The organism is Pseudomonas sp. NPDC088414 (assembly GCF_044753325.1).
Taxonomy (GTDB): domain Bacteria; phylum Pseudomonadota; class Gammaproteobacteria; order Pseudomonadales; family Pseudomonadaceae; genus Aquipseudomonas.
Genome location: NZ_JBIVMY010000007.1, coordinates 136,413 through 181,087, shown reverse-complemented (window position 1 = coordinate 181,087; position 44,675 = coordinate 136,413). Strand labels below are relative to the sequence as shown.

The window sequence follows — 44,675 nt, the reverse complement described above, 5'->3', positions numbered from 1 at the left end:
ACCCGGCGGGCGCTCGCAAAAACACCAAGGACAACACCCCGGCAGTCATCCACTACTCCATCGTCCCGGGCAACACCGTGGAAGTGGACGTGGCGGCCAAGGGCGGCGGTTCCGAGAACAAGTCGAAAATGGCCATGCTCAATCCGTCCGACTCGATCGTTGACTGGGTGCTCAAGACCGTTCCGACCATGGGCGCCGGCTGGTGCCCACCGGGCATGCTCGGCATCGGCATCGGCGGCACCGCCGAGAAAGCCGCGGTGATGGCTAAAGAAGTGTTGATGGAATCCATCGACATTCACGAACTGAAAGCCCGTGGCCCGCAGAACCGCATCGAAGAGATCCGCCTTGAGCTGTTCGAGAAGGTCAACCAGCTGGGCATCGGCGCCCAGGGCCTCGGTGGCCTGACCACCGTGCTCGACGTGAAGATCATGGACTACCCGACCCACGCCGCTTCCCTGCCGGTGTGCATGATCCCGAACTGCGCCGCCACCCGTCACGCGCACTTCGTGCTCGACGGCACTGGCCCGGCCTCGCTGGAAGCGCCATCGCTGGACGCCTACCCGGAAATCGTCTGGGAAGCCGGCCCGTCGGCCCGTCGCGTCAACCTCGACACCCTGACCCCGGAAGAAGTGCAGAGCTGGAAGCCGGGCGAAACCGTCCTGCTCAACGGCAAGATGCTCACCGGCCGCGACGCTGCGCACAAGCGCATGGTCGAGATGCTGAACAAGGGCGAAACCCTGCCGGTGGATCTCAAAGGTCGCTTCATCTACTACGTCGGCCCGGTTGATCCGGTGGGTGACGAAGTGGTGGGCCCGGCTGGCCCGACCACCGCGACGCGGATGGACAAGTTCACTCGTCAGATCCTTGAGCAGACCGGTCTGCTGGGCATGATCGGCAAATCCGAGCGTGGCCCGACCGCCATCGAAGCAATCAAGGACAACAAGGCCGTGTACCTGATGGCCGTCGGCGGCGCCGCTTACCTGGTGGCCCAGGCCATCAAGAAGTCCAAGGTGCTGGCCTTTGCCGAGCTGGGCATGGAAGCGATCTACGAGTTCGAGGTCAAGGACATGCCGGTCACCGTCGCGGTAGACAGCAACGGTGAGTCGGTACACATCACCGGCCCGGCGATCTGGCAGCAGAAGATCGCCGAAAGCCTGGCGGTAGAAGTGCAGTAAGCGTTTCGCAGCTGTAAAAAAGGCCGGCCCGTCGTATGACGGGCCGGCCTTTTTTGTGCCCGCCTGTCCCGTGCGGGACACCCTGCACATTAATGGCTCTTTGGCACCTGTCACATCTGACAGGTTACGAAATAGCTAGTTGTTGCTAGCGTCTGTCCACGCACGTACTTCGCGTACGCAATGGATCCGACCATGGCTGATCAAGAGCTGAGCATCATCACCCCCTCCATCGCCAGCAGCGCGTCGATCAGCACGATCGGCAAAAGCTGGGGGGCAGTTGGCGCCACTGGCGCGGCTTCCTTTGAACTGCCACTGCCCCTGTCCGCCGGACGCGGCTGGGATCCGCAACTGGCGCTGACTTACAGCAGTCATGCCGGCAACGGGCCGTTCGGCATCGGCTGGAGCCTGGGTATTGGACAGATCAGCCGTCGTACGCAAAAAGGCGTGCCGCGGTATAGCGATCTCGATGAAATCATCGGTGATGACGGTGAAGTGTGGCAGCCCGAACTCGACGACGACGGCAAGCCGAAGTCGCGCCTTGAAAAAACCTTTAACGGAATCGACGTCGGCTATCACAACGTGGTGCGTTACTGGCCTCGGGTAGAAGGTGACTTTGCGCTCCGCGAGCGCTGGCAACGGGCAACCAAAACGGCAGCCGAGCCACCTTTCTGGCTGATCCACGGCGCAGACGGCTCCTTGCAGGTGTACGGCAAGACCAGCGCGTCGCGCCGCGCCGATCCGGACAATCCACTGCGCGTCGGCAGCTGGCTGCTGTGCGAAAGCATGAACCCGCATGGCGAGCACATCTGCTTCGACTACCTGGCCGATGATCAGGACCCCGACCCTGTTCACGACTACCGCGCCCAGCGCTACGTGCGCGCGGTGTTCTATGGCAACGTCACAGCCAGCCAGCATTTGTATAGCTGGACCATCGACGATCCGGCCGAACTGGATTGGCATTTTCATTTGCTGTTCGACTACGGCGAGCGCACCCGTTCACTGACAGAGGCCCCGGTGTACGGTGGCGACAGTCTGGCTGTCTGGGATAAACGCCGGGATCCGTTTTCCACCTTCGGTCAGGGTTTCGAGCTGGGCACGCGGCGGCTGTGCCGGCAGATCCTGATGTTCCATAAATTCTCGCGGCCTGCCGGTGAGGATCCGCTGCTGGTGCGACGGTTGCTGCTGGAATACCCGTCGCTCTCTGACCCGTGGATTTACAACCGGATCACCGCCGCTCACTATCAAGCCTTCGATGCCAGCGGCGCGCTGGAGACGACACCGCCGGTGGAGTTTGATTACTCACCCTTCGAGATCAATCAAACCCCGACCCGGATGTTCGCCGAAGACACCATGCCGGGTATTGAGGATGGGCAGTTTTATCAGTGCGTGGATCTGTACGGCGAAGGTGTACCGGGATTTCTCTGCCGCTACGATCAGTGCTGGTACTACCGCGAACCGCTGCGAGCAACGTCGGGGTCAGACGCCATCACCTACGCGTCCTGGACCGAGCTTGAGCAGATCCCGGTGGCCAGGCACGACGCCGCCCAGCAGTTCTTGCTCGACCTGACCGGCAACGGGCGGCTGGACTGGATCGCTGCCCTGCCGGGCAGCAGCGGGTATCGCACGTTGAATGCTGACCGCTGCTGGGCGCCGTTCATCGCGTTTACCGGCATGCCGCTGGAGTTTTTCAACACGCTTTCGCAGCTCGGCGACCTGGTCGGCGATGGCCTCAACTCGCTGGCACTGATCGGCCCGCGCGCGGTGCGTTTGTATGCCAACCAACGGGAACAGGGTTTTTCCAGCGCCGAAGACGTGCTTCGCGAAAACGATGAGGACAGTTTGCCGCTGTTCGGCAACGCCCCCACAGAACTGGTGCTTCTGGGCAATATGCTAGGCAGTGACATGAGCGAGCTGTGCCGGATCCGGCACGACGAAATCAAATGCTGGCCCAATCTGGGGCATGGCAAATTCGGCGAAGGCCGGGTGATCAGTGCCCTGCCCTTCCGGTATGACGAATTCAACGTCGAGCAAGTGCGGATCGCCGATATCGACGGCTCTGGTGCGCCGGCCTTGTTTTATCTGAAAACTGCCGGGTTCGAGATCTATCTCAATCGCGGCGGCAATGGGCTGGAACAAACGCCTGTCTTCGTACCGTGGCCGGAAGGTGTGAGCTACGACCGTCTGTGTCAGGTCACTTTCGCCGACCTGCAAGGCCTGGGTTGTGCCAGCCTGATCCTGACGGTGCCGCACATGACTGCGCAGCACTGGCGTTACGACTTTGTCGCGGCCAAGCCTTACTTGCTGACCGCTAGCAATAACAACATGGGTTGCGCCACGCAGGTGGTCTATCGCAGCTCTGCCCAGGAATGGCTGGACGAAAAGCAGCAATTGCTTACCGATCATCCCGACGAAATACCGGTGTGCCATTTACCGTTCGCGATTCAAGTGGTCAGCCGGCAACGCCAGCTGGATGAAATCACCGGTAACTGCCTGACGCAATCGTGCCTCTTTCGCGAAGGTGTCTACGACAGCGTCGAGCGTGAATTCCGCGGTTTCGGTCACCTGCAGCAGACCGACAGTGAAAGTGCCACGGGCGATGACGAGGTCGGTTTCACGGCCCCGGTGCGCGTCTGTACCTGGTACCTGACCGGGCAGGCGATGGATCGGCCAAGACGCGGCTATTACGACGGTGACAGTGATGCCGTTGACTTGCGACCAACAGTCTTCAGCCGCTATCACCCCGGTGACGAATGCGATGAACCGGTAACGCCAGACGGCGAGGAGGTACGCTATAAAATCGCTCGTGCACTGGTTGGCGCCGTCGCCCGCATCGAAACCTGGACCGGCACTGACGAGCCAGCCACTGCACGGCTTTACGCGGCAGAGGAGTTTCGCTATCTGGTGCGAGATGTCCGGCCCGCCGCTCTGCCTGCGTCGGCAGGCGTGCTGCTGGTACAGACCCTGGAAAAGCTCAGCTATCAATACGATGGTTTCATTGACGATCCGCTGTGCCGTCATGAAGTTTTGCTCAACAGCAGCCAGTACGGCCACGCCATTCACAGCCTGACCATCAGTTACGCGCGACGGCGCCTGCCCGGCGATCCGCCGCCGTTCAGCGACCCCGACGAACAACAGTGGTGGCGGGACGCACATGACCCGGCACAGCAATTTTTTTATCTCAACGAAACGCGCGCGCGTGCGATTGATCTGGAAGAGAAGCTCTATGAATGGCGACTGGGCCTGCCTTGGCAGCAGCGCAGCAACGCGCTGGTAATGCCCAAAGGTGATCTGCCATCGGGCCTCAGTCCGCAACAAGTGACATGGGATTTACTCAAGGAGCATGTTCACTCGCCCGAGTGGAACGCCCTCCGGGTGCTGACCGGGCAAACCGTACAGCGCTATTACAAAACGATAGATGGCAGCTTGTTGCCCGACGGCTCAGCCGACTTCGAAGCGCTGACCGCGCCGATGGAATTGGCGCAGTTTGACCAGACGGCCCTTGCCGCCTACGACGTTTTACCGCCCCCGTTCGATATCCTGCAGGAGCTGGCGCAAATCGGTTACACACCGATGCCGCTGCTGTTCGAAGACACAGCGGTAAACGCGGACGCAGAAAGCCTCTGGTCGGCGCACTACAACTACGCGAATTACGCCGCTGCCAAGGATTTCTTCCAGGTACTTGAATACCGCGAAACCTTGAGCCACGGCTGGACCAAGGCGCAGTACGACGAGTATCGCCTGCTGGTCATCAGCGTCGAGCTGCCGGATGGCTGCATCACCCGCTGCGAATACGATTACCACGCCCTGCAGCCGGTGCGCATCATCGATGCCAACGAGAACATTCAGGAAGCGCTTTACGAACCCTCGGGCCAACCGTTGGCGACCAGTTTCCATGGCACCGAAAATGGTATTGCCGCCGGTTTCCGCCCGCTCAGCGAATACCTTCGCCCTGAGAATCCACACCCGGATCAGGCCATTGCCGACCCACAAGCGGCCGTGCAAAAAGCGGCCAGCACCTTGCGCAAGGATTTGTTCAGCTGGATGGGACAACTACCGCCGCAGGTCCACACCACGCTGCTTGAGCAATGGCTGGCCAGCGGCTACATGTTGCCGAGCCTGCACATTCGCACCAGCGCGCGACGGCGGCTGGCGCAATTGACGTCGCCGACACCCGCCGAACAGGCCCTGCGCGAACTCATCAGCACAATTGCACGCACACCGGTGCACAGTGTGACGCTTAGCGCCGACCGCTACCCCGACGACTCCGTGGCGGCCCAAGTGCAGATCATCATCAGCTACGTGGATGGTTTTGGCCGCGCGTTGCAAACCCTGCAACGGGTCGAGCCCGGAAACGCCTATGCGGTGGCCGCCGATGGCGCGCTGATCGTCGATCGCGGGCAGTTGCGCGAGGAGCACGCCGAGTCGCGCTGGCGGGTCAGTGCCCGGGTCGAATACAACAACAAGGGTCTGGCGATTCGGCAGTTCCGGCCGTTTTTTGCCGACAACCATGGCTACGTCAATGATCAATCCCTGCGACGGTACGGCTATTTCGATCAACTGTTCCATGACCCGCTCGGGCGTCCGGTCAAGCTGATCAACGCCAAGGGCTATTTTTCTCTCGAGGGCTACCATCCGTGGTATCAGACCAAACATGATTTCAACGACACCGACGACTCCGCTGAGCCGGAATCGGCGTTGCCGCGGACATTGCACTGATGAGCGCCAACCTCCATCGGCGCACGCCGTCGCTCGTCGTGATCGACGGTCGCGGCTTGCCGTTGCGTCAGGTTGCCTATCTGCGCGCACTGGCCGATGCGACTGCCGAGGCTTTGGTAACGCGCCAACAGCACGACAGTGCCGGGCGTCTGGTGGCACAGTTCGATCCGCGCCTGAGCGCTCCCAGCGTTATCAGCATTCATGACCTCAACGGCCAGCCACTCAAGGTCAGCAGCGTGGATGCCGGCTGGCGCCTGAGCCTGCCCGGGCTGGCCGGACAAGCCTTGCAGCGCTGGGACGCGCGCGGTGTGCACTGGAGCAGCCGCTACGATGAGTTGCTGCGCCTGGTGGCGATCAGCAACAGTGCCGACCCGCTCGGCGACACCTTCACCTATGCCGATGCCAGTGCCGCGGCCGATCACAATCAGCGCGGACAATTGCTGGAACAGGTCGATCCGTCCGGCAGCCTGCACCTGGACAGCTACAGCCTGGCCGGACAGCCACTGCGCGAAAGCCGCACCTTTGCCGACGCCCGGGTATTTGTCAGCCAGCGCCATTTCAGCCCGCTGGGCGCGATGCTGGAGCAGACCGACGCCGGCGGCCACCGCCAGCAATCGCGCTATGACGTCGCCGGCCAGCTCAAGCAGTTGCAACTGCTGCTGGCCGGCGACCACGACTGGCAGGACGTGTTGCTCGACGCGCACTTCAACGCCGTTGGACAAATCATCGAACAACAGACCGGCAATGGCATTGCCAGCTACTGGGACTACGAGCCAGCCACTGGGCGTCTGCAGCGGCACTGGGCGCAAAAAGGTGCGCAGCCGCCCCTGCAGGACATCAGCTATGAATACGATCCGGTCGGCAACCCGACACGCATCCTCGATAACGCGTTCACGCCCAGCCATTTCGCCAACCAGCGGGTCGACGGCGAACGTGCGTTCCATTACGACTCGCTGTATCGCCTGATCAGCGCCAGCGGTTACGACGATGCGGCCCCCGGCGATCTCCCCGGCCGGCCGCAGCCAAGCGACCCCAACGACCGGCGCAATTACCTGCAGACCTACCGCTACGATCACGGCGGCAACCTGACGCAACTGTGCCATGTGCGCGACGGCGCCTGTCAGACCCGTCAGATGTGTATCGACCCTGCAAGCAATCGCGGTGTGCGCTGGAAAGAAGGTGATCCGGCACCGGATTTCGATCAACTATTCGACCGCCACGGCAACCTGATGGCCCTGCAACCGGGACAGGCGCTGCGCTGGGACGCCCGCGATCAACTGGCCTCGGTGACCCTGGTCCAACGCGAAAACGGCCTGGATGACGCCGAGTTCTATCACTACAGCCAGGGCGCGCGCGTCTACAAACGCCATGACACCTACAGCGGTTCCAACCGGCATTTCCACGAGGTGCGCTACCTGCCCGGACTGGAGATCCGCAGCAAGGACAACGGTGAGGAGCTGCACGTCATCAGCCTCGCCGCCGGCTCAGGCCATGTAAGTTGCCTGCATTGGCTCAGCGGCAAACCGCCGGGTATTGCCGACAACCAGTTGCGCTACACCCTCGATGATCACCTGGGTTCATGCGTGATGGAACTGGATCAGCAGGCACGCCTGATCAGTCACGAAGGCTATTACCCGTTCGGCGCGACCGCGTGGATGAGCGCCGACTCGGCTGTCGAGGTTGACTACAAGACACTGCGCTATTCAGGCAAGGAAATGGATGTCAGCGGTTTGTATTACTACGGTGCGCGGTATTACGCGACGTGGTTGCAACGCTGGGTCAGTGCGGATCCGGCATGGGATGTGGACGGGCTGAATCTGTTTGAATTCGTTGGCAATAATCCGCTGCGCTATTTCGATGCGCAGGGGCACCAGCGAACCTCATCCGAGCTATTAACAGTCGTGGCGGACTATGAAAATTTGCTCGCCACCGTCACAACCAAACTGGATAAATCGATCTATCAATTCAACCACTTGAACTCCGTCAAGGATATCTACCTCTCCAGTGGCAAGAAGGCTGCCCTGACCCTGCTCAACGTTCTGGCCTCCTCCATCACCGCCGCTACAGCGTTTACCGCCGGTACGGCCGCCGGAACATTTCTGACGTTAAACCCGGTCACAGGCATCGCCATTGGTATAGGCACCGCAGCACTGGCCGCTGACATTACAGGCGCACAGATCGACAAACTCGGCGAGGATAACGCCTTCGGCTATGCGCTTTTGCCCGATAGTGCAGATTACGAAGTGGGTCGTCTGAACGAGGAAGCCAAACCCAAAAGCTGGATGTCGAGAATCAAATCCGTGTTCTCAAAATATGCCCCGGACAGCATCGACGGAAACAAGGAAATATTGATTGCAGGCGCCATCGGAGCCGCTGATGTGTTAACGGGCGGCACTCATCTGGAAAAACTCCTGGCCTTTTTCCGTCTCAGTGTCGAAGTGACCGAAGCACTCAATGACTCGCTGGGGCAACGCGACCTGGATCTGGTTGAACAAGGTATCGAACTGGTCGCCGACTACCTCAATTCCCGCAAGGAACTGTCGGACCAGGCACTGGAAGAGCTGGAAGGTCTCGGTCGAGAAAACATAGCCACGGCACAGGGCACCCGCCACCGTCTCGCGCAGAGTGAAACCGCCGTGCTGGGCAAGATGAATCGTGTCCTTGAGTTACTGCCTAGAGTGTCTTCCCACATGCAACAGAAAAGAGCGGCCTGAAATGAATCACTGCACGCAGGTTCAGGCATGAATCCTTCAGTGCATTGGCGTACTCCTGCTTTGTCGGCTCACGATCCCAGAGGGCTGGCGGTCAGAGACGTTGCTTACCTGCGAGCGGTGGCGGGCACCGAAATCGAATCCCAGATCACCCGCCAACGCTACGACTCCAACGGCCGCCTGATCGAACAATGGGACCCGCGCCTCCCTCTACCCTGCCTGACCACCGCCTACCGTCTGGACGGCGCCCCTCTGAAAATCGTCAGCGTCGACGCCGGCTGGCGCCTGAGCCTGCCAGGATCTGACAGTCAAACCCTGCAGCGCTGGGACGCCCGTGGCAGCCACTGGCGTATGAGCTATGACCCGCAATTGCGCTTGATGACCGTCGAGGAAAACGCGGCCGAAGTCGAGGCACTGACCTACGCCGACGCTACGGCGGATGCCGGGCACAACCTGCGCGGCCAGTTGCTCGAACACAAGGACCACGCCGTCACGCTGCGTACCGACAGCTATGCCCTGTCCGGCCAGTCACAGACTGAAACCCGCACTTTTCACGACGGCGAGACCTTCACCGACCAACGTGTATTCGGTCCGCTGGGGGCAGTACTGGAGCAGACGAATGCCGGTCAGCATCGACAGCAGTCACAGTACGGTCTGGCCGGACAACTCCAGCAGGTTCGCCTGCAACTCAAGGGTCACACCGAGTGGCAATCGGTATTGATCCAGGCGCAATACAACGCGGCCAGTCAGATCATCGAACAGCTACTCGGCAACCACGTGCGCAGCCTCTGGACGTATGACCCGGCCAACGGTCGGTTACGCACCCATATCTGCCGCAAGGACGCCGGTGCGATGCTGCAAAGCTTCGAATATTTCCACGACCGGGTCGGCAATATCGTACGCATCGACGACCATTGTTTTCAGCCGGTTTACTTCGCCAACCAGTTGATCGACGGCCACCGCACCTTCGGCTATGACTCGTTATACCGCTTGATCCGCGCGACCGGTCATGACGAAGCGCCCCTCTCCGACACTCCGGGATTGCCACACCCGAGCGACCCGAACAACCGCCTCAACTACACCCAGACCTACGCGTACAACGCTGGCGGCAGCCTGATCAGACTGCAACATGTGCGGGCGGGTGCCAGCCAGACCCGCCAGATGCTGATCGATCTGCAGAGCAACCGTGGAGTGCGCTGGACGCCTGGCGATCCCGATCCGATATTCGACCGCTTGTTCGACCGCCACGGCAACCTGCAAGCATTGCAACCGGGGCAAACCTTGCACTGGAATACTCGTGACGAGTTGGCCAGCGTTATCCTGATTCACCGCGAGGACGGCCGGCACGATGCCGAGCACTACCGGTACAGCCAGGGCGAGAGAGTGTTCAAGCGCCACGAGACCTTCACCTCTCGTGGCGAGCATTTCCAGCAGACCCGCTACTTGCCCGGGCTGGAAATCCGCTCGAAGGACAACGGTGAAGTGTTGCACGTCATTCAACTGGACATTGGTATCGGGCATGTCCGGTGCCTGCATTGGGCACAGCAGAAACCCGATGAAATCCGCTACAGCCTCGACGATCATCTGGGTTCCTGTACGCTGGAACTTGATCAACAGGCGCAAGTGATCAGCCAAGAAGGTTACTACCCGTTTGGCGCCACGGCATGGATGGCCACGCGCTCGGAAATTGAAGTGAGTTACCGGTTCATTCGATATTCAGGCAAGGAAATGGATGTCAGCGGCCTGTACTACTACGGTGCCCGATACTACGCCGCATGGCTGCAGCGCTGGATCAGCGCCGATCCCGCAGGGGATGTCGACGGGCTGAACCTGTACGCGATGGTCAGCAACAACCCGTTGCGCTATGCCGATAACGGCGGCACCGAGCAGACGCCCAGCGAAGCACAGCAGAAAATCAGTGAGTACTCGAACGTGCTGACTCACATGACCAGTGAATTACAGAAGGTCAACTATCAGCTCTACAACCTCACGCGAACTCGCGACATTTACAAGACCGCCACAAAAAAACTCTTGTTCAGCGTGGCAACGTTTGCCGTGGCGATCAAGGCCGGAGCACTGGGTAGCACCGTTGGCGCCGGCTTCGGTAGCCTGAGCGGTCCCGCCGCGCCAGTTGTGGTGCCCGTGACGTCAGCGGTTGCGGCCATTTTTGCCGCAGAGGCGTCCGTCAAGATCATGGACAAGATCGGTGAAGAAACCACGCTCGGCTATTCGATCATGCCGGATCAGGCCGCGCTCTCGCTGAAAAGCCTGCAAGGAAAAGCCAAGGCTTCACCGAACTCGCTCAGGGGCACCCTCGAAAGTTTCAATCCGCAGACTTCCGGGGGCCTGGTGAAGATCGGTCTGGAAACCACCGCTCGGGTCTTGGGCAAACACCTCAAGATTCCCTACCTGAAACAGTCCCTGAACATCGCCCGCCAGATGGCCCAACTCACAGAAGCGCTCAACGGCGCATGGGGGCAGGGAGATCTGGATCTTCTCAACGCGCGGCTGGATGAGTTGACCGGTTACCTCGACAGCCAGCAGGCCAGCCTCCAGGAACACGTCGACACGTTGGCCAATGCGGCGCCCGCGCCGGTAAAACTGATCGGCATCGCCCAGATGCCGGAGCGTACCGACAACGATCTGGCCCACCTGCAGCAGCAAGTCACCGTTGCTCGAGCCACCATCAAGCACGCCAGAAATCTGCTGGGTCGGGTATCGGCCTATCTGGTGCAGAAACAGCAAGCGGCATAGTGCCGGACTTCACAGAGCAACCGAGAGTGAACCATGGCAGCGTCGCTGTTTCACCACACCCCACACCTGCGCAGCCATGATCCTCGGCTCTTGCTGGTGCGCCAGGTGGAATACTTGCGCCAGACCGCAGGTGAAGCGGCACAGGCCCTCGTCAGCCGACAGCAGCATGATCCTGCTGGCCGGTTGATGACACAGCGCGACCCGCGTCTGTTCGACAATGCGTCGCTGCCCAACCTGCAAACGATCTACACGCTGGATGCTCGACCGCTACGTGTCGCAAGCGTGGACGCCGGCTGGCGACTGGTTCTGCCCGGTTTCGCAGGTGAGCAACAGCAACGCTGGGACCAACGCGGCAACCACTGGCAGTATGAACACGACCTGCTGCTGCGAATGATCGCCGTCACTGAAAACGCACAAGTCGATGTCGAGCGCTACACCTATGGCGACCACAATGCCGACCCCGGGCATAACCTGCGCGGTGAACTGAGCGAAAGCGCCGACCCGGGCGCTACGGTGGTGATCGACAGCTACAGCCTGCAGGGCAAGGCAGCGAGTGAAACCCGTACGCTGTCGGGCGAGCCGGCGGCTTTCATCACTCGTATGGATTTCGACGCGCACGGCAACGTAGTGCAAGTCACCGACGCCGGTGGTCACCGGCAACGCTCGAGCTATGATGTCGCCGGCCAGTTATGTCAGGTTTCGCTGTGGATAGCCGGGGCTGACGCGGCACAACCGGTGGTCGACGCTGCCACGTACACCGCCTCTGGCCAACTGCTCGAACAACGGGCCGGCAATGGTGTGCGCAGCCGCCGCGTGTACGATCCCGCTGACGGTCGCCTGCTGAATCAGCTGGCCTGCAAGGATCAGGAAAAACCGCTGCAGGACTTGCACTACACCTATGACCCGGTCGGCAATGTCCTGCGTATCGAGGATCGCACCCTGGCCACGGTGTATTTTGCCAATCAACGCGTCGATGGTGATCGTCATTTTGTCTACGACTCGTTGTATCGGCTGAGCGAAAGTCGCGGCTTCGAAGGCCAGATCCCGCAACAGTCGCCAGGTTTGCCGCAACCGATCGAACCCATCGACCCGGGGCGGCGTTTCAACTACAGCGAGCGATATCACTATGACGCGGGAAATAACCTCGTTGAGCTGGTGCATGTGCGCAAAGGCCACAACTTCACGCAACAGATGAAAATAGCTCCCGACAGCAATCGGGGGCTGCGCTGCCAACCCGCTGACCCCGAACCGGTGTTCGGCGACTACTTTGACCGCCACGGCAACCAGCTGAAACTGCAGCACGGCGGCCTGCCACTGGCGTGGGACAGTTACGATCAACTGGCCCGCGTCACCCTGCTGCAACACAGCAACGGCCTGCCCGACGACGATGAAATCTATCGCTACAGCCAACGTGAGCGCGTCTACAAATGCACGCTGAGGCATACGCCGTCGATCACCGATCGCCGCGAGGTGCGTTACCTGCCAGGTCTGGAAATCCACAGCCGCAGCGACGGCCAGCAACTGCATGTCATCGTGCTGCCCGGCGCCCGTTGCCTGCATTGGCTCAGCGGTCAACCGGCGGATATCGAAACCGATCAACTGCGCTTCAGCCTCGACGATCACCTCGGATCCTGCTCGCTGGAACTGGACCGCCACGCTGGCGTGATCAGCCTGGAGCATTATTACGCCTTCGGCGGCACGGCCTGGTGGGCAGCCCGTTCAGCCGTGGAAGCGGATTACAAAACGATCCGTTACTCGGGCAAGGAAATGGATGCCAGCGGTTTGTACTACTACGGCGCGCGGTATTACGCGCCATGGCTGCAACGCTGGATCAGTGCTGATCCGGCCCGGGACGTGGACGGACTGAACCTGTACGCTTTTGTTGGCAACAACCCGACGATCCATGTCGACCGGACGGGCACCTACAAGGTTATTTTCGATCTGGCCAAACGAGCGGTCGGCCTGCTCGACAAAGCCAAAACAGCGGCCGATCAAATACACAACCTGAGTCGCGAGTTCGACGATTTGATCCCCGAAGGCGCAGACATCGAAGACCTGCGCAAAACCATGACGTTCGGCAAATTTCTCAAGTCCCGGCAGGGCATCAAATCGGCTCTTTACGGTGCGGGGAAAGGGCTCGCCATCGGTGGACTTATAGGCACCGCGGTACCAGGAGTTGGCAATGCCATCGGCAGTGGTGTGGGGATGCTGGCGGGCACGGTCGTTTTCCCGTTGCTGCGCTATTACTTTTTCAAGAAAGGCTTGAAACTCGCGCAAACGCTGCGCACCCAGGAACTCAGGAATGGCCTGCAAACCGTCGGTGATACCGTCACCCGCGTGGTTGATGGCACCACTGATCTGCTCAATGGCGGCACGGCGCTGCTGGAAAGCATCAAAAACATGACCAATACCCTCAACGAATATCCCGAGCGAATTCAGGCGCTGTTCCACGACCAGTTGCAGACCCTTGCCGGTGACAAACAACGCGAGGTCATCAAACTCCTGAGAAGCGGACTCGACCCGTTCGACGCCATCGACAAGGTGCTGGGGACAGCCCAAACGGTCATGGATGACGCCCCCGACACCGCCGCAGACGTGAACAATCGCCTGCAACAACTGCAGAGCAAAGTCACTGAGAATTCAAGGCTTAAACCCATCCCCAAGCCGCGGACGAAATACATCCAGCGGGTCTCTGCCGGCGAAACGTACGTGTGACGTCGAAGGCCGTTCGAACAGTGCGCCGAGCCACTTCGTCGCATGCTATCGTGCCCGCCCGTCCCCTTATCCATTAGCCCAGCATGCTGCCGACTTCCCGTACCCTGCGTTTGTCGTTGTACACCCTGCTGATCATTGCCGGCGCGGCCATCGCCGCGACGCTTGCCATCCGCCACGCCGAACGTCAGGCGCTGGAGGAAGACGCCACCCGCGCCAGCCAGCAATTGGCGCTGTATGCCAACTCGCTGCACACCCTGATCGACCGCTACCGCGCCCTGCCCGCGGTGCTGGCGCTGGACCCGCAATTGCGCAGCGCGCTGGCCGGGCCGGTGGGCGCTGAACAACAGAGCGTGCTGAATCTGAAGCTGGAGCAGATCAATGGCGCGGCGCAGTCCTCGACCCTCGAGCTGCTTGATCACAGCGGCCTCGCAGTGGCCGCCAGCAACTGGCGTCTGCCGAGCAGTTACGTCGGCCACAACTACGGTTTTCGTCCGTACTTCAGCCAGACCCGCACGCAGGGCAGTGGGCGCTTTTATGCGGTGGGCGTGACCAGCGGCATCCCCGGTTACTTTCTCTCCAGCGCAGTGCTCGGCGACAATGCCGAGTTCCTCGGCGCGATGGTGGTCAAGCTGGAGTTCCCCGAGCTTGAGCGCGAGTGGAGCCAGGGCAGCGACACGCTGCTGGTCAGCGATGCACGCGGGATCATCTTCATCGCCAACCAGCCCGGCTGGCGCTATCGCTCGTTGCGACCGCTGGACAGCCGCGACATGGCCGAGATCAAGCGCACGCGGCAGTACGACAAACAATCGCTGATTCCGCTGACGCATTTGTCCCTGCGTCACTTCGACGACAACAGCGACCTGCGCCGGGTCGAAGGCCCGGACGGCACGGCGGACTACCTGTGGGAATCGCTGCCGCTGACCACCGAAGGCTGGACCCTGCACCTGTTGCGCCGCCCGCAAGTGGCCTTCGAAGATTTGCGCAACGCCGGGCTGGCCGCTGCCGGAGTGTGGCTGGCGCTGGTGTTTCTGTTGTTGTTCCTCAATCAGCGCTGGCGCCTGTCGAAAGTCCGTCAGCGCAACCGCGAAGAACTCGAACAACTGGTCGAAGAACGCACCCGCGATCTGCGCACTGCGCAGGACGGTCTGGTGCAATCGGCCAAGCTTGCCGCACTGGGGCAGATGTCCGCCGCACTGGCCCACGAAATCAATCAGCCGCTGACCGCGCAACGCATGCAGCTCGCAACGCTGCGCTTGCTGCTTGAGCATGGCCGCGTCGATGATGCGTACAAGGCGCTCAAACCGGTGGACGACATGCTCACGCGCATGGCATCGCTCACCGGCCACCTGAAAACCTTCGCCCGCAAAAGCCCCAGCGGCCTGCGCGAACGGCTGGATCTGGCGACCGTGGTCGATCAGTCGCTGCAATTGCTCGATGCGCGCCTGCGCGACGAACAGGTCAGCCTGGTGCTGCACCTGACGCGCCCGGCGTGGGTGCGGGGTGATGCGATTCGCCTCGAACAGGTGCTGATCAATCTGCTGCGCAACGCCCTCGATGCGATGCAGGGCAAACCGTGCAGGCGTCTGGAAATCCGTCTTGACGCTGACGAACAACTGTGGCGCCTGAGCGTGATCGACAATGGCGGCGGGATCGCCGAACAGCACCTGAATCAGGTGTTCGATCCGTTCTTCACCACCAAACCGGTGGGTGACGGTCTGGGTCTGGGGCTGGCGGTATCCTTCGCCATCGTGCATGAATCCGGCGGGCGTCTGAGCGTGGAAAATGGCGAGGCTGGCGCGGTGTTCAGCCTGACCTTGCCGATCGATCTGGAGGCACACATCTGATGCTCAACTCAGTGATGGTGGTCGATGACGAAAGCAGCATTCGCAGCGCCGTCGAGCAATGGCTGAGCCTGTCGGGGTTCGAAGTGCAGCTGTTCAGCCGCGCCGAGGATTGCCTCGCCGCGCTGCCCGCGCATTTCCCCGGGGTGATCCTCAGCGATGTGCGCATGCCCGGGCTCAGTGGTCTGCAGTTGCTGGCCGAAGTGCAGAAACGTGACGCCGATTTGCCGGTGATTCTGCTGACCGGTCACGGCGATGTGCCGATGGCGGTCGAAGCCATGCGTGATGGCGCCTACGACTTTCTGGAAAAACCGTTCAGCCCGGACACCCTGCTCGGCAGCCTGCGCCGGGCGCTCGACAAGCGTCGGCTGGTATTGGAAAACCGTGCCTTGCACGAGCAGGCCGACCACCGCGCCAGACTCGATGCCACGCTGCTCGGCGTGTCTCGTGGCATGCAGACTTTGCGTCGGCAAGTGCTGGATCTGGCGGCGCTGCCGGTCAACGTGTTGATCCGTGGTGAGACCGGCAGCGGCAAGGAACTGATCGCCCGTTGCCTGCATGATTTCGGCCCGCGCGCCGACAAACCCTTCGTGGCACTGAACTGCGCGGCGATCCCCGAGCAGTTGTTCGAAGCCGAGCTGTTCGGTCATGAAAGTGGCGCGTTCACCGGCGCTTCCGGCAAGCGCATCGGCAAGCTGGAATATGCCGACGGTGGCACGCTGTTTCTCGATGAAATCGAAAGCATGCCGCTGGCCCAGCAAGTGAAGCTGCTGCGGGTGTTGCAGGAACAGAAGCTGGAGCGCCTCGGTTCGAACCAGAGCATTCGCGTTGATCTGCGGATTGTTGCCGCGACCAAACCCGACCTGCTGGATGAGGCCCGGGCCGGACGTTTTCGCGAAGACCTAGCGTATCGCCTGAACGTCGCCGAACTGCGCCTGCCGCCGCTGCGCGATCGGCGCGAAGACATTCCGCTGCTGTTCGAGTCGTTCGCCTTCAGCGCTGCCCAGCGCCTCGGCCGCACGTTCCCGCCGTTGAGCGGTGCGCAATTGAGCCACCTGCTCAGCCACGACTGGCCGGGCAACGTGCGCGAACTGGCGAACGTCGCCGAGCGCCAGGTGCTGGGGCTGGATGAGCCGGTGCAAGGAATCGACCCGGGCCAGTCGCTCGCGGCGCAGCAGGAAGCCTTTGAAGCGCAATGCCTGCGCGCGGCGCTGACCCGGCACAAGGGCGATGTGAAAGCGGTGCTGGAAGAGTTGCAACTGCCGCGCCGCACCTTCAATGAAAAGCTGCAGCGGCATGGGTTGAGTCGGGAGATGTTTGTTCCGGGCAGCTGAGTTTTGCAGTGTCTGATCGGGCCTCTTCGCGGGCAAGCCCGCTCCCACAGGGTTTTGTGCTGAACACAGAATGTGTGAACACCACCGACCACTGTGGTAGCGGGCTTGCCCGCGAAGAGGCCCGCACAGGCAACATTTATCCATCAGCCTGAATGAGCGACTTTCCGCTCACCACAATCCAGGCATAAGCGGATTTCCGCTCATAAAGTCCTGCCGCCCCCTCTAAACCGGCCCTCCCCCCGTTGGCACAGCTCCTGCTATAGCCCCTGCAGGCTGCGTTTCTACGCGCTCCACAAAAACAATTAAACGAAGGATCCTTCAATGGATAACTCCAACGCCCTACCCCTTGGGTCGGCTGCCGCGCCCGTCAAAGAAAGAACCACCGCCAGCCGGATCAAATCGATCTTCAGCGGCTCGGTCGGCAACATGGTCGAGTGGTACGACTGGTACGTCTACGCCGCTTTCTCGCTGTACTTCGCCAAGACCTTCTTCCCCGCCGGTTCCACCACCGCGCAACTGATGAACACCGCCGCGATCTTCGCCGTGGGCTTCCTGATGCGTCCGATCGGTGGCTGGCTGATGGGCCTCTATGCCGACAAGGTCGGGCGCAAGAAAGCCCTGATGGCTTCGGTCTACCTGATGTGCTTCGGCTCGCTGCTGATCGCCCTCAGCCCCAACTATGAAACCATCGGCATCGGCGCGCCGATCCTGCTGGTCTTCGCCCGTTTGCTGCAGGGCCTGTCGGTCGGCGGTGAATACGGCACCTCCGCCACCTATCTGTCGGAGATGGCGACCAAGGAACGTCGCGGCTTCTTCTCCAGCTTCCAGTACGTGACCCTGATCTCTGGTCAGCTCATCGCCCTGGGCGTGCTGATCGTGCTGCAGAACATGCTGACCACCGAACAGCTGTACGCGTGGGGCTGGCGTATTCCGTTCGCCATCGGCGCACTGTGCGCGATCGTCGCGCTGTACCTGCGTCGCGGCATGGAAGAAACCGAGTCGTTCACCAAGAAAGAGAAGTCCAAGGAAAGCGCCATGCGCACCTTGCTGCGCCACCCGAAAGAATTGCTGACCGTGGTCGGCCTGACCATGGGCGGGACGCTGGCGTTCTACACCTACACCACCTACATGCAGAAATACCTGGTAAACACCGTCGGCATGAGCATCTCCGACTCGACCACCATTTCCGCCGCCACGCTGTTCCTGTTCATGTGCCTGCAGCCGATCATCGGTGGCCTGTCGGACAAGATCGGTCGGCGTCCGATCCTGATCGCTTTCGGCGTGCTCGGCACGATCTTCACCGTGCCGATCCTGATGACCCTGCACACCATCCAGACCTGGTGGGGCGCGTTCTTCCTGATCATGGCGGCACTGATCATCGTCAGCGGCTACACCTCGATCAACGCCGTGGTGAAAGCCGAACTGTTCCCGACCGAAATCCGCGCGCTGGGCGTCGGCCTGCCGTACGCACTGACCGTGTCGATCTTCGGCGGCACCGCCGAATACATCGCACTGTGGTTCAAGAGCATCGGCATGGAAACCGGTTACTACTGGTACGTGACCGCGTGCATCGCGGTGTCGCTGCTGGTGTACATCACCATGAAAGACACGCAGAAACACTCGCGGATCGTGACTGACTGATCGGGTTTTCACAGCCACTGCAACGGTGGCTGTGGTGGCCTCATCGCTGGCAAGCCAGCTCCCACAGGTTCGGGTGGTGCACACAGATTTGGTGAACATCACCGATTATTGTGGGAGCTGGCTTGCCAGCGATTGGGGCGACTCGGTATCAGGACAATTCAGCAACTATCGTTGGCTTGCCGTAACGCTTCTGTGCATACGACGCGCCGACAATCATCACCAGCAGAATCCCCGCCAGCACCGCCGACGAGCCGATGGTGCCGAAGTCCAGGCCACCCTTTTCATGGGGCTTGGTCATCAGATCGCCCAAGGTCGCACCAAACGGCCGGGTCAGCACGAACGCCACCCAGAACAACAGCACCGACGAAATCTTCGTGAAGTATTTGAGCGCCACGACCACGGCAATGGTCGAGCCGATCAGCAGCGCGCCACCGGCGAACCCCAGGCCCGAATCATCGGCCAGGTAGTCGCCGAGCGCCGTGCCCAACGTGTTGGAAAACAGAATCGCCATCCAGTAAAACATCTCGCCACGGAAGGTCTGCACCTTGCTGACGTTCAGCGAATCGCCACTCAGGCGCCAGGCCGCGAAGATCGCCAGCAGAATCGCGATCAGTATCATCGACCCGGTGGCATAGCCGAGCCCGAGGGTGCGGTCCATGAAGTCGGACATGGTGGTGCCGGCGGTGCTGGTGGACAGAATCACGATCCAGTACAGCAGCGGCTTGTAGGTCTTGGCCATCAGTTGGCTGATCAGGGTCAGCACAAACACGCTGATCAGGATCAGCGAGCTGAGGGCGTACCCGACGTTGAGGGTCATCGACAGCAAATCCCCCGCGGTTTCCCCCAAGGTCGTCGCGCAGATTTTCATGACCCAGAACGCCAGGGTGATTTGAGGCAGTTTGTTCATCGCAAGCAAAGCTCCAGTGTGAGACGGCCGGTTCTTGGGTTTTCTGGCCGTGGGCAGACTGGCGATGCGCCGGTGAAAAAGCGGTCGGCAACAGATGAAAAATCTGTCATATCGCGAAAACAGCGATTAATCCCCCATTAATGCTGCCCTTGCACCCTGCCAATACCTGATCGATGACCTGCGCGGCGTTCGCTCCCCGGACAGTGGAAGCCAATCAATGCGCCGCCCTTAATATCAAGTTAATCGATGGTTTTTAGCATTAATTTGCGCTTTTTAATCAATTTAGTTGGCGTAGCATTAAACCCAAGCAAGACACACCGCCAACCCATCTGGAGTCACGAACATGAAAACCAAACTGATCCTCGCCCTGACCCTGTCCGTACTGGCCGCCAACACCTTCGCTGCCGATGGCTCGGACAAAACCAAATCGGCCGAATTCATTTCCGGCGGCACCGCCGCCATCGAAACCAGCCACTCGAGCACTTACGCTGCTGACGGTTTCGATAAAACCAACATCGGCAAAACCGTGGCCGCCGATGGCTTCGATAAAACCGGTACTGCCAACGCCATCGCGGCTGACGGCTTCGATAAAACCGGGACCGCTGCAGCCATCAGCTGACTATCAGCGGTCCTTCCACAGCCCGGCCTCGGCCGGGCTTAGTCATTTCTGGGGCAGCACAATTTCTGAAATCCACGCAAAACCCTGTGGGAGCTGGCTTGCCAGCGATGACAATCTTTCATTCAAAATAATTGTCGACTGACAGACCGCCATCGCTGGCAAGCCAGCTCCCACAGGTTTCCATTGAATGGAATATCAGCGACCGACTGGAAATTGTCTGACCGTGCTTGCACTATTGTTCACCTGTCCTAGCCCCCTTCCGGAACCCCATCCATGTCCGACGACATCCACTACTACGAACCCGCCAACGGCCACGGCCTGCCCCACGATCCGTTCAACGCCATCGTCGGCCCGCGCCCTATCGGCTGGATTTCTTCGCAGGATGCCAATGGGCAGTTGAACCTGGCGCCATACAGCTTCTTCAACGCGTTCAACTACATCCCGCCGATCATTGGTTTTTCCAGCGTCGGGCGCAAAGACAGCCTGAACAACATCGAGCAGACCGGCGAGTTCGCCTGGAACCTCGCCACCCGGCCGCTGGCCGAACAGATGAACCAGAGCTGCGCGATGGTCGCGCCCGAGGTCGACGAGTTTGAATTGGCGGGGCTGACGCCGGCGGCGTCGAAGGTGATTGCGGTGCCACGGGTAGCCGAAAGCCCGGTGTCCTTCGAGTGCAAGGTCACGCAGATCATTCAGTTGCAGCGCGCCGATGGCGAAACGGTGCCGAGCTGGCTGGTGCTCGGCGAAGTGGTCGCCGTGCATATCGCCAAGTGGCTGTTGAGGGACGGGATCTACGACACCGCCGCGGCAGAACCGATTCTGCGCGGCGGCGGGCCGGCGGATTATTTCCAGTTGGGGCCTCAAGCCCTGTTCAAGATGTGGCGCCCGGGGGCGGTCAAGTAACTACCAGATCAACTCGGCGTCATCAGTGACACCCTTGAGGCGGTCCAGCTCATTGATGGCAGCCTCATCGGCAGCGATGGCGCCGGGGAACACCTGATCACCCAGCAGTTTGTGGAAGCGTGGCGCACCGCCATCGACCAGGGCCTTGACCGCGATTGCCGCGTGATAACCCTTGTTGCCGCCCAACTCGACGGGGACGACTGCGGAGACTGCTTCGAAGTGTTCAAACTCTTTACGTGCCATGGCACACATCCTGGCTCAGACGAATAAGCCGGACATTAAACCCTCAACCGGCGAGTTTGTGTATCGGTGCCGGGCATTGTCCGAGCGCCTGCGCCGCCGACACCTCTTTGAAGGTGTGGAAATCCAGGCTGTTGACCACCAGGTCTTGAACCAATTCGGCAAAGATTTGCATCGACGGACTGTTGAAATAGGCGGTCATCGCCTGTTGATGGCTCCAGAAACCGGAGACCAGCCACAGCTCCGGATCGCATTGCGAATGCTGCAGGGCGAAGTTCAGGCAACCGGGGGCGTTGCGTGAAGGTTCGATCAAGGCACTGAGGCGTACACCCAGTTCGGCGGAGCGTCCGGCGCGCGCTCGAACGAAGGCCATATGACTGACGGGAATCTGCTTGGACATGTTCAACCCTCCCAGGGAGTCGCGTGGCAGCCGGGGGACGGGCTGCGACAGGATCCAAGGTTAAGGGCCGGGCGCAAGGTGCCGTTAGTCGATTCCTGCCGCTGCGTTGCACAATCCTGCGAGACTGCACAAACGCCCCGCATCGATGGCTAGAAACCTGTCACACCGCTGTCACAACGCTTTTGTGTAGGAGCTGCCGAAGGCTGCGATCTTTTGACTTTTGTTTTTAAAATCAAAAGATCGCAGCCTTCGGCAGCTCCTACAGGAGTGTTCGCCCCAAGCAATGAGGAGGCGATGACTAAGCGTTGGCCGGCACGCAAAAGCAGCCCATGCAGAATCAGGCAAGCATTTGACAGGATGTGTCTACCGCTTGCGCTTGCACAAATATAGGCTCTGCCCCATTCCACCGTCTTAGCAGAGGATGCCGCGCATGACGTCATTCGATCGTTTCCAGGCCCCGCTCGATGTCGACATGGAAAAACAGCGTGCGGAGCTCGCGGGGATCATCCGCCGCAACACCACCGACGATGGCAGTTACCAGACCGCCATCGGTTCGCTGTTCATGTCGCGCCACACAAAATCCCACGACTTCGCCCCGGTGCTGGCGCAACCGGCGTTGTGCATCATGGCCCAGGGCCGCAAAGAGGTGCGGCTGGCGGACGAATACTTCAATTACGACCCGCTGAATTACCTGGTGGTCTCGGTCTCGATGCCGCTGAGCGGGCGGGTGGTGAATGTCTCGCCGGAAGATCCGATCCTCGCTGTGCGTCTGGACATCGATCCGGCGGAAATCACCGCACTGATCGCCGACGCCGGGCCGATGGGCGTGCCGACCCGGCCGACCGGGCGTGGCCTGTATGTGGAAAAGATCGACAGCGCGATGCTCGACGCGGTGTTGCGTCTGGCACGCTTGCTGGATGCGCCGAAAGACATTGCCATGCTCGCGCCGCTGATTCGCCGGGAGATTCTCTATCGCCTGCTGCGCAGTCCGCAGGGCCATCGCTTGTATGAAATCGCGATTGCCAACAGCCAGAGCCACCGCATCAGCCAGGCGATCAAATGGCTCAACGGCAACTTCGAGCAGCCACTGCGCATCGATGATCTGGCGAAAGAAGTGAACCTCAGCGTCTCGACCCTGCATCACCGTTTCAAGGCGATGACCGCGATGAGTCCGTTGCAGTACCAGAAGCAGCTGCGTCTGCAGGAAGCGCGGCGCCTGATGCTGGCCGAAGGGCTGGAAGCGTCGGCGGCGGGCTATCGCGTGGGCTATGAAAGCCCGTCGCAGTTCAGCCGCGAGTACAGCCGCTTGTTTGGTGCGCCGCCGTTGCGGGATCTGGCGCGGTTGCGGCAGTCGGTCTGATCAGGTTTGTGCTGGATCGATTGACGCCATCGCTGGCAAGCCAGCTCCCACAGGGTTTTGTGCTGAACACAGAATTTGTGCACACCCGAAAAACCTGTGGGAGCTGGCTTGCCAGCGATGGGGCCAGTCAAGACAACCTCAATCCAGAATCAGGCACCGAGTACCCGACACGCCTCGCTCGGCAACGTCACCGACACCGGATGCCCGATCCCCAAACCGATCCCCTGACACGGCGTGCTCAATGCGGTGAACGTCACCCCGGAACACTCCACCGTGGTCTCGATGGTCGCGCCGATATCGCGCACGAACGTCACCTTGCCGAGCAAGCGATTGCCCGCCGTGGCTTGTGGCGCGGACAGTTGCAGGTCCTCCGGACGAATCAGCATCTTCACCTTCTGCCCCACCTCGATGCTGCTGCAGATCGGCACTTGCAGCGCATCACCGCCCGGCAAACTGACCTTGCCGTCGCCCAGCGCCGTGGCCGGGAAGATGTTGCCCGAGCCGATGAAATCAGCGACGAATTCGTTGGCCGGATGCCGGTAGATTTCGATCGGCGTGCCCACCTGCTGCACCTTGTGTTCGCCCAGCACCACGACGATGTCGGCCATGGTCATGGCTTCGCGCTGGTCGTGGGTGACCATGATCGTGGTGATGTTCAAGCGCTGTTGCAACTGGCGGATTTCCACCTGCATCGACTCGCGCAACTTGGCGTCCAGCGCCGACAGCGGTTCGTCGAGCAAAAGGATTTTCGGCCGCGAGGCGATGGCCCGGGCAATCGCCACCCGCTGCCGTTGCCCGCCGGAGAGTTTCGCCACCGGCCGGTCGATCATTGCTTGCAGCTGAATCAACTCCAGCAACTCCACCACCCGCGCCTGCTGCTCGGCCTTGCTCACGCCGCGCAGTTTCAGCGGATAGGCGATGTTCTCGCCGACAGTCATGTGCGGGAACAGCGCCAGCGACTGGAACACCATGCCGAAGTTGCGCAGGTGCGCCGGGGTGTGGCCGATGTTCTCGCCATCCAGGCGAATCTCGCCGCCGGTGAGGGTTTCCAGCCCGGCGATCATCCGCAGCAAGGTGGTTTTGCCGCAGCCCGACGGGCCGAGAAAACACACCAGTTTGCCCTCGGGCAAATGCAGGTTGACGTCCTGTACCGCGCAAGCCGAGCCGTAGAATTTCTCGACGTTTTCCAGAATCAGACCAGTCATGTTGCACCTCAAATCAAAAGGAAACGCCGCCCTCGCCCACCAGCTTCTCCAGCGCCCAGATCAGGACGAAGTCGATCAGCACGATCAGCACGGCAAACGAGAACACGGTAGGGTCGAGCGATGACACGGTGCGGCTGTACATCCAGATCGGCACGGTCATGACGTCGATGGTGTAGAGGAAATAGGTCACGGTGAATTCGTTGAACGAGACGATGAACGCCAGCAGCATCCCCGCCAGAATCCCCGACTTCATCAACGGCACCACCACGTCGACAATCGCCCGCAGTGGTGAAGCGCCGAGCATCCGCGCCGCCTCTTCGACTTCGCTGCCGATCGAGAGCATGGCGGCGGTGCAGTTTTTCACCACGAACGGCAGCGCCAGAATCACGTGGGCAATCACCAGCCGCGAGGTGGTCAGATGGAACGGCAGGCTGTCGAACACCAGCAGCAACGCCAGGCCCAACACCACCATCGGAAACACCAGTGGCAGCGACATCAGCTGCAGCGCCACGGCTTTGCCACGGAACTCGCAACGGGTCAGCGCATAGGCGGCGGGCACCGCGATCAGCGTGGCGAAGACCATGGTCAGGCACGACACCAGCAGGCTGGTGGCCATGGCCTGGCCGAGACTCAGCACGTCGCTGGCGTCCGGCGAGACGAAGGTGTGCCAGGCTGCCTTGTACCACTGCAGGCTGTAGCTGCTCGGCGGGAAGTCGAGGTTCGACGCACCGCTGAACGACATCACGATCATGGTCAGGATCGGCAACACCGCCAGCAGCAGAATGAACCCGGAGAGGATTCCGGCGAACTTGCCGGTGTCGCCGGGCAACAACGCCATGCGCTTGTTGGTCAGGGAACTCATTGCGAAGCCTCCAGCAGACGCCGACGACGGCCGGTGATGTATTCGGACAGGGTCATGATCGCCAGCGTGGTGACGATCAGCACCACCCCGGCCGCCGATGCCGCGGGCCAGTTCATCAGCGGCGCGATCTGGTCATGCACCATCACCGCGAGCATCGGTACCCGGCGGCCACCGAGCAGCAACGGCACGACAAAACTGCTGGCGTTGTAGGCGAACACCAGCGTCGCCCCGGTGATGATCCCCGGCAGACTCATCGGCAGCACCACCTGACGGAACACCTGAAAACGGCTGGCGCCCAAGGTTGCGGCGGCCTCTTCGTAGGTACGCGCAACACCGCGCATGGCGCTGGCAATCGGCAACACCGCCAGCGGAAACGCGGTCTGCACCAGGCCCATCAGCACGCCGTTCTGGTTGTACAGCAGCATGATCGGGCGCTTGATCAGGCCCAGGCCCATCAGCGTCTGGTTGAGCATCCCGCCCGGGCCGAGAATCACCAGCCAGCCGTAGCTTTGCAGTAACAGATTGACCAGCAGCGGCAACAGCACCGCCGCGAGGAAAATCCGCCGCACGAATGGCGAGGTCAGCCGTGACATGGTGTACGCCACCGGGATCGCCAGCAGCACCGCGATCACTGCACTGATCAGCGCCAGACGCAGGGTCAGCAACAGGGACTTGAGGTAATAGGGTTCGAGCAACTGCGCGTAACTGGCGAGGCTGAACCCGCTCCATTCCGCGCCTTTGCTGCCGACACTCATGCGCAGCACCAGCAGGCTGGCGGCGATCAGCACACCGAGAAACAGCATCGACGGTGTGAGGAAAAACCACGCCCGGGCAGTCGGCGAAACACCGCGCGCCGGGCGCACGTCAGCGGCGCCGACCGGTTGGGTCAGGGATTGATGTTCCATAGCAATGATCTCGTCAATGGAAAAGCAACAGGATTGAAATCCGGGATCAACCCTGTGGCGAGGGAGCTTGCTCCCGCTGGGTCGCGAAGCGGCCCCATCAATGGCTAGATGCATTCGCCAGGTCGCCATTCAGATTGCGGCTGCTTCGCAGCCGAGCGGGAGCAAGCTCCCTCGCCACAAAAGATTTTCAGTCCTCGGAAATCAGGAAGAAAAAATTTCCGTATAACGACGAATCCATTGGTCATGCACAGTCGCCAGGAAGGCGTTGTCGTGCATGATCGCCTTCTCGGCAATCTGCTCCGGGGTGAGGATGTACGGGCTCTTGCGCGCTTCGGCGGAGATGATCGCCTTGGCGTTGACCGGGCCGTTGAAGATGTCTTCGGCCATCTTGCCCTGCACCAGCGGGTCGAGAGAGTGGTCGATGAAGGCGTAGGCCAGATCAGTGTCGCCCGGACGGTTCTTCGGCATTACCGAGAGCATCAGGTCGGTGTAGAAACCTTCCTTCATGCCGAACGTGGCACCGAGGCCGTAGTTCGGATCGCGGATCTGCTTGGGGAAAAACGCCGGGGCGTACAGGCCGCCCATGTCCAGGGAACCGGTGCGGAACAGCTCGGCGATCTGGTTCGGATTCTCGCCGAGGGTAACCACACGCTCCTTGAGCTCGGCGAGTTTCTTGAAGCCCGGTTCGATGTTGTGTTCGTCACCGCCGGCCAGTTTCGCGGCGATGATGATCAGGTCCATGGCCTCGGTCCAGTTCGGCGGCGGCAGGAAAATGTTCGGCGCCAGATCGGCATCCCACAGCGCGGCATAACTGTCCGGTGCCTGTTTGAGGGTGCGGGTGCTGTAGACCAGACTGTTGCACCACAGCAGATAACCGATGCCGTGGCCGTTGGCGCCGGTGCGGTATTTTTCCGGTACGTCGATCAGGTTGGGAATGCGGTTGAGGTCGGGCTTTTCCAGCAGTCCGGCGGCGGCCAGACCTTCGGCGCCGACCCCGGCCAGGGTGATGATGTCGTACTGCGGACGATCACCGCCGGCCTTGAGTTTCGCGACCATTTCCGAGGTGCTGCCGGTGCGGTCGGCGATGACCTTGGCGCCGGTCTTGGCCTCGAAGGTGGCGGCGATGTTGCGCAGTGCGGCGAGGCCGGTGTCATCCGACCAGGTCAGCAGGCGCAGAGTCTTGCCGGCGAATCGCGTGTCGCTGGCGCTGGCCCGGATGAAGGGCATGCTCAGGGCCGCCGCCGCTACCGAGGCGACGCCGACGGTTTTAATGAATTGACGCCTGTTCAGATCGTGCTCGCCCATGACGGACTCCCTTTGTTCTTTTAAGTATGAGGTTGGTCGCAACCGTTGCATCCGCGCGGCCGGATCCGCTGCAGGCCTTGTTTTCAAAGGCCTGCAGCGCTGCCGACGGGTTCATCCTGAGGTCGTGCAATACACCTGACTATCGATAAAAACTCATCGAAGCCATGACACCGACGCATGCCTCGTTGCGAGGCATGCGCTCACCGTTTTCGGGCGTTCAGAGCGCCCGGATCACGTGTTTGATTTCCTGAAACGCAGCCAGGCCCCATGGCCCCAATTCGCGGCCGATGCTGCTCTGCTTGTAGCCGCCCCACGCCGTCTGCGGGAAGATCACTTGCGGCGCGTTGAGCCACACCAGCCCCGCCTGCAGGGCGTTGGCGACCCGGTCGGCAGTCTCGGCGTTACGCGTCACCACACTCGCGACCAGCCCGAACTGGCTGTCGTTGGCCAGCGCAATCGCCTCGGCTTCGCTGCTGAAACTGCGCACACAGAGCACCGGACCGAAAATCTCTTCGCACCACAGCGCACTGTCGAGGGGCACATCGGTGAACACCGTTGGCTGCAAAAAATAACCGCGTGGCAGATGCGCCGGACGATTGCCGCCGCACACCAGCTTGGCGCCAGCGCTCAGGCCACGGTCGATATGACCGAGCACGCGCTGGTATTGCGCCTGATTGACCAGTGCGCCCATCTCCACGTCCGGGTCGAACGGGTCTGCCACGCGAATCGCTTGCGCACGCTTTTGCAGACGCTCTAAAAACTCATCGGCCAGCTCATCGGCCACCAGCACCCGACTGGTGGCCGAGCACATCTGCCCGGCGTTGAAAAAACCGCCGCCGCAAGCCAGTTCCACGGCCAGTTCCAGGTCGGCATCTTCGAGTACCAGCAACGAAGATTTGCCGCCCAGTTCCAGGCTCACGCCCTTCACCGTTTCAGCGGCGCGCTGCATCACCTGCACGCCGACGGCGTTGCTGCCGGTGAAGGAGATCTTGGCGATACGCGGATCCGCCGACAGCGGCGCACCGACCGCCAGCCCGGTGCCGCACACCAGGTTGAACACGCCGTCGGGCAGACCGGATTCAGCGATGATCGCCGCCAGTTCCAGCTCCGGCAGCGGCGTGACTTCCGACGGTTTGAGCACCACGCAGCAACCGGCGGCAAGCGCCGGCGCGAGTTTCCAGGCGGTGGTGACCATCGGGAAATTCCACGGCACGATCAGCCCGACCACACCGCACGGTTCACGGCGCAGACGCGCGCTGAAGTCATCGCTGGGCAGCGCCACGTTGCTGTCGAGTTGTGCGTCGAGGCCTTCAGCGAGTTCGGCGTAATACTCGAAGGTGGCGATCACATCATCGACGTCGATCGCCGCTTCGAATTGCGGTTTGCCGTTGTTGCTCGACTGCAACCTCATCAGGTGATCACGACCGTTGCGCACGCCGTTGGCGATGTTGCGCAGGATCGCGCCACGCTCGGCGCCAGTGGTTTTCGACCAGCGCTTGAACGCTTCAGTGGCCGCGCTGACGGCCAGATCTACCGCGCGTTCATCGCCGCCATTGACCGTGGTCAGCAGCGCTTCGGTCGCCGGGTTGATCACCCGCAGGTGTTCACGCCCGGCCGACCATTGGCCGTTGATGTACAGGCCATCGAGTGTGGTTGGGAAACTGCTCATTGGGCCACCGCCTGCATCCATTGGCTCTGGTCGATTTCGATCACGGTCGGGCCTTGGCGATCAGTCGCCGCACGCAGCGCGCCACGCAATTGCTCAACCGAGCCGATCGCTTCGGCGGCGCAACCCAGCGCCTTGGCCACACCGATGAAATCCGGGGTGTAGATATCGACGCCCACCGGTTCGATGGCGCGGTTGACCATGTACTTCTTGATCTCTTCGTAACCCTGGTTATTCCACAGCAACACGATCACCGGGGTGCGCGCTTCGACCGCGCTGGCCAGTTCCGGCAGGGTGAACTGCAGACCGCCGTCGCCGATCAGGCACACCACTGGCGGACGAGCGCCGCCCTCAATGCCGCCCCCGAGCCACGCGCCAATCGCCGCCGGCAGGGCGTAACCGAGGGTGCCGTAACCGGTGGACGAGTTGAACCAGCGCCGTGGACGTTCCGGGTTGAACGTGAGGTTGCCGGTGTACACCGGTTGCGTGGAGTCGCCGACGAACACCGCGTCCGGCAACTCGTGCAGCACGGTTTCCAGAAAACGGGTCTGGGCCAGGGTTGGCGCATCCCAGGTCGCGGCCAGCTCATCGCGCAGACGTGCTGCCCGCACCTGACCCCAATCATTGCGCCGCTCGGCCAGCGCCTGCTGAGACAATGCACCGAGCAGCGCTTGTGCGGCGTTGCGCGAGTCGGCGACCAAGGCCACATGCGGCGGATAGTTGCGCACGGTCTGGTCGGCGTCGATATCGATGCGCAGCAACTTGCCGGGGATTTCAAAGCCGCCGGCGAAGGTCACGTCGTAGTCGGTTTCGGCCAGTTCAGTGCCGATCGCCAGCACCACGTCGGCATCGGCCACCAGTGCACGAGTGGCGACCAGGCTTTGTGTCGAACCGATCAGCAGCGGATGGCTGGACGGCAGCATGCCTTTGGCGTTGATGGTCAGCGCCACCGGGGCGTCGAGCAGTTCGGCCAGTTCGGTGAGTTCGGCGGCGGCATCGATGGCGCCGCCACCGGCGAGAATCAGCGGACGTTTAGCGCCGGCCAGCAACTCGCTCATGCGTCGTACGGCTGCAGGTGCAGCCCCGGCGCGGTCGATGTGCACCGGGACGCTGGCGAGCAGTTCATCGGCTTCTTCCACCAGCACGTCCAGCGGAATTTCGATGTGCACCGGACGCGGGCGCCCGGCCTGGAACAGCGCGAAGGCACGGGCCAGCACGCCCGGCAATTCCGCCGCCGACATCAGGGTGTGGGAGAACGCCGCGACACCGCCGACCAGCGCACTCTGGTTCGGCAGCTCGTGGAGCTTGCCGCGACCGCCGCCCAACTGGCTGCGGGTCTGCACGCTGGAGATCACCAGCATCGGGATCGAGTCGGCGTAGGCCTGGCCCATCGCGGTGGTGATGTTGGTCATGCCCGGGCCGGTAATGATGAAACACACACCCGGTTTGCCGCTGGTGCGCGCATAGCCGTCAGCCATGAAACCGGCGCCCTGTTCATGCCGTGGGGTGACATGGTTGATGCTCGAACGGGCCAGCCCGCGATACAGCTCCACGGTGTGCACCCCGGGAATGCCGAACACCTGCTCGACCCCGTAATCCTCGAGTAACTTGACCAGTACTTCGCCACACGTCGCCATGTCGATTGCCCTTCTTGTTCGTTTGAGACACAAGGCCTTTGTGTAGGAGTGAGCCTGCTCGCGATGGCGTCTTCACATTCAACATTACGGTGACTGACACATCGCTATCGCGAGCAGGCTCACTCCTACAAAGGGCCCTTCAATGGGCTCATTGAACGGGCGGCAGGTAGCGGCAACAATCGATTAAAAGTCATACTAGCCATGTCCTCACGTCATACCTTGGATCCACATGAAACGACTGCCTCCCCTGCCCGCCCTGCACACGTTTCTGATTACTGCACAGTGCTGCAACTTCACCCGGGCGGCCGAGCAGTTGCACATCACCCAGGGCGCGGTGAGCCGGCAGATCGCCGGGCTGGAGGATCATCTGGGGTATGAGTTGTTCATCCGTCTGGCCCGAGGCCTGGAACTGACCGCCGAAGGACGTGAATGGCTACCGCGGGTGGAAAAAATCTTCGGTTTGATCAGCGAGGCCACCGAGCAGATCGGTCGCAAGCGCCAGACCCTGCAGCTCAAGGCGCCAAGCTGCGTGATGCGCTGGCTGGTGCCGCGCCTGCTGCAATGGCAAAAGGAACGCCCGGATGTACCGGTCAAACTGACCACCACCCTGGCCCACGGCGTGGATTTTCAGCGCGAGCAGTTCGATGCGGCGGTGATCTACGGCACGCCGCCGGACAACTCCTCGACTGCCCTGCATCTGTTCGATGAGCAACTGACCCCGGTGTGTTCGCCAGCATTATTGAAAGGCCCGCCGGCGCTGAGCGAACCGGCCGATCTGCAACAGCATCTGCTGCTGCATCCGACCCGCGATACGCAGGACTGGACGGTGTGGCTGACGGCGGCCGAGTTGCAGTTGAACAACGTCAACACCGGGCAGCATTTCGAGACGCTGGATCAGGCGATGTCGATGGCGTCGCATGGGACGGGGGTGGCGATTGGCGACTGGTCGCTGATCGGCGATGACCTGCGCGCCGGGCGGCTGGTGATGCCGTTTGAGCTGAAGGTGAAAACGGGGCTGGGCTACTACGTGGTGATGCCGCAGGGTGGGGAAGCGTCGCCGCAGTTGGAGGAGCTGATGATCTGGCTGGTGGAACAGGCGCATTTGCGCTGAGGCTTTTCCCCTCACCCTAACCCTCTCCCGGAGGGAGAGGGGACTGATTGGGGATTGCTGAAGAAATCTACCGACCAGAAAGGACTGCACCGGATCCATAATCGACTCGATCACTCAGGTCGACGTATACCGCAAGCCCCCGCGGTCAGCTCCCTCTCCCTCCGGGAGAGGGCTGGGGTGAGGGGCGAGGATTCACTCAATATCCGACCGTAAACCGCTGACGCGAATGCTTCGGCGTCTCCACTTCGTCGAGCAGAGCAATCGCGTAATCGGCGAAGGTGATCCAGCTACGGCCTTCGGCACTCACCAGCAAGTGATCCTTGCCAACGCGGAAGGTGCCGGTGCGCTCACCTTCGACGAACTCGGCCGACGGCGAGAGGAAAGTCCAGTCCAGATCCTTCTCCTGACGCAAGGCATTGAGGAACGCTGCGCCAGCGCTGGCCTCGGTTTTGTACTCAGCGGGGAAACCGGCGCTGTCAATCACTCGAGTGTCGTCCGGCAGCAACAGCGAACCGGCACCACCGACCACCAGCAGACGTTTCACCCCCGCCTGCTTCACCGGGCCAACCACGGCACTGGCCGGTACAGTGGCGAAATGCGCAGCGCTGATCACCACGTCGTGACCGGCGACTGCGGCTTGCAGCGCCGCCGAATCCAGCACATCGACATTCTTGCTGACCACACCGGCACGCGCGCCGATCTTCGAGGTGTCGCGGGCGATGGCGGTGACGCTATGCCCGCGACGCAGGGCTTCTTCCAGCAGTTGGCTACCGGCACGGCCGGTGGCACCAATGATTGCGATCTTGCTCATGACATTCTCCAGTTGGCTTGAGAGTTTCAACGACGGCATAAATCCAGGCTTGAAGCGGTATTTCCTGTGGCGAGGGAGCTTGCTCCCGCTGGAGGGCGAAGCACTCCCCGCCTGTTTCAGGTACAACGCATTGGCAGCTTTACGCCTGCTGCGCAGGCGGGCGGGAGCAAGCTCCCTCGCCACAACAGTCCTCACGACCTCTGTTTCAGATCAATCGGGTTACCACTTCATCTCGCCCTTGGCGACTTTGGCGCTCAGCTCCAGCGAGCTTTCTTCGCCGAGTTTCGGGTAGCGTTTCTGCATGGCCTTGATCAGTGCGGCGGAATCCTTGGCCTTGGCAGTTTCTTCGTCGAAAGCCTTAATGTAGTCGGCGGTGAATTTCACGCTCGCCAGCGAGCGGCTGCTCTCGCCCAGGTAGTGACCCGGCACCACGGTTTTCGGTTTCAGGGTTTCGATCGAATGCAGGGTGTCCAGCCAGTCGGCGTGGGATTGCGCAGTCTGGGTATCGGCCATCCACACATGAATGTTCTCGGCCACCACCACGCCACCGACCACCGCCTTGAGCGACGGAATCCACACGAAGCTGCGATCCGGTTGCTTGCCTTCAAGGCCCACCACCTGCAACTTCTGACCTTCGAGCATCAGGCTGTCGCCCTTGAGTACGCCCGGCACGATGGTTTTGGCCGGCACGTCGGCGCCCATTTTCGGCCCCCAGAAAGCGAGTTTGCCGTCGATGGTCTGCTTGATGTGATCGACGGTCGGCTGCGAGGCCAGCACTTCGGCGTCGGGGAAAGCCTGGGTCAGGGTGTCGAGGCCGAAGTAGTAATCCGGGTCACCGTGGCTGATGTAAATGGTGGTCAGATGCTTGCCGCTGGCGCGGATCTTTTCCACCACCTGCTCGGCCTGGGCCTTGCCGAATTGTGCATCGACCAGAATCGCGTCTTTCTCGCCGCTGACCAGCACCGAAGTCACCGGGAAAATCGCCTTGGAGCCCGGGTTGTAGACATCCAGGGTCAGGTTGGCGGCAGCGGCGTGGGCCGCAAAACCGAGGGTGGCGGTGGCCAGCAAAACGCGCTTGAGGGTAGTGAAGCCGATCATCTGTTGCTCCGTGATCCGAATGCCGTGTTTGGCGATGGGACAGAGCTTAGTTGCCTGACTCGGTACAAAAAATGCGATGCTTGGACATAGTTTGTTTCTGAAAGCGGGCAAATCATGGATCGTCTTCAAGCAATGCGGGTGTTTGTCACCGTGGTGGATCTGGGCAGCCAATCAGCGGCGGCTGACCATCTGGACCTGTCACGGCCGGTGGTGTCGCGTTATCTGGCGGAGCTGGAAGACTGGGTCGGCGCGCGTCTGATGCACCGCACCACACGCAAGTTGAGCCTGACTGCCGCCGGCAGCGAAATCCTGCCGCGCTGTCGGCAGATGCTCGAACTCTCGACCGACATGCAGGCCGCCGTCAGCGAACCCGACGAGGCACCGCGCGGACTGCTGCGCATCAGTGTCAGTACCTCGTTCGGTCAGGCGCAACTGGCCGATGCCATGGCGGCATACGTCAAACGCTACCCCGGGGTCAGCATCGACATGCAAATGCTCGACCGCACGGTGAATCTGGTGGATGAGCGCATCGATCTGGCGATCCGCACCAGCAATGACCTCGATCCGAACCTGATCGCCCGGCGCCTGACCGTGTGCCGCTCCGTGGTCTGCGCCGCACCGGCTTATCTGCGCGATAACCCGTCACCGCAGCGCGTCGAGGACCTGAGCCGGCACAACTGCCTGACGCACTCGTATTTCGGCAAGAGTCTGTGGCATTTCGAAGAGGATGGCGAACCGGTGTCGGTGCCGGTGCAGGGCAACATCAGCGCCAACGAGGCCAGCACTCTATTGCGCGCAACCCTGGCCGGAGCCGGCGTGGCGATGCTGCCGACCTATCAGGCCGGGGTGCATGTGCATGCCGGTGAACTGGTGCGTTTGCTACCGCATGCCGAGCCACGGCAGATGAACATCTACGCGGTGTACGCCTCACGCAAGCACATGCCGGCGGCGCTGCGCAGCATGCTGGATTATCTGGTGCAGCGGTTTCCAGAGAATCCAGAGTGGGATGTGGGGTTGTAGAAAAGCAAAAGATCGTCCGAACGCGGCCCGAACCTGAGGCAGCTCCTACACATAACCCTGTAGGAGCTGCCACAGGTTCGGGCCGCGTTCGGACGATCTTTTGATCTTGTTCTATGCTGAAAGTAATACCGCAGGGTATGCGTTCAGAGGTCAACGCCATGAACATCAGAACAAGAAGGTACTTCGCGATTTTCATCACCTGCGCTGCCACGCTGGCGCTGTACGGCACCGCCGCCTGGCGGGTCGAGCAACTGCGACAACTGCCGCGCGAATATGCGAGCTGCAATTTCGAGCGTTGTATTCCGCACAATGCGACGCTGAACGCATTGCGCTGATCGGGGTTGCTATCAATCCTGTGGGAGCTGGCTTGCCAGCGATGGCGGTGGCCCAGACGCCTTCAGTGCTGACTGACAGGACGCAATCGCTGGCAAGCCAGCTCCCACAGGGATCAGTGGTGGCAACAGATTCACTGCTCGGCCTTCAGCCGGTCACGAAACGCCTTTGGCGAAATCCCCACCCTGCGCCGGAACAGGCGCGTGAAGTTGGTCGGATCGGAAAACCCCAACAACTCCGACATCTCGTAAATGGTCATGCTGGTGTAGGTCAGCAACCGTTTGGCTTCCAGCAACTGGCGTTCGTGCATGATCTGCAGCGCTGGCTGCCCTGCCAGTTCGCGGCAGGTGCCGTTGAGGTGTGATACCGAAATCCCCAAACGATGGGCGAGGTCTTCGACCTTCACATGCTGGCGGTACGTCTCCTCCACCAATTGAATGAACCCGTTGAGGTATTCGCGCTGGCGTTGCGGCCGCTGGCTGGCGTTATGGCGCACGAGCGCCTGACGGCTGACCCAGACCATGATCACGCTGACCAGCGAATGCATAAGCATTTCCCGCGCGGGTTGATGGCCGTTGTACTCGGCCTGCAACGCTGAAAACAGACTGTTCAGGTACTCCGCGTCCTTGCCCGCCGGGTAGTGCTCGGCCTGGGCCAGTGCGTGCACCGAACTGCCCAGTTGCGCCTGCAGGTGATTGATCAGCGGATTGGCGAGGGTGACGACAAAGCCTTCGACGTCCTCGGAAAAACGAAAGCCATGCACCGACAACGGTGGCAGGACTTGAATGGCGGGTTCATCGAGCTGCGTGCGTTGACCTTCGATTTCAAGCTCTGCCTGACCTTTGAAGACGAAGAGCAACTGGCACAAATCGGCGTGGCGGTGGGGTTTGATTTCCCATTGATGTTCGCGGCTGCGTTTGGAAATGGTTTCACAGTGCAGCAAGTCAGGGGTCGGCCAGTCCAGGCTTTCACCGTAGAGCTTGAACACCGGAATCGAAGGCAGGTCAGGCTTGTTCATCACTTCAATCCAGGCCTCGAGGTTGCGGGCGATAATCGCACCGATTGGCAGAATGTACAGGTATCGGCTCAGTTTTCACCTTCAATTGACAGACCCGCGGGGGAAAAATGCAAGCACTCGATCCATAAAAATCATTCACCGACTCAGGTCGTGTGAAGCTTGCGAGTCATAAAAACAATGAAAATGCTGAAAACCCAAGTCGCTATCATTGGCGCCGGTCCGTCCGGATTGCTCCTCGGTCAGTTGCTGCACAACGCCGGCATCGACACCCTGATTGTCGAACGTCAGACACCCGATTACGTGCTCGGGCGAATTCGCGCCGGCGTGCTTGAACAAGGCATGGTAGAGCTGTTGCGCCAGGCCGGCGTAGGCGCGCGCATGGATGCCGAAGGGTTGGTGCACACCGGCTTCGATCTGGCACTGGATGGACGCCTTGCGCACATCGATCTGCAGGGTTTGACCGGCGGCAAAACCGTGATGGTTTACGGCCAGACCGAAGTCACTCGCGACCTGATGGCCGCTCGTCGGGAGGCCGGGGCGCTGTCGTTTTATGGAGTGAGCGATGTCGTTCCTCACGGCATGAAAAGCGACGAGGCGTTTGTCACCTTCGAAAAGGACGGTGAAACCTGGCGCGTCGATTGCGATTACATCGCCGGTTGCGACGGTTTTCATGGCGTCGCCCGGCAGTCGATTCCCGAGGACTGCCTGAAGATTTTCGAACGGGTCTATCCGTTCGGCTGGCTGGGGATTCTCGCCGACACCCCGCCAGTGCACGAAGAGCTGGTCTACGCCCGGCACGAGCGCGGCTTTGCCCTGTGCAGCATGCGTTCGGCCACCCGTACCCGGTATTACCTGCAAGTGCCGGCCGAGGAAAACGTCGCCGACTGGTCCGATGAGCGCTTTTGGGCTGAGCTGAAAACCCGCCTGCCCGCCGCGCTTGCCGAAAAACTGGTGACGGGCCCGTCGATTGAAAAAAGCATCGCGCCGCTGCGCAGTTTTGTCGTCGAACCCATGCAGTACGGGCGGATGTTTCTCCTCGGCGACGCCGCGCATATTGTGCCGCCCACCGGCGCCAAGGGTCTGAACCTGGCCGCCAGCGATGTCAGCACGCTGTTCAACATTCTGCTGAAGGTTTATCGCGAAGGGCGCACCGATCTGCTGGAGAAATATTCGGAAGTCTGCCTGCGCCGGGTATGGAAAGCTGAACGGTTTTCCTGGTGGATGACCAGCATGCTGCACCGCTTCGACGAGCACGACGATTTTAGCCAGCGGATCAGCGCCTCGGAACTGGACTACTTTGTCAGTTCCGAAGCGGGTCGAAAAACCATTGCAGAAAATTACGTCGGACTTCCGTACGAGGCTATCGAATAGCCTGCTATCGACTTACACTGGCGAGCATCCACCCGCGTGCGATGGCAGCGCGGGTCCATCACTGCCCGCAGGCTTGCCCGTGACCAATCTTAATCACCCTGAAACGCCCAAACCGGCTATTCGCAGCGTGCTGGTCGCGCTGATGCTGGCAATCTTTCTGGGCGCACTGGATCAGACCATCGTCGCCGTCTCGATGCCCGCCATCTCTGCCCAATTCAAGGACGTCAGCCTGCTGGCCTGGGTGATTTCCGGGTACATGGTGGCGATGACCGTGGCCGTGCCGATCTACGGCAAGCTCGGCGATCTGTACGGGCGACGCAAACTGATGCTGTTCGGCATGGGCCTGTTCACACTGGCCTCGCTGTTTTGCGGCATGGCGCAAAGCATGGAACAACTGGTGCTGGCGCGAATTCTCCAGGGCATCGGTGCCGGCGGGATGATTTCGGTCAGTCAGGCGATCATCGGCGACATCGTCCCGCCGCGCGAACGCGGGCGTTATCAGGGTTATTTCAGCAGCATGTACGCGGTGGCCAGCGTCGCCGGGCCGGTGCTCGGCGGCTACATGACCGAATACCTGTCGTGGCGCTGGGTGTTCCTGATCAATCTGCCACTGGGGCTGGGCGCCTGGTGGGTTGCCAATCGCAATCTGCGCGGCCTGCCGATTCCACAACGCAAACCGATCATCGACTACCTCGGCACGTTGTTGATGATCATCGGGTTGACCGCCCTGCTGCTGGCCATCACTCAGGTCGGTCAGGGTCATTCGTGGCGCAGCAGTGAAGTGCTTGGCTTGTTCGCCTGTGCGGTGCTGGTGCTGGCGGTGTTCGTGTGGCATGAACGGCGGGCGCGTGAGCCGCTGCTGCCGATGCACTTGTTCACCAACCGCAACGCGTTGCTGTGCTGGTGCACGATTTTCTTCACCAGTTTTCAGGCGATCTCGCTGATCGTGCTGATGCCGCTGCGCTTTCAGAGCGTCACCGGCGCCGGGGCGGATGCGGCGGCATTGCACTTGCTGCCGCTGGCGATGGGCCTGCCGATTGGCGCTTATTTCGCCGGACGTCGCACCTCGATCACCGGACGCTACAAACCGCAGATTCTGACGGGTGCAGTGCTTATGCCGATCTCGATTCTCGGCATGGCCTTCAGTCCACCGGATGCAACGCTGGTCAGCAGCCTGTTCATGCTGCTCAGCGGGATCGCCGGCGGCATGCAGTTCCCGACTTCACTGGTGGGCACGCAAAACTCGGTGGAGCAACGCGACATCGGCGTCGCCACCAGCACCACCAACCTGTTCCGCTCGCTGGGCGGCGCGGTGGGTGTAGCGTTGATGTCGGCGCTGTTGCTGGCGTTGTTGCAGGATTCGAGTTTTGCCCATCTGGCGAGCAACTCGCTGCTCAGCGAGGGGCATTCGGGCAACGTGCTGCTCGACGGTCTGAACGCCGCACCGGGCGATGCGCAGAACGCCTTGCGCGCCGAGCTTTCGGTGACGTTCCGGCATTTGCTGTGGGTGAGTACGGCGGTGTCGCTGCTGGGGCTGGCGGCGGCGATTGCGATGCCGAACAAGTTGCTGCGCGGGCGCGAGCATGGCGCCAAATAACAGCAACACCGCTAAACCCTGTAGGAGTGAGCCTGCTCGCGATAAGGGTGTGTCAGTCGAAACCACTGTTGAATGACACACCCTTATCGCGAGCAGGCTCACTCCTACAAAAGCAGTTCACTCAAGGGCTGTAGTAACCCACCGCCACCAGAAAATGCCCGACCTTCCTCAGGTAGGCATGCTTGTCTTCGACCTTGCCGGTCACCGGGTTTTTCCAGCGGTATTCGTATTCACCGTCATCCTGTCTGGCGATCAGCGCCAGAATCGGCTCGCCCACCGGTTTGCCTTCCGGGTCCTTGATCTTGCTGAAATCAGTGTTGATCAGCCGCAGGTTGGTGCCATGGGCCACGTAGCGCTGGGTGTCCAGATCGACCACGAACACGTACAGGTCATCCTGCAGATAACCGCCCTTGAGCGAGTTGATGGCCGTCAGCGTACCCTTCTCGTTTTTCCCCAGATCGGTTGCAGCCTTGTCGAGAAGTGCCTTGGCCTGCTCGGCTGACGCACGCGGCAAGTAATAACCGACTGCCAGAATGCGCTGACCGATGCGCTGGTAATACACATGTTTGCGCTCGACCTTGCCGTCGGCCCAGTTCTGCCAGCGGTATTCGGCCTGTTGAATGCCGTTGCCTTCCGGCACCAGCAATGCATCCTTGAAGGCCTTCTGCAGATCCGGCCCGAGCACCTCGCTGACATCGCGGCCGATCAAGGCTGAGGAAGGCCCGCCGCTGGCGAGCATCACGCCTTTGGTGTCGACCACGAACACGTAGCGATCCTTGTCGACGAACTCGCCCTGACGGCTGAACGCGGCGAAAGCCTTGTCGCCATTGTCGTGGTAATAGGCCAGGGCCTTTTCCAGCAAAGCGATGGCGGCCTTGCTGTCGTCCTTTTGTGTGGTGGCAGCATTGACCTGCCCTGCCCCCACAAAAAACATCACCCCGAGCCACGCCACTTTATGCAAAAACCCCATAACGCATCCCTCGTTCTTGTTGGTGTTTCAAGAGCGTAGACGGCTTGGGGTAGGAAGGGGCGCCGCATCCTGTAGCGAGGGGATTTATCCCCGATGGGCTGCGCAGCAGCCCTGATGGAGAGAACACATATTTTCTGACACACCGAGCTGATGGTTTGGGGGCTGCTGCGCAGCCCCATCGGGGATGAATCCCCTCACCACAATGCTCCCTGGCTACAGTTCATCAGGCCCTAAGGCCGGGCATTGATCTGCTGCTGCAGGTTCTGAATCTGCGCCTGCAGGGTGTTGAGGTTGCGGGTCATCTGGCCGCGGAACGCATCGAACTCAGCGGTATTGCCGCCACCCTGTGGCGTTGCCGGGCGGTTGTCCTGTTCACTCTTGAGAACGACGATTTCCTGCTCCAGGCGCTCGATCGCTGCGTTCGAGTTGCCCTGCTTTTTCAGCGCAGCGATATCAGCGCCAAGGCTTTTCAGCTGGGCGTCATAACTCTTGAGCTGGGCGTCGACCTTGCTGGTATCCGCCGGTGCGCTTTTCAGCGTTGCGAGTTCGGCGCTCAAAGCTTTGACCTGGGCCTGCAACTGGGTGTTGGCGTTCTGTTGTTCGGTGGTCTGCGCGGTCATCTGCGCCAGACGCTTGTCCAGATCGCTGGCCTGACCGACCACGCCTTGCTGCTGTTTGCTTTGATCCAGCAACTGGGTTTCCAGCTGTTTGATCTGCAGCTTCAAGGCTTCGCTGTCGCTGTTGACGTTGCTCTGGCTGGCGACGACTTTGCCGGAAATGTCCTGCAGGCGCCCCGCAGCTTCCTCGCTGATGCGCGCAAAGCTTTCCTGAGTCGCGACCAACTGCTGCTCCATCAGCGAAATCTGCTGGAAGCTCCACCAGGCCAGACCGATGAAGGCAAAGAACAACGCGCCGACCAGTGCCCACAGCGGCCCGGTACTCGCAGCCTTGACCTTGACCACCGGCGGCGTACGCGAGTGCACGGAGGTACGGGCGGTGGGCGGAATGTCATCGTCGTCAAAGGTGTCGGCCCGCAGGCTCGGTACATCGTCGAAATCGTCGTTGGCATCGTTACGCATGGACATTGAGGCAACCTTTGTGGAACGCGGTGATGGCTAAATGCTGCGAAGTATAACCGCCGCAGCCGCAGGGATTGACCCTCAAGCGGCAGTGCGGTTCATTGCCGGCCGGGCGACTTGTATCAACGGATGTCCTGAGCTTTCCACCAGCCACAGAACTCGTCGAGGGCCGACCACAGGCTGACTTTCGGATCGTAGTCCAGATAATGCCGGGCGCGACTGATGTCGAGGGTGAAATTTTTCTTCATCACTTGCATGCCCAACCGCGACAGGGTCGGCTCCGGGCGGCCCGGCCAGAGTTTGCACACGCCTTCGTTAAGCGCCGCGACGCTGTAGGCCAGACCGTACGAGCGGTATTTAGTGACCTGCGGCACTTCCATCTTGCGCATCACGTAATTGACCACATCCCACAACGGCACCGGCGCGCCATTGCTGATGTTGTAAGCCTTGCCCAACGCGGAACCGGCCGCCAGCAGGCTGCTGAGCAGCGCTTCGTTGAGGTTCTGCACACTGGTGAAATCGACCTTGTTCAGGCCATCGCCGATGATCGCCAGACGGCCCTTGCGCTGCATGTTCAGCAGGCGCGGGAAGATGCTCATGTCGCCGGCGCCGGTGACAAAGCGCGGGCGCAGGGCGATGGTTTCCAGCCCGAATTCCTGTGCGCCAAAGACCTTTTGCTCGGCCAGGTATTTGGTGGCCGCGTAGTGATGCTTGAAACGCTTGGGCACTTGCTCTTCGGTCAGGCCGAGGTGATCACGGCCATCGAAATAGATCGACGGCGACGACAGATGCACCAGCCGCCGCACGCGCTGCTTGAGGCAGGCTTCGACGACGTTTTCGGTGACCTGCACGTTGCCCAGATGAAAGTCCTGATAGCGTCCCCACAAGCCGACGGCACCGGCGCAGTGCACCACGGCTTCGACGTCGCTGCAGAGGTCGCGCACCAGATCCGCATCGGTCAGATCGCCCGGAACGAACTCGGCGCCACGGCGCACCAGATGCTCGACGCTTTCGGCCCGGCGACCGTTGACCCGCACGTCCAGGCCCTGCTCCAAAGCGAAACGCGCAAAGCGTCCGCCAATAAAGCCGCTTGCGCCGGTGACCAGAATTTTCATGTAACGCTCCGATGTCTTTCGTTTACCTATACGTCTTTCTTGACGCTGACCATCAGCCCAAGGGCACCAGCCAGCGCGGTGAAGAACGTAGCAATTGCTCGGTCAGCAAGCCCAGCAACTGACCGCCATTGCGCCAATGATGCCAGTACAACGGCACATCGATCGGTTTATCTGGCAACAGTTCGCGCAATACGCCGCGTTGCAGCTGCTCACGCACTTGCAGTTCCGGCACCAGACCCCAGCCGAATCCGGCTTCGGTCAGGCGCACAAAACCTTCGGAGGACGGGCACAAATGATGCTCGAATCCGCCATCAACGCCCAATGATGCAAGGTAGCGATGCTGGAGAAAGTCGTCCGGGCCGAACACCAGCGCCGGGGTGCGCGGCAGCTGCTCGGCGCGCACCCCGTCGGGGAAATGCCGCTCGATAAACGCCGGACTGGCCAGCGCCCGATAGCGCATGGCCCCGAGCAACACGCTGCGCGCCCCGGCCACCGGGCGCTCGCTGGCACAGACACACGCCGCCACCTCCCCGGCACGCATGCGCTTGAGGCCGACGGTCTGATCTTCCACCACCAGATCCAGCAACAAATGCTGTTCGGCGCAGAAATCACCCACGGCTTCGGCCCACCAGGTGGCGAGGCTGTCAGCGTTGATGGCGATACGCAATCGCTCCGGCAGCCCCTCTTCGTCGAGCGCCGGCACCAAGGTCTGCAAGTCACGTTCGAGCAGGCGCACCTGCTGCACATGGTTGAGCAGCCGCCGGCCAATTTCCGTCGGTGACGGCGGCGTGCCGCGCACCAGCACCGGTTGGCCGACGCGCGCTTCCAGCAGTTTGATCCGCTGGGAAATCGCCGATTGCGACAAGCCCAGCACCTGCGCGGCGCGTTCGAATCCGGCCTGCTCGACCACAGCGGCCAGAGCGGAAAGCAATTTGTAGTCGAACATCAGTTTTCCTAATGAGCGATCAGCACTATTGGTTTTTCTTATACCGCTTTCGACCGGAGAATAGCCAGCAAGCACTCTTTATCAAGGAACACGGCAATGGCTGGCGAAACCTCACTCACAACTCTGCTGCGCAGCATGAGCCCGCAGCTCAACGCCGGCGAATACGTGTTTTGCACCGTGCCTGACAACTTGTTGCCGAGTGGGCTGGAGATTGTCGGCAGCTTTTGCGAACAGGAAGGTCTGACCGTGATCCTCGAACGCTCCCAGGCTGAACACGCCGGGTTCGCTTTCGATTATGTCGCGGCGTGGATCACCCTCAACGTGCATTCGGCACTGGAAGCGGTCGGCCTCACCGCTGCGTTCGCCACGGCATTGGGCAAAGCCGGGATCAGTTGCAACGTGATCGCCGGTTATTACCACGATCATTTGTTTGTCGGTCAGGCCGACGCCGAACGCGCCATGCACGTGCTGCGCGATCTCGCAGCCCACGCGGAGTAACTCTTTATGTGGCAAAGCTACGTGAACGGCCTGCTGGTGGCCTTCGGGCTGATCATGGCGATCGGCACCCAGAACGCTTTTGTCCTGGCCCAGAGTCTGCGCCGCGAACATCACCTGCCGGTCGCGGCGCTGTGTGTCGCGTGCGATGCGCTGCTGGTGGCGGCCGGGGTGTTTGGTCTGGCCACTGTGCTGGCGCAGAACCCGACATTGCTCGCGGTGGCGCGCTGGGGCGGCGCCGTCTTTCTGATTTGGTACGGCAGCCAGGCGCTGCGCCGGGCGTTCTCGAAACAGAGTCTGGATCAGGGCGAAAACCACACCGTACGCTCGTTGCGCGCGGTGATGCTCAGCGCCCTGGCAGTGACGCTGCTCAACCCGCACGTTTATCTGGACACGGTTCTGTTGATCGGCTCGCTCGGTGCACAGCAGTCGGTGCCGGGGGCTTATGTAGTGGGTGCGGCAAGTGCCTCGCTGCTGTGGTTTTTCACCCTCGCCCTTGGTGCGGCATGGCTTGCACCGTGGCTGGCTCGGCCGAGTACCTGGCGGATTCTTGATCTTCTGGTGGCAGTGATGATGTTTACAGTCGCAGGGCAATTGATATTGGCGCAGTGATTTATTCCAAACAGCTCTGGAACCTCTATCCCACACAGTTGTTGCGTGGTTAAGCCTTGACCCCGGTGCTATGATCCGAACCCTGCGCCGCAAAGAGTAAAAACTCGTCGGTGCATTTCTGGCCGCCCGTGATCGGCCTTGCGCTCACCGCAACAGACCTGATTAGGAGAATCATCATGGCTTTCGAATTGCCGCCGCTGCCT

The 44,675-nt window shown here is 61.1% G+C and carries 34 protein-coding genes; 18 read left to right on the top strand and 16 right to left on the bottom strand.

Annotated elements, in window-relative coordinates:
• The 8 genes from ACIP8I_RS10165 to ACIP8I_RS10130 all read left to right on the top strand — a co-directional run.
• Positions 1-1,175, top strand: a 1,175-nt coding sequence (locus tag ACIP8I_RS10165; RefSeq protein ID WP_400760713.1) for a fumarate hydratase, incomplete at its 5' end; no start/stop codon positions are given.
• A gap of 192 nt (positions 1,176-1,367) precedes the next feature.
• On the top strand, positions 1,368-5,891 hold the full coding sequence (locus ACIP8I_RS10160; RefSeq protein WP_400760711.1) for a SpvB/TcaC N-terminal domain-containing protein: 4,524 nt from the start codon (positions 1,368-1,370) through the stop codon (positions 5,889-5,891).
• Complete coding sequence (locus tag ACIP8I_RS10155) at positions 5,891-8,605, top strand: RHS repeat domain-containing protein (RefSeq protein ID WP_400760709.1); 2,715 nt, start codon at positions 5,891-5,893, stop codon at positions 8,603-8,605. The genes ACIP8I_RS10160 and ACIP8I_RS10155 overlap by 1 nt, the downstream gene beginning before the upstream one ends.
• Before the next feature lie 27 nt (positions 8,606-8,632).
• Complete coding sequence (locus ACIP8I_RS10150; RefSeq protein ID WP_400760707.1) at positions 8,633-11,356, top strand: RHS repeat domain-containing protein; 2,724 nt, start codon at positions 8,633-8,635, stop codon at positions 11,354-11,356.
• Between the two features lie 33 nt (positions 11,357-11,389).
• Positions 11,390-14,071, top strand: coding sequence for an RHS repeat-associated core domain-containing protein (locus tag ACIP8I_RS10145; RefSeq protein WP_400760705.1), 2,682 nt, complete (start codon positions 11,390-11,392; stop codon positions 14,069-14,071).
• Positions 14,072-14,154: 83 nt separating this feature from the next.
• On the top strand, positions 14,155-15,915 hold the full coding sequence (locus tag ACIP8I_RS10140) for an ATP-binding protein (RefSeq protein ID WP_400760703.1): 1,761 nt from the start codon (positions 14,155-14,157) through the stop codon (positions 15,913-15,915).
• Positions 15,915-17,246, top strand: coding sequence for a sigma-54-dependent transcriptional regulator (locus ACIP8I_RS10135; protein WP_400760700.1), 1,332 nt, complete (start codon positions 15,915-15,917; stop codon positions 17,244-17,246). The genes ACIP8I_RS10140 and ACIP8I_RS10135 overlap by 1 nt, the downstream gene beginning before the upstream one ends.
• 321 nt (positions 17,247-17,567) lie before the next feature.
• Positions 17,568-18,887, top strand: coding sequence for an MFS transporter (locus tag ACIP8I_RS10130; protein WP_400760698.1), 1,320 nt, complete (start codon positions 17,568-17,570; stop codon positions 18,885-18,887).
• A 148-nt stretch (positions 18,888-19,035) separates the two neighbouring features.
• On the opposite strand, the gene ACIP8I_RS10125 is transcribed toward ACIP8I_RS10130, so the two are convergent.
• The gene (locus tag ACIP8I_RS10125; RefSeq protein WP_400760697.1) at positions 19,036-19,794 is read right to left on the bottom strand and encodes a hypothetical protein; all 759 of its coding nucleotides are present in this window, start codon (positions 19,792-19,794) and stop codon (positions 19,036-19,038) included.
• Between the two features lie 343 nt (positions 19,795-20,137).
• Between ACIP8I_RS10125 and ACIP8I_RS10120 the strand changes: the two genes are divergently transcribed.
• Together ACIP8I_RS10120 and ACIP8I_RS10115 are read left to right on the top strand one after the other, a co-directional pair.
• Positions 20,138-20,413 carry a hypothetical protein gene (locus tag ACIP8I_RS10120; RefSeq protein ID WP_400760695.1) on the top strand — a complete coding sequence of 92 codons (276 nt, stop codon included), beginning with the start codon at positions 20,138-20,140 and terminating at the stop codon, positions 20,411-20,413.
• 273 nt (positions 20,414-20,686) lie between these two features.
• A complete protein-coding gene (locus ACIP8I_RS10115) occupies positions 20,687-21,316 on the top strand; it encodes a flavin reductase family protein (RefSeq protein ID WP_400760692.1) in 630 nt (209 codons plus the stop codon).
• Here the strand turns inward: ACIP8I_RS10115 and ACIP8I_RS10110 are convergent, their stop codons facing one another.
• Positions 21,317-21,559: a hypothetical protein gene (locus ACIP8I_RS10110; RefSeq protein WP_007965872.1), complete on the bottom strand. Its 243-nt coding sequence runs from the start codon at positions 21,557-21,559 to the stop codon at positions 21,317-21,319.
• Between the two features lie 43 nt (positions 21,560-21,602).
• Positions 21,603-21,956, bottom strand: coding sequence for an antibiotic biosynthesis monooxygenase family protein (locus ACIP8I_RS10105; RefSeq protein WP_027612495.1), 354 nt, complete (start codon positions 21,954-21,956; stop codon positions 21,603-21,605).
• A 430-nt stretch (positions 21,957-22,386) separates the two neighbouring features.
• Between ACIP8I_RS10105 and ACIP8I_RS10100 the strand changes: the two genes are divergently transcribed.
• Complete coding sequence (locus ACIP8I_RS10100) at positions 22,387-23,316, top strand: AraC family transcriptional regulator (RefSeq protein ID WP_367085556.1); 930 nt, start codon at positions 22,387-22,389, stop codon at positions 23,314-23,316.
• 149 nt (positions 23,317-23,465) lie between these two features.
• Here the strand turns inward: ACIP8I_RS10100 and ACIP8I_RS10095 are convergent, their stop codons facing one another.
• From ACIP8I_RS10095 to ACIP8I_RS10070, 6 genes are all read right to left on the bottom strand, one after another.
• On the bottom strand, positions 23,466-24,521 hold the full coding sequence (locus tag ACIP8I_RS10095; protein WP_007965866.1) for an ABC transporter ATP-binding protein: 1,056 nt from the start codon (positions 24,519-24,521) through the stop codon (positions 23,466-23,468).
• Positions 24,522-24,534: 13 nt separating this feature from the next.
• A complete protein-coding gene (locus ACIP8I_RS10090; protein ID WP_007965864.1) occupies positions 24,535-25,383 on the bottom strand; it encodes an ABC transporter permease in 849 nt (282 codons plus the stop codon).
• Positions 25,380-26,288, bottom strand: a complete 909-nt coding sequence (locus ACIP8I_RS10085; RefSeq protein ID WP_400760687.1) for an ABC transporter permease — start codon at positions 26,286-26,288, stop codon at positions 25,380-25,382. The genes ACIP8I_RS10090 and ACIP8I_RS10085 overlap by 4 nt, the downstream gene beginning before the upstream one ends.
• 201 nt (positions 26,289-26,489) lie before the next feature.
• The gene (locus tag ACIP8I_RS10080; protein ID WP_123588622.1) at positions 26,490-27,593 is read right to left on the bottom strand and encodes an ABC transporter substrate-binding protein; all 1,104 of its coding nucleotides are present in this window, start codon (positions 27,591-27,593) and stop codon (positions 26,490-26,492) included.
• A gap of 217 nt (positions 27,594-27,810) precedes the next feature.
• Complete coding sequence (locus tag ACIP8I_RS10075) at positions 27,811-29,262, bottom strand: aldehyde dehydrogenase family protein (RefSeq protein WP_400760684.1); 1,452 nt, start codon at positions 29,260-29,262, stop codon at positions 27,811-27,813.
• Entirely contained in the window at positions 29,259-30,896 is a 1,638-nt protein-coding gene (locus tag ACIP8I_RS10070) for a 5-guanidino-2-oxopentanoate decarboxylase (RefSeq protein ID WP_400760681.1), read from the bottom strand. The genes ACIP8I_RS10075 and ACIP8I_RS10070 overlap by 4 nt, the downstream gene beginning before the upstream one ends.
• Before the next feature lie 229 nt (positions 30,897-31,125).
• Between ACIP8I_RS10070 and ACIP8I_RS10065 the strand changes: the two genes are divergently transcribed.
• Entirely contained in the window at positions 31,126-32,007 is an 882-nt protein-coding gene (locus tag ACIP8I_RS10065) for a LysR substrate-binding domain-containing protein (protein WP_367085561.1), read from the top strand.
• Positions 32,008-32,203: 196 nt separating this feature from the next.
• On the opposite strand, the gene ACIP8I_RS10060 is transcribed toward ACIP8I_RS10065, so the two are convergent.
• Together ACIP8I_RS10060 and ACIP8I_RS10055 are read right to left on the bottom strand one after the other, a co-directional pair.
• Positions 32,204-32,818: an NAD(P)-dependent oxidoreductase gene (locus ACIP8I_RS10060; RefSeq protein WP_400760679.1), complete on the bottom strand. Its 615-nt coding sequence runs from the start codon at positions 32,816-32,818 to the stop codon at positions 32,204-32,206.
• A 219-nt stretch (positions 32,819-33,037) separates the two neighbouring features.
• Positions 33,038-33,916, bottom strand: coding sequence for an MBL fold metallo-hydrolase (locus ACIP8I_RS10055; protein ID WP_400760677.1), 879 nt, complete (start codon positions 33,914-33,916; stop codon positions 33,038-33,040).
• Between the two features lie 114 nt (positions 33,917-34,030).
• On the opposite strand from ACIP8I_RS10055, the gene ACIP8I_RS10050 reads away from it, so the two are divergent.
• Both ACIP8I_RS10050 and ACIP8I_RS10045 read left to right on the top strand, forming a co-directional pair.
• Positions 34,031-34,936: a LysR family transcriptional regulator gene (locus ACIP8I_RS10050; RefSeq protein ID WP_400760676.1), complete on the top strand. Its 906-nt coding sequence runs from the start codon at positions 34,031-34,033 to the stop codon at positions 34,934-34,936.
• Between the two features lie 158 nt (positions 34,937-35,094).
• Entirely contained in the window at positions 35,095-35,271 is a 177-nt protein-coding gene (locus ACIP8I_RS10045) for a hypothetical protein (protein WP_007964044.1), read from the top strand.
• A gap of 131 nt (positions 35,272-35,402) precedes the next feature.
• Here ACIP8I_RS10045 and ACIP8I_RS10040 read toward each other — a convergent pair whose 3' ends face one another.
• A complete protein-coding gene (locus ACIP8I_RS10040; protein ID WP_400760674.1) occupies positions 35,403-36,287 on the bottom strand; it encodes a helix-turn-helix domain-containing protein in 885 nt (294 codons plus the stop codon).
• A gap of 177 nt (positions 36,288-36,464) precedes the next feature.
• Here ACIP8I_RS10040 and pobA point away from each other — a divergent pair, with 177 nt between their 5' ends.
• Entirely contained in the window at positions 36,465-37,658 is a 1,194-nt protein-coding gene (gene pobA, locus ACIP8I_RS10035; protein WP_400760673.1) for a 4-hydroxybenzoate 3-monooxygenase, read from the top strand.
• Positions 37,659-37,737: 79 nt separating this feature from the next.
• Positions 37,738-39,255 carry an MDR family MFS transporter gene (locus tag ACIP8I_RS10030; RefSeq protein WP_400760670.1) on the top strand — a complete coding sequence of 506 codons (1,518 nt, stop codon included), beginning with the start codon at positions 37,738-37,740 and terminating at the stop codon, positions 39,253-39,255.
• Positions 39,256-39,376: 121 nt separating this feature from the next.
• Here ACIP8I_RS10030 and ACIP8I_RS10025 read toward each other — a convergent pair whose 3' ends face one another.
• From ACIP8I_RS10025 to ACIP8I_RS10010, 4 genes are all read right to left on the bottom strand, one after another.
• A complete protein-coding gene (locus tag ACIP8I_RS10025; protein ID WP_400760668.1) occupies positions 39,377-40,225 on the bottom strand; it encodes a cache domain-containing protein in 849 nt (282 codons plus the stop codon).
• A 230-nt stretch (positions 40,226-40,455) separates the two neighbouring features.
• Complete coding sequence (locus ACIP8I_RS10020) at positions 40,456-41,310, bottom strand: ATPase (protein ID WP_367085568.1); 855 nt, start codon at positions 41,308-41,310, stop codon at positions 40,456-40,458.
• A 116-nt stretch (positions 41,311-41,426) separates the two neighbouring features.
• On the bottom strand, positions 41,427-42,419 hold the full coding sequence (locus tag ACIP8I_RS10015) for an NAD-dependent epimerase/dehydratase family protein (protein ID WP_367085569.1): 993 nt from the start codon (positions 42,417-42,419) through the stop codon (positions 41,427-41,429).
• A 52-nt stretch (positions 42,420-42,471) separates the two neighbouring features.
• Positions 42,472-43,365: a LysR family transcriptional regulator ArgP gene (locus ACIP8I_RS10010; protein ID WP_400760666.1), complete on the bottom strand. Its 894-nt coding sequence runs from the start codon at positions 43,363-43,365 to the stop codon at positions 42,472-42,474.
• A 96-nt stretch (positions 43,366-43,461) separates the two neighbouring features.
• On the opposite strand from ACIP8I_RS10010, the gene ACIP8I_RS10005 reads away from it, so the two are divergent.
• The gene (locus ACIP8I_RS10005; RefSeq protein ID WP_400760664.1) at positions 43,462-43,863 is read left to right on the top strand and encodes an ACT domain-containing protein; all 402 of its coding nucleotides are present in this window, start codon (positions 43,462-43,464) and stop codon (positions 43,861-43,863) included.
• A 6-nt stretch (positions 43,864-43,869) separates the two neighbouring features.
• Complete coding sequence (locus ACIP8I_RS10000; protein WP_007964027.1) at positions 43,870-44,472, top strand: LysE/ArgO family amino acid transporter; 603 nt, start codon at positions 43,870-43,872, stop codon at positions 44,470-44,472.
• Positions 44,473-44,675 lie beyond the last annotated feature (203 nt).

Coding starts and splice junctions, on each gene's coding strand:
- ACIP8I_RS10160 (WP_400760711.1), top strand. CDS start 1,368: ATGGCTGATCAAGAGCTGAGCATCATCACCCCCTCCATCGCCAGCAGC.
- ACIP8I_RS10155 (WP_400760709.1), top strand. CDS start 5,891: ATGAGCGCCAACCTCCATCGGCGCACGCCGTCGCTCGTCGTGATCGAC.
- ACIP8I_RS10150 (WP_400760707.1), top strand. CDS start 8,633: ATGAATCCTTCAGTGCATTGGCGTACTCCTGCTTTGTCGGCTCACGAT.
- ACIP8I_RS10145 (WP_400760705.1), top strand. CDS start 11,390: ATGGCAGCGTCGCTGTTTCACCACACCCCACACCTGCGCAGCCATGAT.
- ACIP8I_RS10140 (WP_400760703.1), top strand. CDS start 14,155: ATGCTGCCGACTTCCCGTACCCTGCGTTTGTCGTTGTACACCCTGCTG.
- ACIP8I_RS10135 (WP_400760700.1), top strand. CDS start 15,915: ATGCTCAACTCAGTGATGGTGGTCGATGACGAAAGCAGCATTCGCAGC.
- ACIP8I_RS10130 (WP_400760698.1), top strand. CDS start 17,568: ATGGATAACTCCAACGCCCTACCCCTTGGGTCGGCTGCCGCGCCCGTC.
- ACIP8I_RS10125 (WP_400760697.1), bottom strand. CDS start 19,794: ATGAACAAACTGCCTCAAATCACCCTGGCGTTCTGGGTCATGAAAATC.
- ACIP8I_RS10120 (WP_400760695.1), top strand. CDS start 20,138: ATGAAAACCAAACTGATCCTCGCCCTGACCCTGTCCGTACTGGCCGCC.
- ACIP8I_RS10115 (WP_400760692.1), top strand. CDS start 20,687: ATGTCCGACGACATCCACTACTACGAACCCGCCAACGGCCACGGCCTG.
- ACIP8I_RS10110 (WP_007965872.1), bottom strand. CDS start 21,559: ATGGCACGTAAAGAGTTTGAACACTTCGAAGCAGTCTCCGCAGTCGTC.
- ACIP8I_RS10105 (WP_027612495.1), bottom strand. CDS start 21,956: ATGTCCAAGCAGATTCCCGTCAGTCATATGGCCTTCGTTCGAGCGCGC.
- ACIP8I_RS10100 (WP_367085556.1), top strand. CDS start 22,387: ATGACGTCATTCGATCGTTTCCAGGCCCCGCTCGATGTCGACATGGAA.
- ACIP8I_RS10095 (WP_007965866.1), bottom strand. CDS start 24,521: ATGACTGGTCTGATTCTGGAAAACGTCGAGAAATTCTACGGCTCGGCT.
- ACIP8I_RS10090 (WP_007965864.1), bottom strand. CDS start 25,383: ATGAGTTCCCTGACCAACAAGCGCATGGCGTTGTTGCCCGGCGACACC.
- ACIP8I_RS10085 (WP_400760687.1), bottom strand. CDS start 26,288: ATGGAACATCAATCCCTGACCCAACCGGTCGGCGCCGCTGACGTGCGC.
- ACIP8I_RS10080 (WP_123588622.1), bottom strand. CDS start 27,593: ATGGGCGAGCACGATCTGAACAGGCGTCAATTCATTAAAACCGTCGGC.
- ACIP8I_RS10075 (WP_400760684.1), bottom strand. CDS start 29,262: ATGAGCAGTTTCCCAACCACACTCGATGGCCTGTACATCAACGGCCAA.
- ACIP8I_RS10070 (WP_400760681.1), bottom strand. CDS start 30,896: ATGGCGACGTGTGGCGAAGTACTGGTCAAGTTACTCGAGGATTACGGG.
- ACIP8I_RS10065 (WP_367085561.1), top strand. CDS start 31,126: ATGAAACGACTGCCTCCCCTGCCCGCCCTGCACACGTTTCTGATTACT.
- ACIP8I_RS10060 (WP_400760679.1), bottom strand. CDS start 32,818: ATGAGCAAGATCGCAATCATTGGTGCCACCGGCCGTGCCGGTAGCCAA.
- ACIP8I_RS10055 (WP_400760677.1), bottom strand. CDS start 33,916: ATGATCGGCTTCACTACCCTCAAGCGCGTTTTGCTGGCCACCGCCACC.
- ACIP8I_RS10050 (WP_400760676.1), top strand. CDS start 34,031: ATGGATCGTCTTCAAGCAATGCGGGTGTTTGTCACCGTGGTGGATCTG.
- ACIP8I_RS10045 (WP_007964044.1), top strand. CDS start 35,095: ATGAACATCAGAACAAGAAGGTACTTCGCGATTTTCATCACCTGCGCT.
- ACIP8I_RS10040 (WP_400760674.1), bottom strand. CDS start 36,287: ATGAACAAGCCTGACCTGCCTTCGATTCCGGTGTTCAAGCTCTACGGT.
- pobA (WP_400760673.1), top strand. CDS start 36,465: ATGAAAATGCTGAAAACCCAAGTCGCTATCATTGGCGCCGGTCCGTCC.
- ACIP8I_RS10025 (WP_400760668.1), bottom strand. CDS start 40,225: ATGGGGTTTTTGCATAAAGTGGCGTGGCTCGGGGTGATGTTTTTTGTG.
- ACIP8I_RS10020 (WP_367085568.1), bottom strand. CDS start 41,310: ATGTCCATGCGTAACGATGCCAACGACGATTTCGACGATGTACCGAGC.
- ACIP8I_RS10015 (WP_367085569.1), bottom strand. CDS start 42,419: ATGAAAATTCTGGTCACCGGCGCAAGCGGCTTTATTGGCGGACGCTTT.
- ACIP8I_RS10010 (WP_400760666.1), bottom strand. CDS start 43,365: ATGTTCGACTACAAATTGCTTTCCGCTCTGGCCGCTGTGGTCGAGCAG.
- ACIP8I_RS10005 (WP_400760664.1), top strand. CDS start 43,462: ATGGCTGGCGAAACCTCACTCACAACTCTGCTGCGCAGCATGAGCCCG.
- ACIP8I_RS10000 (WP_007964027.1), top strand. CDS start 43,870: ATGTGGCAAAGCTACGTGAACGGCCTGCTGGTGGCCTTCGGGCTGATC.